A 48,184-nucleotide genomic window follows, 5' to 3' on the forward strand; every position below is an offset into this window, starting at 1 on the left:
AAGAGAACAGCTATTCACGGAAGTTATAAAAACTTGCGTCAATTATCTTAATTGAACCGCCGTATACGGAACCGTACGTACGGTGGTGTGAGAGGACGGGAGTTAATCGCTCCCTCCTACTCGATTTATTGTGCGGTATAACCTCCGTCCAAGACCACGGCTTGACCGGTGATTCCTTTGGCGGCATCGCTTGCAAGATAAAGGGCAAGGGACGCAATTTCATCGACTGAAATCAACCGTTTTTGCGGAACCAATGGATATAGCACTTCTTCCAACACATTTTCCACCGGGATATTGCGCGTTTTCGCCAAATCTTCAAATTGCCCCCGCACCAATGCTGTATCCACATAACCAGGGCAGATGGCATTCACCGTAATGTGATAAGGAGCCGTTTCAAGGGCCGCCACTTTTGTCAATCCGATGACACCGTGCTTGGCGGAGTTGTATGCGGATTTGCCCGCAAACCCGATCAAGCCGTTGATGGAAGCGATATTGATGATTCTCCCGAACTGCTTTTTCTTCATATGTGGAATCGCATATTTCATTGTAATAAAAGGCGCCGTCAGCATGATTTTGATCATCAATTCAAATTTTTCAGTGGGAAAGTCTTCGATGAATGACACATGCTGGATTCCGGCATTGTTGATCAAAATATCGATCGAGCCGTATGTTTCTACGGTATAGTCAATCGCCCGTTTTATTTGTTCTTCGCTCGTCACATTGCAGACGACGCTTGAAACCTGTCCGGGCAATTGTTTTATTGCTTGATCCAATTTTTCCTCGTTCAAATCGGAAATGACGACGTTTGCCCCCGCCTCAGCAAAGTTTTTGGCAATTTCAAACCCGATTCCTTGGGCACTTCCGGTGATAAAAAGCGTTTTTCCTTTCATTAACAGAACCTCCAACCGTTTATAATCCTAATGAGAATAAGATGATCGCAAGTATTGTTCCGAGCAGAGGAATGATGACGGTGAGCGCCCCCATTGCCGGATATGCGTCTTTATGGGATTCCTTCGCGATGGCCGTGATCGTGGTCACCACATAACCGCTATGGGGCAATGTATCCAAAGATCCTGAAGCAATGGCCACCACCCTGTGCAATTGTTCCGGATTGACTCCCATATCCAAATAATGGGGAGCAATTAATGGCAAGGCGATAGATTGTCCTCCCGATGAGGATCCGGTGAGACCCGCCAGCACCGCAACCGCAATGGCACCGCCAATAAGCGGATTGCCCGGAATGTTTGTCATGTAATCCACCGTTTGAAGGAAGGCAGCCGTCTGTTTCACAACACCGCCATATCCGACGACCGCAGCTGTATTGGCGATGGCGATTATTGCCCCTAACGCGCCATCCGCAATCGCTTTTTCCCGATTTTGCATATATTTGAAGCTCACAAGATAAGCCGTGATGATGCCGCCGAGCAAAGCGATGATCAATGCGGATGTTCCCAACGTATCATGGAAAATGAAGGAAAATCCAAGAACGACGACCAACGGCAACAGACTGAGCAAAGGATTCGGAAGAGGGCGGATTTCTTCATGTTCAAATTGGTCGGATTCTTTTGCAACGAAAGTTTCACCTCTCTCCACTGCTCGTCCAATCATCCACTTTAACCAAAAATAACCGATAACGGCCATGAAAATGGCGACAATCAAACTCACTTGCCAACCTGCATAAGGTGTCGTTCCCAAGTGTTCAATGGGAATCCAGTTCTGGATTTCCGGAGAACCGGCGGAAGTCATGGTGAATGTGACGGATCCCAATGCCAATGTACCCGGAATAAACCGTCTTGGAAGGTTGGCTTCTTTGAATAGACTTAATGCCATCGGGAAAACAGAGAAGGCAACAATGAACAGGCTCACACCACCATAGGTCAAAACGGCACAAGCCACAACAACAGCCAAGATGGCGTGTTTCGCGCCAATCTTTTCAACAATCCATTTGGAGACGCTATCAGCAGCCCCACTGTCTTCCATCACTTTTCCGAAAATGGCCCCCGCCAAGAACATGAGCCACCAGGAACTGATGAATCCCGTAAAGCCGCCCATGTAGCTGGTAATAAAGTCCGGCGCACCTTCCGAAGCCAATTGCGGAAATATCGTAATTCCGCTGAAAATGGCTGCAATGAATGCCGCAAAAGGCGCCGCAATAAGCAAGTTGACGCCGCGCATCGTCAAATAGATCATCAGCGCCAAGCTTCCCAACAGCCCGATGAAACCTAAAATCATCGGATTCCCCCCTTTAGTAAGTTACGAAATTTCTGTTAAAATTCAGAGATTTCTATTAAATGTGTATGTGACCGGAAATTGTTTCATTCTTTTTGATAGCCCTTTTCTATTAAATGGGTAAAAAGTCTAATAAAAAATAAAAAAAGAGCATCTTCCTCTTGATTGTGAGGAATTGCTCCTATTAAGCGGCAGGGGAGGGGAAAGATTATTCATCTTCCGTTGAGACCGATTCAAGGGTGGAGATCACGATATATTTTTCTCCCTGATCCGTATCCATGATATATTCGGTTTTCACTTCTCCAAGCCCTTCAACAAAGTACTTTCTGTTGACGTAATTTTCACCGGATTCTTCGATTACAATGGCCTCATCAAAGTTTTTATAAGGTGTTTCGACAGGTTCATCGATTTTTATGATTTTCCAGTTGCCGAAGGATGTGCCAACCTCGATCGGTTTTGCAAAATACGTTTCAATAGGCTGCATGGACTTTATGTCTTCCATGTCCGGAAAAGCGGCATCAAGGTCCACCGGCTCTTTGTAAACAATCTCGATTTTTTCATCACCGATTTTATAAATGGTCATCATGGTCACACCGCCGTTATCGACAATTGTGCCCACATACTGATCGTCCAGCCAAGTCGTTTTTTCGGTATATGAAGCAAATTCATTGCCATCGCCCAAAAATTTCGCCGTCGATCCGTCCGGTTTTAAAAATTGGCTTAATTCCAATTCATCCTCCGGTTCTTCTTCCACCGCATTTTGATTATCCCCATTTTCTTCTCCATTAGGCGTTTCTCCGTTCACAGGTTCGGGATCGCCCGCATTGTCTTGTTGTTGGCAGCCAAACAGCAGAACCAGCAGAAAGATCATGGAAATTCGCATTGCTCTCATCACGCACAGCTCCTTCCGTTCTATATTACTTATTATTATAAAATGATATTAGTGCCCATACACTAATTTTTTAATAATTATATTATGTAAACTAGTTTGGGAATGGATAAATCCAAAAAAGCCATTCCTGGCCAAATTCAAATCCAAAAAAAGAGTGAATAGGGGAAACGCAATACTTTCCCCATCCACTCTTTTAAGGATTCTCATTTTTTTCTATTATAAAAGCCCTTGAGCTTCTTTCCACTCCAGGAATTCATCATATGTGCATTGCTTGTCGATGATGGAGCCGTCTTCCTGAATTTCAATGACGCGGTTTGCAATCGTTTGGATAAATTGATGGTCGTGGGATGTGAAAATCATCGCGCCTTTGAAGGCGATCAATCCATTGTTCAACGCTTGAATGGATTCCAAGTCCAAATGGTTCGTCGGTTCATCCAAAAGAAGCACGTTCGCGCCTGAAAGCATCATTTTGGCCAGCATGCAGCGGACTTTTTCGCCCCCCGATAATACGGAAGGGGATTTTTTCACTTCTTCGCCGGAGAACAGCATACGGCCCAAGAAACCGCGCAAGAACGTTTCCGTTTGATCTTCCGGAGAGAATTGGCGCAACCAATCCACCAGTGTTTTTTCTTCGCCTTCAAAGTATTTCGAGTTGTCCATTGGGAAGTAGGCTCTGGATGTTGTCACGCCCCATTTAAATGTTCCGCCGTCCGCCTGGCGTTCTTCCATCAAAATATCGAGCAATGCGGATTTGGCCAATGGGCTGCCAAGCAGCACAATTTTATCATCCCGGTTCATGATGAATCGAATATCTTTGAACAGCACTTTTCCGTCTTGGAGCGCTGTCAAACCGTCCACCGCCAGACAGTCGTTGCCGATTTCCCGGTTGATTTTGAAATTGATGTAAGGATATTTGCGGCTTGACGGTTTAATATCCTCCAATTGGATTTTTTCAAGCATTTTTTTGCGGCTTGTCGCTTGCTTGGATTTTGACGCATTGGCAGAGAAGCGGGCGATGAATTCTTGCAGCTCTTTGATTTTTTCTTCTTTTTTCTTGTTTTGTTCCTGCGCCATTTTCAATGCCAATTGGGAAGATTCATACCAGAAATCATAGTTCCCTACATAGATTTGGATTCGTCCAAAGTCCAAATCGGCAATATGGGTACAAACTTTATTCAAAAAGTGACGGTCATGGGAAACAACGATGACCGTGTTTTCAAAGTTGATCAAAAACTCTTCCAGCCAGCGAATGGCTTTCAAATCCAAGTGGTTTGTCGGCTCGTCCAATAAAAGGATGTCCGGCTTGCCGAAAAGGGCTTGGGCAAGCAATACTTTCACTTTATCGGAACCTTCCAAGTCCGCCATTTTCAAATAGTGCTTTTCATCGGGAATGCCAAGGCCATGCAAAAGGGTGGCCGCTTCGGATTCAGCTTCCCAACCGTTCAACTCGGCAAATTCGCCTTCAAGTTCAGCGGCGCGCATGCCATCTTCATCTGTAAAATCTTCTTTCATATAGATGGCTTCTTTTTCTTTCATGACGTCATACAGGCGTTTATGGCCCATAATGACCGTCTCCAGCACCGTATATTCGTCATATTCAAAATGGTTTTGCTTCAATACGGCTATCCGTTGGTCTTTTCCAACAATCACTTGACCTTCCTGCGGTTCAATTTCTCCAGATAATATTTTAAGGAACGTGGATTTGCCCGCTCCGTTTGCTCCGATAAGACCATAACAGTTTCCAGGTGTAAATTTGATATTCACATCTTCAAATAGTTTGCGATCGCCATAACGAAGACCTACATTACTTACTTGAATCATGTAAGTTCCTCCTTTGATACTACTTCAATGTATAAAAAAGATGGAATCCAGCGCCATTTTCTCTTTTACACATAATGCCACCATTATATCAGGAAGTGGGGCGAAAAGCTATAGAAGGTTTACATTCATTCGTAAAAGGGGAGGGGATTGGGGGAAAACATAGAAGCAAGAAAAAACGGAATTGGAAAATGTTTTGTTCTCCAATTCCGTAACGTGAAAGGTGAGTCTTGCCATTTTGAGATATGTAAGTTAAATGCATTTCTTCCTTCTGAACCACAACGTTGCAATCCATTTTTCGCCTGTAACGACCGGTAAACCGGCATGCAGTGTCAATTCATTTAATGTTTGATCGTTGTAAAAATATTCAAAGTATACCGCCATTCCTTTTTTCGGATACACTTTTAACCCCAATTTTGGAAAATAAGTTTCTCCGCCATCTTCCACATCGCTCAAATATAAGACAAATGTGCAAATCCGGTTGTTGCTTGCAGCTCTGCTTGTCGCCGCAAAATAATCAAAATGCTCTTTATATTCTTGTCCGGGTTTATAGTTTAAAATATGTAACCCTTCCGCATGTTCCACAGGGATCCCCACAATGGAAGCAACCCGTTTTTCAATTCTTCTCACCATATCATCATTCACGTCTGCAAGAAATGCGCCGCTGCTGGTCCGGATGTCGCTGACAATTTTGTCTGCGCCGATTTTGGAACGCTGGAGTCGATCCTTTGATAATTCGATGAGTTTGTCGCATTCTTCGTCATCCAGCACCGAACCCAACACCACCACCAACGGCTGTTCGTATTTCACCAATACATCAATTTCCCTGTCTTCAACATATATTTTGTTTCCACTGAAGTTGAATAGGTTTTGCTCCTTTAAAGAATATTCAGCTCCAAGAATCGTCAAGCTCATTCCCTCCATTTAATGAATGTAAAAAAATGGAATAAAAAGGGATAAAAAGGATAAAATGCACATAATAATTTTACACTAATCTTCGTGTTTCCGCACTATCCTTTATAGAAAAAAATCGGATGAACCAGAAAAAACATCGGCAAAGGAGAGGATTGAGCTTTTCCGCCTTTCAGCGCCCGTTTTCTTTCAATGCCATATCCGCCCCTAAGACGCCGATGATTTTGCCTTCGCTTACTATCGGGAATGAAAGGGTAATGCAATAGTTTTTCGTGACTGCGGAGATATATGGTTCGGAAACATACTCTTTACCATTGATCGCTTCTTTGAACCATGGGCGCATTTTGGCGTTGACAAGTCCGGCAGGCGGGTTGGAGTAGATGAAGGTTCCATCCCTCCGATTGGTCCAAATCGTTTCCAACTGAGGATTCGAATATAGAATCTCATCGAGCAGTAGTTGATGAATTTTTTCATCCATACTTAGGAGAGTTTTGGATTGAACTTTTTGAGAAAGCATGTTTTTCACTTGCTTGACGAGGGTTTCATCATATTGGACGTTTTGTCCATTCTCATGAACCAGTGTTTGCAGTTCCGATGAGGTTTTTGTCAACGCCTGATTGATGGAGCGGATTTCTTCTATATTCTTGTGCTGTGTCCGTAAATCGGTTGTCACTTGAACGACGTATTTTTTATTTTCCAATGCCATATCCGCTATTTCCTGAAGGAGGTTTGCTATATCGACGACACTGTCCCTTTGTTCGTCCACCGATTCCGAAGATTCCTGCACCATCTTTGTGATGATGTTCAGTTTTCCTTTGAAAGACTCCAGCGCATCAAGTATTTTATTCATTTCATGAAAACCTTCATGCACTTGTGCCGTTTCCAATTTCACTTTTTCCGCAGTCGATTTGATCTCCGTTTGAATGATTTGGATGGTATCTCTTGTTTCCTCAACAGCCTGGGATGTTTGATTGGCTAAATTCCCAACCTCTTTTGCAACTACAGAAAACCCTTTTCCATGATCGCCAGCGCGAGCCGCTTCAATGGAAGCATTCAAAGCAAGGATTTTTGTTTTTTGTGAAATCGAACCGATTGTGTAGACAATTTCCTGAATTTTGTTGGAGTATTCAACCAGTTGATGCATTTGTTCAAGCAAGTCGTTGTGACTGCGGCTTAAATGTTCAAACTTCTGCTGCAGGGTTTGGAAAGAAACAAAAGAGTTTTGGAGTTCGGCGTAGGATGTCTGGCTGTTTGAAAGGATTTCTTGGGAAAACGATGATATGTGCAGAGCCGCCGCTTCGATTGCCTTCATTTTTTCAGAAGCTTCTTGAGAGAAGGAAACGGTTTGTTCACTGTGGGTAAACAATTGGGCGGTTTTTGCTTCTGTGGATTTGGAAATTTCCTCGAGCGACAGCGAAGTCAAATTCATTTGCTCCACAACGCCTTTTAATTGATCTACAGCCACTTGAATTTGTCCATCCATTTGAGGTGAAGAAGCGGCTTCTTTGTATTCGGTTTTCAAAGGAATCTTTTTCATAAAAAACATGACGGCATCCCCCTTGTGCAAAATAACTCATTTATATAGAATAAAATATAACAATATTGGATTGTTTTTCAATAAAATATTCTAAAATAGATAAATTTATTAAATTGATATTTTGTGATTGATATCAATTACCGTATAATACATCACTTATTTAGAGGTGGATAAGTTACTTCGGGATAATAAAATATATTAGTTTTTTTATAATTAGATTATGTAAACTAACTGATTGTCCGATTCTATGTTTAAAAAAACAGCGGCACTTTTGCCGCCATTAAATTAACCATTCCAATGTTTCCGGATGAAATCGTCCCTTCCGGATTTTCTGCGATCTTCTTCATAGTGTGTGGGATTTTTTTTGTAATAATCTTGATGATAATCTTCCGCTTCATAGAAAGGGGCAGCCGGACGGATTTCGGTGACGATCGGCTTTTTGAAACGGCCGCTTTCTTCCAGCTGTTTTTTCGATTTTTCCGCCAGTATCCGCTGTTCTTCTGTATGATAAAAAATGGCTGTTTTATAGTTTTCGCCACGATCATGGAACTGGCCGCCATCATCTGTTGGATCGATTTGCATCCAATAGATTTCAAGCAGTTTTTCGTATGGGAAAACAGCCGGATCAAATTCGATCTGCACCACTTCCAAATGGCCGGTCGTTCCGGATTTCACCTGTTCATATGTAGGATTTTCAACGTGGCCTCCCATATAACCGGAAGTGACTTTCTCAATTCCGTCCCATTCCACAAAAGGCTTCACCATGCACCAGAAACAGCCGCCGGCAAATGTAGCTTTTTCCATTTTTTCACTTCCTTTTGCTTAAAATCCAATGCATTGCTACAAGATATCATTATAACAACAAAAACTGGAACTTTCATATGCAGGAAAAGCATTTCCTATGGGAGCATAGTATAATGATTGATAGAAGTGAACTTGTCCCAATCTTTCAACGTTCTATTATGATGAAGTCCAAAAGAATAAGGGGAAATAAGCATGGAAGATAATCAAATTCGAAGCCGGAGTGAAAAACGCTATAAGAAAAAACGGTTTAGAATAGGAAGATTCATTGTTTTGATTTTATTGCTGATCATTATTGGGGTCAGCGCCTATTCGATCCATCAATATCGGATCGGATTGGAACTTGCGGGAGATGCAGAAAAGGAAAAAATGGATTTTCTCCCTGATGAACAAACAGGAAACATTGTGAACTATTTAATCATCGGCGTGGACAGCAGGGGAGAGGAAAAATCCCGTTCTGATACGATGATGGTCCTTTCTTGGAATAAAGATACGAATGATATGAAGCTCGTATCCTTTATGAGGGATATTTATACGGAAATCCCCGGCTATGATTCTTGGAAGTTGAATACTGCCTACTATTTGGGCGGCGTTCAATTATTGAAGCAAACATTGAACGAAATGTTCGATATTCCGATCCATCATTATATGGTGATGGACTTCCAAAGCTTTGAATCGCTCATAAACATCATTGCCCCGAATGGTGTCGAAATTGATGTGGAGAAAGACATGTCCGCTTATATCGGGGTGAGCCTGAAAAAAGGCGTGCAACGGTTAAACGGCAAAGAGCTCCTTGGCTATGCCCGATTCCGTCATGATGCCCAAGGGGATTTCGGCCGTGTCGAACGGCAGCAAAAAGTCATTGAAGCGTTGAAAGAGGAAGTTATGAAACCGGCAAATATTAAAAACCTGCCGAAATTTATCGGTGCCGCACAAGGCTACGTTCTTACGGATATGACTTCAGGGGAAGAGTTTAAAACGGTGCTGTCCGTATTGGCAGGCGGAAAACCTTCCATCGAAAAAATGACCATACCGGTGGAAGGAACTTATTGGTTCAACTCTTACCAGCATGCGGGATCAGTCATTGAAATTGATTTGGAAGCGAACAAGAAAGAATTGCACGAATTTTTAGGAATTGGTGGATAGAAAAGTTTTCTTCCAATTATTTTTCGTGATAAAATGATTTTGTCGAAAAATGATGAGGTGATTTTTTGGAAAGAGAGAAAGAATTGGAAAGTGAAGTTAATCGATCAAAGGAATCGAAATTTTTTTCAACAAAGTTTATCCGTTTTCTCGGAGGCAAAAATTTATTATTCACACTGATTGTACTTTTGTTATTGGGGCTCGTTATCTATATTTTTGATAAGATTTCCTTTATTTTCTATCCATTTCAGGTTTTATTCGAAGTTGTCATATTGCCCGGTGTACTTGCGGTCATTTTATATTACTTGTTCAGACCAATATTAAAATTTTTGGAACGATGGATTCCGCGAATTTGGTCCATCTTTTTGATTTTTCTCTTGGCGATTGGAGCCATCACTTTGCTGGTGTTGCTTGTATTTCCGTTTTTGCGCGAGCAATTCACCAATTTGGTTTATGAATTTCCCGTTTACTTCAAAGCGGCTGTCGAAGGGGTTGTCTCATTTTTAAATAATTCCGGCGTCAGCGATTTATTTTCAAAATATAACATCAATTACGACCGGGTATTGACGGATGTGACGGACAATTTAATTACAACCGTAAGAGAAACCCTTACGAATCTGGCATCGACTCTCGCCAGCGGGATTACGGGATTCGTTTCCGCGGTGACAGGCTTCATTTTATCGCTGGTGACCGTTCCTTTCATTTTGTTTTACCTGTTATATGAAGGGGAAAAACTTCCAAAATTTATATTGAATATCCTTCCGCCGCGCGCGCGCAATGATGCGGCCAAGGTAATGAAGGCAATGGACCACCAAATCAGCCATTACATATTAGGTCAAATTTTAGTTTCATTTTGCATCGGGATCATGATGACGATCGGCTTTCTCATCATCGGATTGGATTACGCCTTCCTGTTAGGTTTCTTGGCGATGATCACGAGCGTTGTTCCATATTTGGGTCCAGCCATTGCCATCACACCGGCCATCATCATTGCACTGGTGAATTCTCCATTCATGGTGTTGAAACTGATTATCGTTTGGACGATTGTCCAGCTCATTGAAGGAAAACTCATTACGCCTAATATTATGGGCTCATCCTTAAAAATCCATCCCATCACCATCATTTTTGTATTGTTGACGGCGGGTTCTTTGTTCGGCGTTGCCGGTGTGGTTCTGGGGATTCCGGGTTATGCGATCTTAAAAGTGTTGGTGTCTTACTTATTTGAATTGTTCAAAAAGCGTTATAACCGCTATGAAGAAGATGATTCTTACAAATATAAAGTGGATTGAATCGGCTGAAATTTCGGCCGATTTTTTCTTTATATCGGCAAATAAAGCAAATCCAATGGCGGATTGACAGGATTCCGGCAAATGAAAAAGCTATCATCCAATTTTGATTGGATGATAGCCGATTCAGAACCGACCCTTTAGATGTTCAACGTTTTCAATCGCCCGATCGCTTCCTCCAACAGTTCCTTTTCTTGGACAAGGGCAATGCGGACAAAGCCTTCCCCTTCAGAACCGAAGGAAGTGCCTGGTACCATCACGACACCCGCCTGTTCAATGGCTTTAAAAGCGAAAGAAACACTGTCGATGTCAAATGGATATTTTGCCCACACAAACATGCCTCCGTCCGATGGGGCATATTCCCAACCGATTTTTTCAAGCCCTTTTGTAAGAACATGATGTCTTTCAGAAAAAGTTTTCCGCAAATGGTCGGTAATGATTTCTGAATGATCCAAGGCAAGGGCTGCGGCGGACTGAATCGGTTCAAAAATGCCGTAGTCCAAATTGGATTTCAGCTGCTTTAAAATTTGGATCATTTCACTGTTTCCGACGATGTAAGCCACCCGGGCGCCAGCCAAACTGAAACTTTTGGATAAAGAATTGATTTCCATTCCAACTTCTTTTGCACCAGGGGCGTTTAAGAAACTGACCGGACCATCGCCGGAAAAGTAAAATTCCGAGTAGGCGGCATCATGCAGGACGATGATATTATGTTTTTTTGCGAATTCAACCACTTCTGTGAAATATTCAATCGATGGCATGGCTGGAACCGGATTGCCGGGAAGATTCAAAATCATCAATTTCGCTTTGGTTGCCACTTCTTCAGGAATGGCCGACAAATCCGGAAGGAAACCTCTCTCCTTATTTAACGGTATGTAATATGCTTCCGCCCCTGCCAAATGGATGCCTGCCATATAAGCGACATAGGCGGGATTGGTCGTAAGGATAATGTCACCGGGATCACAAAAGGCGATTGGCAGATGCACCAATCCTTCCTGGGAACCCATCGTCAGCAGCACTTCCGTATCGGCATCGAGTTCCACTTTGTTTACCCGCTTGTAGTAACGGGCCACCGCTTCATTGAATTCCTTTGTCCCTGTCAATGTATATCCATAGGCATTTGGATGTTTGCTTTTCTCCGCCAAATGATTTCTTATCATTTCATGGGGTGGAAGGTCAGGACTTCCGAGACTTAAATCAATGATTTTCGTACCTTTTGCTTGTTGCTTGTTTGCATATTCTTTCAATTGGCCGAATATTGCTGGCTGGAATAATGACATCTTCTTGGATGGTACAATATTCAAAATAAACACTCCTTAAGATTGACGAATTCAAATCGTAAAAATATTTTAACATATTTTTATTCTTTCAAAGTTGTAAAAATAAAGGATTTTGCTTTCCACCCAGTTTTTGTATATGATACTAGAAAAGAAGTGATGGAGTTGAAAGAATGAAAGTATATTCTTTAAGCGGTCCGAGCGGGTCAGGGAAGAGTACAAGCGCTTTGCAATTTGCCCATGATCATCAAATCGAAGCCATCATCGACGATGGGTTGTTGATCAAAAACGGGCAAAAAATTGCGGGCACGTCGGCGAAATTTGAAAAGAACACGATCCGGGCGGTCCGGAGAGCGATTTTTCAGGATGAAGCCCATCAGAAAGAAGTGATGGAAGCAATCAAAAAGCAGAACATCCAATCCATATTGATCATCGGCACAAGCGATAAAATGACGAAAAAGATTGCGGAACAGCTGGAACTCGGCCCGATCCAACAATTTTATTATATTGACGATATCCGCTCAAAAAATGAAATCAAATTGTCCCAATTTATCCGTTTCACCCAGGGGAAACATTTGATGCCCATCCCATATCGGCAAGTGGAACAAAATTTTTTCAGACGAATCATCCAAAAGGGATTTGATATATTTACGAAAAATCGGGTGAAGTTGGGGGAAACGACCATTGTCCAACCGGATTTCCACCGGCAAACCATCGATATATCGCCGAATGTTTATCTCGATTTGATCAAATATGTCGTTTCGAACCATCCGGCGGTTGCGAAAGTGGATTCCGTCCAATTCACCATGAAGAAGTTCCAGCCGAAGATTTATGTATCCCTTCATATTAAAACCCCGGTTGATTATGATGTGATCGAGAAAATGGAGCAGTTACAAAAACAGATTTCCGTCCAGTTTCAACGCCATTTTGAATTTGAACCGATGCATATTCTCATCTTTTTGAAAGGCATAATGTAAAATGTGGTTGACTTATCGCCAACCACATTTTTTGTTTATCTTTTTCTTGTAAATTGAGGCAAACGTTTTTCAACAAACGCGCGGACGCCTTCAGGAAAATCGATCGGATCTACAAAAGGCGTCGAACCTTGCCAAAGAACCGGAGCGGAATCGATGCACTCTTTTACCGAATTTTTCACTGCCAGCAGTGAGGCAGGGGACATGCTGGCCACCAATTTTCCCAAACGGATGGAAAAGCGCGTCAATTCTTTTTCAGGCACCAAATAGTTCAACATGCCCGCCCGATAAGCTTCTTCCGCTTTGAATGTGCGGCCGGTGAAAACAAAGTCTTTCGTTGTGGATGGGCCCACCAAATCCACAAGACGTTTGGCAAATTTATTATTCAACGTAATGCCCAGTTTGCCGACAGGAATGCCCATGCGCGCTTTTTCAGAACCTATGCGTATATCACATGCCAATGCAAGCTCCAGTCCGGCGCCCATGGCAGGTCCGTTGATCACTCCGATGGTCGGGAGCGGTAAATTCTCGATTGTCGAAATCGTATTTTCCATTCTGACAAACGCTTCTTCCGCTTCTTCCAACGACATCCGATTGAATTCCTTTATATCTGAACCGGCTGTAAAATTCTCACCGGAACCACGGAGGATCAATACTTTGTTTTTTGGATTTTCAAGGGATTGTTTTGCGATTTTGGCTAGTTGATCCCACATATTGGCTGTCAACGCGTTTTTCAATTGAGGGCGATGGATTGTGATGATGGCCAAACCGGCTGTTTCTTGATAGACAATTTTTGCTTCTTCTTCTTCAAGTCTCATCGTACGAACTTGCATCCTAAATACCTCCTTCACATTAGTTCCATCTTACTTGAAAGTGAAACATCATCCTAGAGTTATTTCAATATTCATAAAAAATCAAACAATATTCAGAAATTCTCTGTTTTATAACAGTTTCATCCCACCAAAATGGCGTATGTACAAAAAAAGGCTAACCTATATTATAATAGGTTAGCCATCCCATGTTAATGTTCGTATGAAACGAGATAATCATCCGATTTGATCCATTTAAATTTTTTCTCAAAGACTTTAATGAAAATGAGATTTAAAATGACAGGCAATGCGATGAACATCACAGTTGCAATGGTAATGCTTTTAAAGTTCCAGCCGACCAGATCCAAATATTTCAATGGTCCCACGAATCCAGCGAGACCAAATCCCGCGCTGTACGGTGTTCCCACAATTTGAAGAACCCCTGATAAAGCACCGAGAATCGCGGCTGTAATGATCATTGGATAGGCAATGCGCGGCTTCATAAAGAAATTGCGCATTTGAATTTTGGCTGATGCAAGATGGGCGATGGCAGTCCCTAAATTATTCGCTTTATAGGCGGCAATGCACATGCCGACACCTGAAGCCGCCACACCGAGGTTTGCCGCTCCCGCTGCGACCCCTGAAATCATAATGGCGGTAGCAACACCGATCGTTGAAATCGGTGAGAGAATCAGAATGGAGAACACCATTGCGATTAACATACCCATGAACACAGGTTGTAAATTTGTTAAGTAGATAATGCCTTCCCCAATGGCCAAACTTGCATCACGAACGTAAGGCAAAATGGCCAAACCGATTAAACCGGGAATGAAAATGGTAAGGGCCGGCATCAATAACAATGTCCAATCCTTCAATTTCACATCTAAGAATTTTACGAATAATGTGGCAATGGCTGCCGTAATCCCGATATTGATGACCGTTCCAATCCCCGCCATCGTAATGACCCCATTTTCATCCATTGTCGTTACACCGCTGCCGATAAAAGCTGCAAGTCCGATGGAACACATTTGAACCGGATTCAGTTTGAATTGGATTCCGATCAGAACCCCCATAATCACCGGCAGTAAGCTCATCACAAGTACAGAGGCGTTCAAAACGGCGGTCAAGAACGTTTCAAGGGGCCCTGCATGTGGAATAATCAATTTTAATATTTCTCCGACAAGAGCATTAGGGATCAAACAAACCACAATCCCTAAACTCATTCCCGTTAATAATTTACTGAAGAAATCTTTCATCGTTGCAAAACCCTTTCTGTTAGAACTGTTTTAATAGTGGAAATATTGTATATTAATATAGTAAATTATATATAAAAATAATATTTTATCAACTATAAATATTTTGATAATTCATATTAAAGATAAATTTTTGAAGGTTAAACATCCTTTTTTTATGGGTTTAATCGAGCAAAATTAGGTTTGGGAAAGAAAAAAGCGGCATCTATTTATTATTTTTTATCAAAATATTTTAGTGAAAGAAGTTTTTATAAAAAAATAAAAACTGTCCGAAAAAGCGGTTAACCCGTTTTTCAGACAGCCCGATCGCAAAATGAAACATCCTATTAGGATGTGGTTGTTTTATTCGTTTCAATGTCAAATCCTTTTCGCTGAATCAACCGGGGTGCGGCTGAAAGGAGAAGTACGATCAAAATCGAGCAGAAAATGGCCGCGCCAATCATCGTTGCACCATTTACGACCAACGAATAGATCACCGGGGACATTCCTTCCGGCGCATATTCCGCCCAGAAAACGACACCCGCAAGAAAATGCCAAAAATACCGGGCGATACTTCCCAGGAAGACGGCCAATACAGCCAAAATCAATCCTTTTGCTTTCTTCTTCTCTGCAAAAAAGGCGGTTTGTATCTGTTTATACAATAATCCGGCAAAACCGACGAAAGCAAAAGCGACAAAATATTCGATTAAGAATTGCACTATATTTAATATATAGGCATCCCCCGTGACCACTTGCAACAACCCCCAAATAAACCCGGAAATCACGCTGACAGTGAATCCCCAACGGAAAGCTAAAATGAAGATAGGCAACATGGCACAGGAAACCGACATCCAGGGCCCCAATTGGATCGATGGCAGCAAATCCAAAATTAAAGCGAATGCCGCAAAAAACGCCGCTTCAATGAGAGCCTGCAATTTAATTTTTTTCATAAAAAAATTCTCCCCTCCATAAAATGGAAACCTCAAGGGGGAGAATATGTATGGAGAACTCCTCGTCCGCCATTCAACATATATCCAAAATCCCACAATCCCTGCGCAAGCATTATCTTACAGGTTCGAAGGGTCAGAACAACGAAAAGTTGTTCACTCTCAGCACAAAGCTCCCCCTGTGGTTTCAATCATGATTTTAATTTTGTCGCTCTAAGTATAGCTTGAAAGATCGTATTTGTACAGGGGATAGGAAGTTTTATATTTAAAAATGGAAAATTCGCTTTTGGTAATCAAATAAAAACAGATCTGTTTAAACCAGAGGAAATACAGGCGGCGTTCGACGATTTTCCTGCCGCATTCTATTATCCATCCTTGTTTGTTGCAGTTTTGAATCCTGGATTAAAAAGCACTTTTTCATTCATGGCGAAAAGAAAATTTATTATAATAATATTCATAAAATCCCATGAAAGGAGAATAATGATCATATGATGAAACAAGCCGTTTTCGAACAACTGAAACAGGCGATGAAAGAAAAGGATGCCGTTGCAAAAGGAGTTCTTACATTATTAAAATCCGCCTTGGATCAAGCGGAAAAAGAAAAAGGTTCCGAACTTTCCCATGAAGAAGAAATTGCGGTTGTCAATCGTGAAGTGAAACAGACCCATCAAGCCCTTGAAGGAGCAAAGCAAGCAGGCCGGGAAGATTTAATCGAAAAGGAAAACCGCAAACTGGAAATTTTGCAAAGTTTCTTGCCAAAACAATTATCTGAAGAGGAAATTGCCAATGTTTTAACAGAAGCAGGCATTTCAAAAGGAATGAATATGGGGGAGGCGATGAAAATCGCAAAACCGCTCCTTGCAGGAAAAGCCGATGGAGCAACGATCGCGAAAGTGGTAAAAAGCCTCATTTAAGATCAAAAAGACTTGTTTAAAAATTTAGACAAGTCTTTCAACTTTTTGTTGACAGCAAAATAAAACTGTACTATATTAGAATCATCAAACAACAACTGTTATAGTACAAATCAAAAAGGAGTGTTTTTTATGACTACTTATCAAGAAGGCTATGAATATTACGTTTCCAAATGCGAACAATTCGGTCTGGAACCAATCAATTTTTCAATTTTCGTTGAGCATCTATCCCAAGAACAATTGGATCAATTCAACGAACATGCACGAAAAACGAAAGAACAAGCAAATGCATAAGAAAATCGCGAATATATTCTGTAACCATTACAGATCGCAGAAAAGAGAGGTCATACACTTGTCTACATTAAACATACGAGCCAGTTAACAACCTTGCTTGTCGAGTTGCCGCAAGCAAGGTTGTTTTATTGGTAAAAAAAAACACCATTTTCATTGAAAATGGCGTCCAAAAACTGCTATTCATCCAGCAAATCAAGAATTTGTTTGTATTCGGGTGCGCCGATGCTGTTATAATATTGGAACAGCAATTCGGAATTCACTTTGATTTTGTCTTTATGATTCAAATACATTTGCACCGTCAAAAAGCGGATAATTAACGGTACAGGTTTGTCGTGGTTGAACTGATTCATATGCTTTTCAATGAATTCTTCGGATAAAACGCAACTCAAATTATTGCCAAGACACTCAAAATCGACGAATTCGATATGCTCTGTCAAGAACTCATCCGTCAGGTGTTTATTATATAAACAGGCCGCTTTCCAATCGATGCGATCTTTGTAGCGGTTTAGCCAATGGGGCTCCAAAATGGCACTGATCAATGAGATTTGCTGCTTGCTGTATTTGTCAAATTGTTCATCCATTTCTTCGTTTGTCGGTTTTTTATAGCCCATATCATCATATAATTGGGAAGCGAGGGAAGGGATGCCTTTCACCAAATGTTCACTTCCAAGCCACTTATATGGGCCGCGGTCGAATTCAAAGAATTGAAATTCCACTTTTTCCTCATCTTCTTCAAATAAATCATCATCCAACAAATCAATGGTTGCATATTCGCTGAAATACGTATCATCCTCAATAAACGTATCAATTTCATCAGCAAAATGCGGATTGATTTCCATACCGTTTCGAATCAATTCTTCGACCATATATTTTTTAAAGGATGAAGAAAGCCTTGCAAGCACCGGGTAATTATATTGCAATGCAGAAACATCCACCATATCCAAATGATCAATCAAATATTTTTCCGAAATTTGATCGCAAGCATAGCATACATATGCAAAATCCACATATTTTAAATAAGGCTCGAAATCAGTCGGATGGAGCTTTATTAAACGATATCGCCAATAACAATAATCGATAATGAATTCCTTTGATAAATGCGGATTTTCCCTACGGATTTCTTCCGCGCTCTGTTCATCAATGATCGGACCATAATGGACAGGAATCGATTTGACATCAAAATCTTCAGGAATGTTCAATCTTGCAAGCGTCTTTTTCGGATCGAATCGCTTTCTTCTGCTCGGATGGGTTTTAAAGGTATATGTGCCGATGGATCCCCGTTCGTCCAATAAGATATAAGATAATTCTTGTTTTTGGTCCCTCGTCAATTTCGTGCCTTTCGGGAATTTCACAGCAGCAAAATACGTGATATCATCCAGGTTGTAAAAAAATTTATATTCACCTTCCCGTGTAAATTCGGAACGGGAATTGTTTTTCTTCCAATATATCAACGCGCCTAAAATGGGCGGATAGTTCGAAAAATAGACATTGGCGATAGAGAAAATATTATGGGACAAAGATTCATCATATACCGCTTTAATAAATTCGATTTTCTTAATTTTTAGCATGTTCGACCTCCATATACAGCTATTATATACTTTTTGGAGAAATAACGGGGTATAAATCGATGAAATCATTCAAGAAAAATGAACAAAAAGTCTTGTTTTATGTATACACGGTCCATCTTGTAAATTTTATGAAAGTTATATCATAATCATGATTCAATTGCAGTGAATATATTGAAATTTAACAAAATCTCCAATTTATGAAACCTGTAACCTATTTTTTTATTCTGAAACAGCTTTTCCTTTCCTTTTGTTCTCCGTCATACATATCCATTCATTTCCTTCGTATAATCCATTTCCCGCATCTTCCGGGCGCAAAACGCGCGTTCACCAGTGAGCTGATGTTGAAGCGTTTCTTTTGTTCGTTTATAATGCGCGATTATTTTCCGGTCTTGTTCAGCCGGTTCAATTTGATAGGAATGGGCATTTGTTGAAAGAGATGTTCATTAGATTTTCTTCTATAAATAAAATATAAATTTTTGTTTTGAACCTGGTACATATGAATCAGTTCGCATAAAAAAATCTGCATTTATTATAGTAACTTCAAAAATGGAGGTGAATGATGGCATGGAAAAACACTTGGAGTTTGATTTCGGCGAAAAAATTTATGTAACAGGCAACGGCTTCAACAATACGCAAGGAATTTTCATCGCATTCCAAGATAATTTCCTTGTTTGGGTTTCTTATGTGAACGGCGAGACTAGATTATTATCAACAGATACTACAGGCCTAACAATCGCTCGCTGATAATGGCATTTATATAAAGGAAGTCGGGATATCAGGGCCAGAACACCCTTCTTGGCCATGCGCCAGTTGGAAAACTGGCGCATATATTTTTTGGTACATAGATGGCAAAACGTTTGGCGAAATATCCCATAAAAACAGTTTCATGGTATATTAGGCAATGGAAAATTAAAGGAAAAGGTGATACGGATGAAGTTTGTTTTTACTTGAATGGAACCATAGTCTTTATAGGACAACCGATATCGGAAAAGATTTTAGATTCGTTGCAGAAGGTCAGGGAAGACGGCCATGAAATTGTCTTTGCTTCTGCAAGACCGATACGGGATATGCTGCCTGTTATCGATCATACATTTCATCAGTTGCCGATGATCGGGGGAAATGGTTCTCTGATTGGGAAGGAGGGGAAAGTGGTAAAAAGCCATCCTTTTCCGGAGCATGTGCTGAAAGAAATGAAACGGTTGATTGTTCGATACGAAGCCACGTATTTAATCGATGGGGAATGGAATTATGCTTATACAGGACCTCTGGAACTTTCAAATAAATATCGGTCTGTATCCGTGGGTTAAAATCTTTTTCAAGGAGAAAACAGGATGAAGAAGTCACCTAAATAATTGAAAATAAGAACATTTGTTCTTATAATGTTAAATGAGCATATATTCTATCTTGTAAACAGTTTTTCTTGGAGGGGGGATTGTGTGCCAAGAAAACGCGGAATTTCGGATGAAATGATCATTGAAATGTATACCAGCGGCAAGCCGGTGAAGGAAATTTGCGAAATGACCGGGCTTACGGATCGCGGTATCCGTTATGTATTATAGAAAAATCAAGTAAAGAGAAGGAACGTGGGACAGCCGAGAAAACATAAGGTGAATGAGGATTTTTTCAAAGTTTGGACGGATGAAATGGCCTGGGTTTTAGGTTTGTTTGTGACAGATGGAACGGTCAATAACCGGTTAAACACGATTTATTTTTCTCAAAAAGAGGAGCGGATTTTGAAACTGATCGCCAACTATATGGAAGCGGATTATGTAATAGTTCCGCCGGGAAAAACAAGGACCGTGCCCGTTCTTGTCATCCATTCCCGTGAAATCAAAAGGGATCTTGAACGGTTGGGAATTACGGCGAACAAATCATTGTCCCTGAAATTCCCGCCAGTGCCCGATCAATATTTGCCTTCCTTTATCAGAGGCGTGATTGACGGGGATGGTTGGATTCAAGATAGAGGGTATGTTATGAACATCACTACTGCAAGTGCAGAATTTGCAAATGGCTTGTATAATGTTATTGTAGCATGGGAATTGAGATCTGAAATATCAATTGAAAAAACTAGGTCCGGCAGAGATATTTATCGTGTCTGGGTCAAAGGAAAAGACAGTCTTTCTAAACTGGCAAAAATCATTTATTCAAATTGCAGTGAAAATTTTATTCCGTATAAAAAAGAACGATTAATTCAATGGTTTAAAAAATAGGAGGTGGACTATTTTGTGGAAATTGGTAAATGGGAAATTATTACAAACTATTGATACTTCAAGAATTAAATATAAAACTCGTATAAGCAAAGCCTTGTTGGATGATTTAAAAATCATGGCAGATAAGAATAATACTTATGTTGGATATTTACTTGAAAATGGCTTTGAAAATATATTAAAGGAGAATGCAATAACATTTGATAAAAAAAACCGTCCAAAAGATCGAGTAGAATTTCGTACAACATGTGATAAAGAATTGCTTGAGAGATTAAAAAAATTTGCAAAAGACCACCAATTGAATCTAAACGATGTTATTGAAGCAAGTGTTGCATACATAAACACAAATGATGTAAAACAAGAAAGTTGGAGATATAGAGTAGAATACGAAGGCGAATAGCGCCTTTTTTTATTCGGCAAAACAGGGACCCCGACATAATATATCTTATCGGAAGTAATATCTCATAATCCAAGAATACTTCTAATAGTGAGACAGAAGAAGAATTCTTGTTCTTTTTTTGATTTTCCGACATTTTTTTCCGAAACCGATGTCAAATATTTGTTGCAAAATAATAATAATATAGCTTTTTAAGTTCGATCAAAATATGCAGTATAATAATTTTATGATTATAAATCCACTATTTTCATCAAATTATTATTACCTGAAATCAATGTTCTGTTTTCCAATAGTCATTTCCGCATTATTTTTTTCAATTTTACCTATTAAATATTTATTTGTTCCCTTTTATCTGCACTACATTTGATCCTTTTGTTGTTTTCACGCAAAAATTTTCTCTTTTAATCAATTTTTTTCGCAAAAAAATTTGAATAATTTATAGAAAAAGTATTGCAATTTTGTGAACCGCTCTATAAAATTGAAATTGTAAAATTCTTAAACTAGAATTTTACGAACATGATACAGAAAAAACGTTCAATTTTAAAGGGGGTATGTTTATGGCGAGACAAAACAGCAAAAATATCGACTACGAAAAAATCGCCAAATCGGAATCGTTCAGACAGCTTTCCAAAAAGAAAAATTCCTTTCTCTGGACGATCACAGCAATTTTCTTCATTCTTTACATGTTGCTACCAGTCTTGACATCTTACACGAAAATCTTGCATCAAAAAGCATTTGGGGAAATTACTTGGGTATGGATTTATTCTTTCGGTTTGTTCGTTATGACTTGGGGACTGGCACACTTCTATGTTTCAAGAGCAAACAAATATGACAAAGATGCTCAATCAATCATTGATGAATTCGAAAGGGGTGCTGGTCAATGAGTATTACTTCCATCGTAATGTTCTTAGCAATTGTTGCAGTTACATTATATGTCACTTATTGGGCTTCCAAAAGAACGAGCACCGCAACTGATTTCTATACAGCAGGCGGCGGTCTTAAAGGTTGGCAAAACGGTCTGGCTATTTCAGGGGACTACTTATCAGCGGCATCATTCTTAGGGATTGCAGGTTCCGTTGCATTATACGGATATGATGGTTTCTACTACTCTATCGGATACTTGGTGGCTTACCTGGTAGTTCTTTATATCGTTGCCGAGCCATTACGTAACCTTGGTAAATTCACATTGGCCGATATGATCACAGCACGTTTTGATATGGCTAAAGTTCGCGGAGCTGCCGCTTTAAGTACAATCGTTATCGTATTGTTCTACATGATTGCACAAATGGTTGGTGCAGGAGCACTTATTCAGTTATTATTCGGTATTCCTTATTGGGTTGCTGTATTAATCGTTGGTGTCATGATGACAATCTACGTATTGTTCGGTGGTATGACAGCCACTTCTTGGGTACAGATTATTAAAGCTTGTCTATTGATGTTTGGTACTGCTATTATTTCTTTCTTAGTATTATTGAAATTTGATTTCAGTATTGTCAGAATGTTCTCAGAAATGACAACTGCCACTGAAGCTGGAGAAGCATATTTGAATCCGGGATTGCTTTATACGAGCGGTATCAATACAATTTCCACACTATTGGCGTTAGTATTGGGTACTGCAGGACTTCCGCACATCCTAATGCGCTTCTTCACAGTAAAAGATGCCCAAACAGCGCGTTCATCTGTAATTTGGGCTACATGGATCGTTGGTCTTTTCTATGTATTGACAATCTTCTTAGGATTCGGAGCAGCTGCATTCGTTGGTAAAGATACAATTGTTGCCGCAAACCCTGCTGGTAACATGGCTGCACCGTTGCTTGCGGAAGCTTTAGGTGGAGACATCCTGTTCTCATTCGTATCCGCCGTTGCATTCGCGACAATCTTGGCGGTAGTTGCAGGTTTGGTACTTTCCGGTGCTTCTGCCCTATCTCACGACATCTATGGCCAAATCATCAAGAAAGGCCAAATTACAGAAAAACAACAAGTTATCGCAGCTCGTATCGGTTCATTAGTCATTTCAGTAATTTCCATCTTATTGGCATTAGGTGCACAAACACTTAACGTTGCGTTCCTGGTATCATTAGCATTCTGTATTGCAGCATCTGCTAACTTACCAGTTATTATCTATACAATCTACTGGAAACGCTTCAATTCAAATGGAGCTGTATGGGCTATCCTTGGTGGTTTGATTACTGCATTAGTACTTGTGGCAGTTTCACCAAACGTATGGAACCCAGAACCAGGTAAAGCCATTTTCGTGGGTACACCACTTGTAAGCTTAACAAACCCTGCGATTGTTTCCGTACCTGTTGGTTTCATCTGCGGATGGCTTGGTACAGTCTTCTCTAAAGAAGCGGATTACGCAAAATACAGCGAAGTTGAAGTTCGCGCACAAACTGGTATTTCAGTAAGCAAAGTCTCCCACTAATTGAATCGCTTACATTCATCCTTATCTTTCTATTTTCCTTGAGTAGTAATACTCAAGGATTTTTTTGTACAGCCAATACTATTCAAAACCAGGCAAGTTGGGGAGGGGGGTGAATAGTTGCCCCTCCCCTTCCCTACTCTCTCGATAATATGACAATAGTAAACAGAATCAATAAAGAACCAAGCCAATCCATCCATCCGAAAGGCACCCCTAAAAAGACGACGGAAGTGAAAGCGGCAGATAATGGTTCGGCACAGGCAAGCAGGCTCGTTTCTGAAGCAGTCAAATATTTTAAACTATCCAAATAGAAATAGAATGCCAAGACTGTTCCACAAATCACGACAAACAAAAAGGCAAAGTTTGTTGTCCAATGCCATTGTCCTTCAAATTGCCAAGGGGCTCTGATGAAGCTGAAAACAATCCCCGCCACCATCATTCCCCATCCGATCGTGATAAATGATCCCCATTTTTTCAATAATTCAATGGGATAAATGGTGTAAAAAGCCAATCCGAATGCGGATAAGATTCCCCAAATAAAGGCCTCTTTCGAAATCGTCAACACATCCATTTTTCCATGGGTTACAAGCAAAAACGTTCCGATGAGAGCCGAAAAAACGGCGATCAGCTCTTTGACTGTCGGTAAACGCTTCGCAATCAGAACATAATACATCGTCACCAAACCTGGTCCTAAATATTGCAAAACGGTGGCTGTTGCGGCATTGCCATGGGCGATGGCCGTTAAATATGTATATTGGACTCCTATCATCCCGACAATTCCAAAAATCACTAACCGGATGGCATCCCTTTTTTGCTTCCATATGTCAAAAATGTGGTTTCCCTCATTTCTATAAGCAATCGCTAACAACAAGGATCCGGCAAGCAACAGGCGGCAGGTGGTAAACCATTCTGTATTGATATGTAAATGTTGAAACATATACTGGGAAACAGTTCCGGAAATGCCCCAAAACAACGCGGCGATAATCACTAAGAAAATCCCTTTCGAACGCGCTTCAAAAGTTAAATAGAATTTTCCCATCTTATACTCCTCCAGATTTATCCATATAAAAATAGTAAAACCTTTTCTTACTTTTTTCAATGACAATGAAAGCCGCCTAGAATCCGGATATGATCTAGACGGCAAAAATCCTGTCAAAATATTTTTCTTTATCACTATTCTTTCCGGTTCTCATCACTAAACGGCGGACGGCATTGGTTCATATATGGATTATTGTTCTTTATTTTCATCTTGTTCGGGATGAAGGATCTTCACAAACAATAAATCGCCATCACTATTTACATCAAATTTCAGTGAGCCGTTCGAATAGCGGTCGGAAATCGGAAGATCCGATACTGCCATTGTTTCTTGAACCTGTTTGATTGTTGACATCACGATCGTATCGTCTTGATGAACAACAGAAACATCAAAAATGCGGTGAGGATTTTTCTTCAATTCTTTCAAAATGACTAATCCGCGTTTGGCTCTTCCCGTTTGCTCAATTTCCGATAAACTCATCCGTTTGATGGCTCCGCGTTGGGTAACGACAATCACATCTTTCTCGGAATTTTCTTCAATGACATTGACAGCCGCAAGGAAATCTTCGTCTTTTAGATTGATTCCCTTTACTCCTCCTGTTTTTATTCCCGTTACCGGAATTTCCTCAATGTCAAATCGAACTGTATAACTCAAATATGAAGTAAGAATGATTTCTTTTCCAGGAGTCACCAAGTTTGCATAAATCATTTCATCATCATTTTTCAAATTCATCGTTTTGATCGGTTTTGAGTAACGGGTTACTTGATATTCATTAAGTTTCGACAATTTCACTTGCCCCTGTTTTGTCGCTGTTAAAATGAAGAGATTTTCATCCTCAAAGTTTTCAACCCCAACGGCGCCGACAACCTTTTCTCCCTCTTCAATAGGAACGATGCTTGATATGTGTTGTCCCAAGTCCTTCCAACGAATTTCCGGCAGTTCGTGAACCGGTTGAAAAATGTAATTTCCTTTATTCGTGAAGATGAGAAGAAAATGCTGTGTATTCAATGTGTTTTCATACAGCAAATAATCCGATTCCTTCATTGCAATATCTTCCGGACTGGAAGCCGCATAGGAACGAAGGCTTGTCCGCTTTACGTAGCCATCTTTTGTCACGGTCACAACAAAATCTTCACTTGGTATTAATACATCAAGGGATACTTTGATCTCTTTGATTTCCGCCTGGATTGTGGAAAGGCGGGGCTCGGCAAATTGTTTACGCAACTCCAGAATTTCTTTTTTGATCACTTTAATTAACTCTTTTTCGCTGCTTAATATTTTTGTCAGCTTTTCAGTTGTTTTTTGCAATTCTTCATGCTCTTTTTGCAATTGCGTAATATCTGTGTTCGTCAAACGGTAAAGTTGCAAGTTGACAATCGCTTCCGCCTGTTGTTCCGTAAACTGGAACTTCACTTGCAGGTTGTTTTTGGCATCCTTCTTATCTTTGGAAGAACGAATGGTTTGAATGACATCATCAAGTATGGATAATGCTTTGATTAATCCTTCAACGATATGTAGCCGATCTTTTGCTTTTTGCAGGTCATATTTCGTTCTTCTTGTCACGACATCCTTTTGATGATCGATATATGCATCCAGCATGAGTGGAAGCGTCATCATAGTCGGACGGCGATTATGGATGGCGATCATATTAAAGTTATACGTGATTTGCAAATCCGTATTTTTATAAAGGTAGTTTAAAATGGCTTCCCCATCTACATCTTTTTTCAACTCAATGACGATCCGAAGCCCCACTGTCCGGTCCGATTCATCCCGTACATCCGCAATTCCCTCAAGCCGTTTGTCAAAGCGCATTTCATCGATTTTCTTAACAAGCAAAGCTTTATTGACATCATAAGGGATTTCTGTAATGACAATTTGTTCTTTTCCGCCTCTGATCGGTTCGATCGTCACTTTGGAACGGATAATGATTTTTCCTTTTCCAGTTTCATAGGCTTTTTTGATGCCATCAATCCCTTCGATGATGGCGCCAGTCGGAAAGTCCGGCCCTTTGATGACAGTCATTAAATCATCCACGGTGCAATCCGGACGATCAAGCCGCATCAATACACCATCCAGCACTTCCGCCAAGTTGTGGGGAGGAATATCCGTGGCATAACCGGCAGAAATCCCTGTGGCACCGTTCACAAGCAAGTTGGGCAGTTTCGCAGGGAGTACTGTCGGTTCCACATCCTGGTCATCAAAATTTGGAACAAAATCGACCGTTTGTTTATCGATATCTTTCAGCATTTCGATTGCCAATGCGGAAAGGCGGGCTTCCGTATAACGCATCGCTGCGGGAGGGTCGCCATCAATGGAACCATTGTTTCCGTGCATCTCAATCAATGGATAGCGGGCTTTCCAGTCCTGGCTGAGGCGCACCATCGCTTCATATACGGAAGAATCCCCGTGGGGATGGTAATTCCCGATTACGTTCCCGACCGTTTTGGCGGATTTTCGGAATGGTTTATCATGGGTGTTCCCTTCCCGATACATCGCATAAAGAATTCTCCGTTGCACCGGTTTTAACCCATCCCGTGCATCAGGAATGGCACGATCTTGAATAATGTATTTACTGTAACGGCCAAAGCGGTCACCGATTACATCTTCCAAAGTCAGTTCGTGAAATCGTTCGGTTAGCGCCATTATTCTTCCTCCTTATACTGGATGAAATCAGGTACCAATGTATTCGTATCCTCTTCCATCCCAAAGTCTACATGGGATTCAATCCACTTGCGGCGTGGTTCCACCTTGTCTCCCATCAATGTTGTCACACGGCGTTCTGCCCGGGCACCGTCTTCAATCGTCACGCGGATCAGGGTTCTTGTTTCAGGATTCATCGTCGTTTCCCAAAGCTGGTCCGCATTCATTTCACCGAGACCTTTATAACGTTGGATGACGTACCCTTTCCCGACTTTTTTGATTTTTTCCTGCAACTCCCGTTCTGTCCAAGCGTATTCAATGATTTCTTTCTTGCCGGTGCCCTTAGACACTTTATAAAGGGGCGGCAACGCCAAATACACTTTTCCCGCCTCGATCAATGGGCGCATGTAACGGTAGAAAAACGTGAGCAGCAGCACTTGGATATGGGCGCCATCTGTATCCGCATCGGTCATGATGATAATTTTATCGTAGGCCGCATCTTCAATGTTGAAGTCCGGACCTGCGCCTGCACCGATCGTATGGATGATCGTTGCAATCTCTTCATTTTTCATGATATCCGTCAGTTTTGCCTTTTCTGTATTGATGACTTTCCCCCGTAAAGGCAATATGGCCTGAAAAGTACGGTCCCGTCCCTGTTTTGCCGATCCACCTGCCGAATCCCCTTCCACAAGGAATAATTCATTCTTTTTTGGATTGCGGGATTGGGCCGGCGTCAGCTTGCCCGAAAGAATGGTTTTTTCTTTTTTGCCCTTTTTGCCGCTTCGAGCTTCTTCGCGGGCTTTTCTCGCCGCTTCACGGGCCTGTTGGGCACGGATCGCCTTGCGGACAAGGGTTGCGGATAATTCGGCATTTTCCTCTAAAATATAAAGCAATTTTTCGGATAATACAGACTCCACTGCCGTACGGGCTTCCGGCGTTCCAAGTTTGCTTTTTGTCTGACCTTCGAATTGCAGCAAACTTTCCGGAATGCGGACGGAAATGATGGCTGAAAGGCCTTCGCGAATATCCGATCCTTCCAGGTTTTTGTCTTTTTCTTTCAATAGACCTACTTTGCGGGCGTATTCATTAAAAATCCGTGTCAAAGCCGCCTTCGCCCCCGTTTCATGGGTGCCGCCATCGCGGGTGCGCACATTGTTAACGAAGGATAAAATCGTTTCCGAATAGCCGTCGTTGAATTGAAAGGCAAATTCCACTTCGATTTCATCATGAATCCCTTCCACATATTTCACGGGATGCATGACATCTTTTTCTTCATTCAAATATTCCACAAACGCCTGGATGCCGTTTTCGTAATAAAATACTTCATGCTTTCCTTCTTCCCGTTCATCGATCAATTCCACTTTCAATCCTTTTAACAGAAAAGCGGATTCCCGAAGACGTTCCGCCAATGTATCATAATTGAATTTTGTCGTGGAAAAAATCGTGTCATCCGGAAGAAAATGCACCAGTGTTCCCGTTTCTTTTGTATCCCCGATGATTTCAAGGGTCGTCACCGGTTTTCCGCCATTTTCAAAACGCTGGCGATGGATTTTCCCGTCACGATATATAGTGACTTCAAGAAATTTGGAAAGGGCATTTACAACGGAAGATCCTACACCGTGCAATCCACCGCTTGTTTTATATCCCCCTTGTCCAAACTTCCCTCCGGCATGTAAAATCGTAAAAATGATTTCCGGAGTGGGTTTCCCCAATTTATGCATTCCGGTTGGCATTCCGCGGCCATAATCCCGCACGCTGACCGAATTGTCTTCATGTATTTTTACGATGATATGCGATCCAAATCCGGCAAGGGCTTCATCGACCGCATTGTCGACAATTTCATAAACCAAGTGATGAAGTCCCCGGCTGTCAGTGGATCCAATATACATCCCTGGACGTTTCCGTACTGCATCCAAACCTTCCAATACTTGAATGGCATCAGCATCATATCTGAGTTCCGGTTGATTTATTGCCAAAAGTAATCCCTCCACATACAAACATCCGTTCTGTATCACTAATCGTACTGAGAATATACGCATCTGTCAATAACTAGCACGTTAGAGCATCTTTATCATTTTAACAAATCCTTTCAAATAAAAAAGGAGTTTTATGAAGAAAACCCGTACACTTTTCAAGATTTACGATTCGAGAATATCGAAAATGTCTTTTCGACGGATGATTTTGCAGTTATTTATTTTACTTTGTATACCATATATAATAAATAAAACATTTCTTTCATTCCCGATATAGTTCACAATTTCCTCCTTTTATCACCGTTTTTTTTGAAAAAGTTTTTCATCAATGCCGAAAAAGAGAAATTACACTTTCTCAAAGAAGCGAAAAAGTGTAAAATGATTATCGCTAAAAAAATAGTAAAAATTGAAAGGAATCAAGATATGATTAATGTATTGGCAATCATCTGTGCGTATTTAATCGGTTCGATTCCGTCTGGTTTATGGATTGGAAAAATTTTTTATAAAACAGACATCCGGGAACATGGAAGCGGAAATTTAGGAGCCACCAACACTTTCCGAGTGTTAGGGAAAAAAGCGGGAATTGTTGTAACCGTTATGGACATATTAAAAGGTACCATTGCTACGCTATTGCCGACTTTCTCTTATTTCAGCGATACCGGCGTGCATCCTCTTATTTTGGGGGCAATCGCCGCTTTTGGACATATGTTCCCGATATTTGCCGGTTTCCGGGGCGGGAAAGCCGTCGCCACATCCGGAGGGGTGTTGCTTGGATATTCCTGGCCATTCTTTGTGTTCCTTGTGATTGGATTTTTGATTCTATTAAAAATCACCAAAATCGTCAGCTTGTCTTCCATGCTCATTTCGCTCATCGCCGTCGTTTATAGTATTATTTATTGGATTGTGACAGGTGATTATGCATTATTTATAATGGTTGTGATATTGGCGTCATTCATTATCTACCGCCACCGCTCCAATATTAAACGCATCAAGGAAGGCACTGAGCCGAAAGTGAAATGGTTATAATGTTACTTGAAAGGATTTGGTTGGGGGAATGAAAATCGTCATTTCAGAGGAAGCATTATCTTGGTTCAAGGAAGAAATGGAAGCAACGGCAGGTGATTATATCCGGTTTTATGCCCGCTATGGCGGTTCATCTCCTTTTCATGAAGCTTTTTCCCTTGGGATGAATCGGGAACAACCCCATGATATCGGCATTGAAACGGTCATTGATGATATCCATTTCTATATTGAAAAAGATGATGTATGGTTTTTCAATGAACATGATTTATACGTTACTGTCAATCCGGAAACGGAGGAACTGGAATATAGTTATAAAAATTAAAAAAGAAGCGGATCCGAAAGCGCGCCAAAAGATCCGCTTCTTTTTTTATTGGACTAAAATTTCTCAATATCAATCACATGTTTGTCGTACCCAAGGGCAATCACCATATCGTTGTACGCGACCAGCACTTCCTTATATAAAACATGCACTTGCTCTACATTCACTTCCCCGTCATCTTCATAACGGGCTGCATCGAATTGGCTGCTGAATTCATCCAACTTCAGTTTTAATGTATCCACTTCCTTCGATTGTCTCGCTTCCTCGCTGGCATATGTATAAACATTAAATGAATGATGGTTGGCAGTGAATTTCTCAATCAATTCAGCCCGTTTGCTTCCTTTCTTGGATGCAACCTTTTTCAATTGTTTCATCAGTTCCATGACGTTTTGGCTTTGATTGATAAGCGTTTCTACCATATTCATCCTGAATTCCCCCCCAAAAAAACTCACAGTTTTCGAAATCTATTTTCAAACACAATATTAATTATAAAAAAAGAAATTTCAATTGCAAAATAAAAAGGAAACTGGCCAGTCGCCAGTTTCCATATGATCATTAGACTTCCCCGTTTTCACGGGCAGCCGCTTCTTCCTTCACTTCTTTTCGGAAACCTTCAATCGCTTTTTTTCGCCGTTCATTTTTCGCTTTGATCTTTTCTCTTTCTTCAGGTCCGGCAAATTCCATACTTGCTTCTGCTTCACGGTAATTTTCGATTGTATTTTGAATCATGTTCTGTAATTTTTCCACATTATCGGAACGGTCGTCAGGTTTCGGTTTGCGGTTTGTCATTGCCATCTCTCCTCCTTTTTTATTGTTCAGTCTTATTTTGAGTTGATTCAGAGGAACTATGAAATGAAATTTTAAGGGGATTCATCGTTTTTTGCCAATTCATTTTGCATCAATTCCGCATATTCTTTGGACGTCCTGATAACGACAGTAAGGGAACCCGGCCTGTAATACGTTTGGATGAGGAAAGGGACTCCCGTCGTATTAATAAATTGGAAATCCAATCCCCCATAAAAGGAAACCGTTGCGTCTCTCCCTTTTGGGACATATCCCACATCCTTTGAATGATGATGTCTTTCAATGATCTCCACTGACAGCTGATCAACAGCATTGAATAAAGTGGATGAAGTTTGGCAGATTCCCCCGCCGATTCCCATGACCAACTTTCCGTTGACAATTTCCGGAGCCATTTGATAGCCATTGGCAATTTCTCTTGGCCCCACGATGGAATTGAAAGAGAATTTGTCCCCGCTTCCGACGATCACATTATGGATGGCGGCCGCCGAAATTTCGATATTTTTGCTTCTGCCCGTCTGATTCGGGTTGAAACGGGTGGTATAAGTGGCAATCACCACTTCCTTCAAATGAGGCACATCCGTTGGCCGATAATTGCTTTCGGTCACTTTTAACGGAATTTCGATTCTGCCTCCTGTAAAAGCCCGCTTTAATACCTCTTCAGTCAATAAGGAGGCATTGATTTCCGTTTTCGGTGTGCCTTTGATGATTTCGCCATCGGTATCAATCCGATCCAGTGTCATTTCTTTAAAATATTTTGGTTGAATTTCCTGAATCCAATTTTCCACTTCTTCCTTGAAAATCCTTACGTCCAGTTCAATCCAATAATCTTCAGGATGAAAAGTGTGTATGACTTCTTTGGTATAAGGATCAATGAGATCGATCTTTCTTTCTCCGGTAAGTGGCAATATCGAGTCAAAATAAGCACCGGTTGCAACCGGCTGCTTGAAAAAGGTCAGTAATAGCAAAAGGATTAAACTTCTTTTCATCAATGGTTCCACACAACCCAATCTTTTTGTTATGTATTGTTCCCCGATTCAATTGACTCATACAAAAAAAGAAGGCGATATTTTCTTGCGCCTTCTTGGAATGAAAATTTGCTGGCAGTCCAGAATAAAATTTAAATTTCTGAGTGGATGTATTCAAGGACCATCTTTTGGGCTTCATCGGCGATTTCCTGCATAGTGCCAAGTTCTTGTTCTGTAGCGGAAGCAATTGCCGAAATGCTTCCGGATGTTTCGAATGGGCTGTTTAATCTTCCTTCAACATGCTGAACGATTCTTCCCGCATATTCTTTGTATTATTATTAAAAATTTGCTTTTTATATCAAATTTGATTACTTGAATAAAGGGAAAATTCCCATAACAAATAAAAATTCCCCCTAACCTTTTCCTATAACTGTTGAACAGCGTTTATTTCATCAACATGTTTACAATTATTTTTGTAAACTTCATTTACAAAATCCTTGTATCTAATATAACATTTCAAATAAACGGCTGTCCGCCAAGTTCGTATCAATAGGACATGTTCTTGAATTTCTTCCGTATTGCCAAATCCAGACATTTCCTTCACAAGGCACTTTCGCCGGATCAAATTTTGGGGCCAATTGTGCTTTTGTCACCCCCGGATCAGGCTCCGCACTCCATAAGATGGCCTGATTCGCCACCAACGGATCTTGATTGACCGCCTCGCAATAGGCTTTTGCAAAGTTTCCTTCCGTCGGATCGTGATAAAAGCCCGGTTTAAAATCCGTATTATACATGTAATTGACATATCCACGGATCCAACTGCCATCCACATCAAAAAAACGTTCGACATTGGCGAAAATCGGTGTTCCCTTCCGGATGCCAAGCCTTTTTGCATGATAAGAGGCAAACATCGCCACCACTCTTCCTTCATTTTCCCCTACCGCTCTTTTAAAATCGTTGTAGATTGGCAGCAATTTTGTACCACTATTATGGAGCAGTTCAATTTCTTCCCGATCCAAACCTTCTGATGCCCCTTCGACACGGGTCAAATATCTTCCCCAAAACTCCGGCTTCCCGTAATTGTTCAAAACACAATTATAAAGGTCTGTCGTCACTTTTTGCGATGAATCAACACCCCAATGATAAGTAACCACTTGCGTACCTCTTTTCTATTTATGTTTCCATATTTATATATATTGAACAACTTGATTAATTGTTCATGGAAATGAAAAATGAGGGCCGAATCAGCCCTCACGTCATGACAATCACCCAATCCTATATTTTTGTAAAAATGATGCCCAACAGCGCGGTGATAACACCAATAATCTGATAAGTTTTGAGCCTTTCGTGGAAGATCAGGCAACTTCCGCAAACGACCACCAAACAGCTTAACGAAACGATGGAGAAAACTATGCTTGCGATTCCTTTTTGCAAAGCGAAGAAATAGCAGCTGTAGGCGATCACGCTTAACAAACCGACAACGGCGCCCACTTTCAATTCGGAAGGCTGCCAGTTTTCTTTTTGGACAAGACTATTTGCAATCAAATAAACCGCCCCGCCGCCATACATGCAAATTAAAGTATTGAGCGGCTCAATATGCAAATAAGTCGATGCTTTCATCAAAATTCCTAGAATCCCTAATGACAGAATGGCGAGGCAAATTCTGATCATCCAAGGCAAATATTCCGCATGCACATTGCTTGAAGGCGAATATTGAATCACCACGGCGGAGCACAACATGATGATAATGCCCGTCCATTGCAAAACGGTGATATGTTCATGGAATATCAACGCGGCACTTAAAATCGGAATAATGGTGTTCAAACTGATGAGCGAACTGGTGATGCTTGCCGGCCCTTTTTCGAAGGCTTTGGACATTTGGATGTTGCCGTTCGTATTTAATATGCCGATCAATGCCCCCAGAACGATTGTCGCCAAGTTCATTGCATGGATTCCCGTCATCAGGCCATAGCCCAAAGCCAACAAAAAGGCGATCAAATAAAAATAAAGCTGGATATGTATTTTCGAGTACCCTTTTGTCGTACTCCACTTGAAAATCATATTATTCGTTCCAAAGCAAAACATTGTGGCCAATGCCGCCCCTATCCACATATGTATGCACCTCTCTAGATGTAGTCCATCCTATTTTAGGTGCTGTTGCATAAAAAATTCAATCATTAAACATTCAATAATCTCCATCATTTATTCTCCGATTTTCTTTTTTCAGAATTTTGCTTACCCCATTTTCCGATAAAAAGCCCCACAAAAGCGAGTGATTTTGGATGTCGCCATATGGTAACATACAAGGGAATGTACAACGATGGAAAGGAAACGGCGCCGATGAAAATCATAAAATTGGTGGACAAAAATCATCCGATCTTTGAAAAAATATGCGAATGGAATTATCACTGGTGGGGATTAAGGGACGGAAAGAGTTTCGAAGAGGTGCGGTCCAATTTGGAACATTCATTAAATGAAGTGCGGTTGCCCCAAACCTTTGTCGCAATGATCGGGGATGAACCTGCAGGCATGTACCAACTGGCCATGTTTGATGATTTGGAAAGCAGGCCGGATCTGTATCCTTGGTTGATCAATGTTTATGTGGATGAAAAATTCCGGGGAAAAAACGTTTTCCGCACATTAATGAACACCGTCAATGAAAATGCGAAAAAAGCGAATTTAAACGAACTGTACTTATATACAAAGCACATGGGATTATATGAAAAATTCGGTTGGAAGTTCATCGGGGAAGTCCAGACGTTTCGGAAAGATTCGCCGATCGAGCGATTATATAAATTAAAAATTCAATAAGCCTAACGATAAAAGAGGATAATTCATATGAGATTATCCTCCCAACCTTCTTTGGAACCCCGAACAGCTATCCAATTAGCCGGTCATCCAGCTCCATTAAAACTTCTTTCGCTTTCCCTTCCAAAATGCAATCGAAATAAGATGCGTGGGAAGCCGCTTCTTTATTAATGTAGACCTTCTTCCCTTTCGTCATCATCGGAAGCTGATTGACCGGATACACTTCCAGGCTTGTTCCGATCACGATGACGACGTCCGCACTTTGAATATTGGATAAAGCGCTTCTCCAAGCATTCTCTGGCAGCATTTCACCAAAAAGGACGACATTCGGCCTCAAATAGCCTTGGCAATGGGCGCAGCGTTCCTTTGCCAAAAAGGCTTCTTTTGAAGCATCTCTTCCGCAAGAATGGCAGCGGAACGTATAAATTGAGCCGTGCAGTTCGTCCACCTTCCTGCTTCCCGCCTTGGAATGAAAACCGTCCACATTCTGGGTGGCAATATGATGAAGAATCCCTCTTTTCTCCCAATCCGCCAGAATGTAATGGCCTTTGTGCGGAGAACATTTATCAAGCAATTGAATTCTCATGGAATAAAATTCATGAAACAGAGGGTAATTGGATTCTAACGCATCCACCGTCGCCACTTGCTGGGGATCCGTTTTCGTCCACCAACCGGATGCGGAACGGAAATCAGGAACTCCGCTTTCTGTAGACATGCCGGCGCCAGTCAACACGACTGTTTTTTTCGATGACTGAAGCCAATTGACAACCGTTTCGATTTTGCTCAAATCTCCCACTCCTCTCCCTTATTCTTACCAATATTTATCTCATAAATAGTTCTCGTTGAAAATAAAAAAGTTTGGCCGAATGATGATGCCGATCAACTGCCATCCCGTCAACATTTTGTAAGAACCATACTTTGAAAAGTTTTAACCAATTTTATGCTCTCTGCTAAAATATAGGTAATCACCCCTGTTACTGGAGGGCTAGTATCATGACGACTTTCATCGTATTGATTTTCCTTGTATTATTAAACGCCTTTTTTGCCGCATCTGAATTTTCGCTTGTGGAATTGAATGAAATAAAAATAAAAAATTTGGCGGAAAAAGGCGACCGTAAAGCAAAATTATTGGATAAATTAATTTCCGAACCGAGCCGTTTTTTAAGCACCATCCAAATCGGGATTACATTGGCGGGTTTCTTGGCAAGCGCCTTCGCTGCAGATAATTTTTCGGACCGTTTTGCCCAAGTTTTATTTGACCTGGGCATCCCTTTATCCCTGGAAGTGCTCGATATTCTTTCCGTTATCGTCATTACTGCCGTTTTATCTTATTTTACCCTCGTATTTGGGGAACTGGTGCCGAAAAAAATCGCATTGCAGCGGTATGAAAGTGTTGCCAATATGGTGGCATTGCCACTGACGTTGATTTTTTATGTATGTTATCCACTTGTAAAAGTGCTTAGTTTTTCAACGAATGCAGTTCTTCGTCTGTTGAAAATGAATGAGAAAGTCATCCGTGAAGAGGCTACGGAAGAACAAATCCGGATGATGGTCGAATTGGGCGATATTCAGGGAACCATCAAAAAAAGCGAAAGCAGAATGATCCAAAACGTATTTGAATTCAATGACAAATCGGTAACGGATATTTTCACCCACCGGGTAGATATCGTTGCCATCCCGATGGAAGCGACTTTGGAAGAAACGTTGGCAATTGTCAATGAAAACCGATATACCCGCTATCCCGTTTATGAAGAAGATATCGATCATATCGTTGGAATTTTGCATGTGAAAGATTTATTGCTTCATTTGAACTGGGGGACAAAACCGTTTAATTTGAGGGAAATATTGCGAAAACCAACCTTTGTCATCGATTCGCTAACAATCGATATATTGTTCCAAACGATGAAAAAGAGCAATGTTCATATGGCCATTGTTATTGATGAATACGGTGGTACAGAAGGATTGGTGACGATAGAAGATGTCATTGAAGAAATCGTGGGGGAAATCCATAGCGAAACCCATGAAGAAGAAAAGGAAATTCAAAAAATTGCTCCAAATCAATATTTGATTAAAGGAATCACCCATTTATATAAAATTGAAGATGAATTGGGGATCCATCTGCCTTCCGAGGATTTTGACACGCTCAACGGCTTTTTGCTGGAACAATTGGGACGGTATCCAAAACAAAATAAAGTCATCGACTATGAAAACTTGAGTTTCCAAATCCTCGAATTTGAACAAAATCGGATTGAAATGGTCATTTTAACGATTTTGGAAAAGGACAAAAAAGAAGCGGAAAAATAAGGGAAGTCCAATCCGGCTTCCCTTTTGATTTGATGTCACAACACATGTGAAATGAGGGATGGAACAGACAAAAATTCCGCAGTGATGTCGTAACCTCGCATATAATCCGGCGAACCAGGAAAATTTTGCATAAACCCGTGAACATTTCCATCAAAGCGTACGAGCCTTACATCAGCACCGGCTTTCCGCAAAGTCTCTGCATAATGTTCTCCTTCATCGCATAACGGATCATATTCGGCCGTCAAGATTAAGGTGGGCGGTATTTGTGTTAAATACTTATTATTTTCGTAAAGGGGCGCATAATAGGAAATAGATGTATCATGTTCGGAGAAATTCAAAGAATGCATTGTGAGATCAAGGCCGTATTTTCCATTAAAAAGCATTCTTGAAAAATGGGGGCTGTTCTTCACCTGATCATTGAAATCAATGATGGGATAAAACAATATCTGCTTCTTAAATCGAAAATCGCCTTGAATGATGAAATTCAGAACAATCCTTGCGGCAAAATGGGCGCCGATGCTTGGCCCGCCGATTGCCATTTCTTCTGAAAGGCCTCCCAATTCTTCGGCATGATCAACAATCCACTTCGCCACAACGTCACATTGCCGGAACATGTTCGAAGCGTTTTCATTGGTGCAATAATCGACCGCAACCACTTTAAAACCCGATAAAGAACAGATCAACCGGCAACTGACATCATGGCTTTCGACACCGCCAGGAATAAAAGTTCCTCCGTGGAGAAAAACCAATATTGGATGTCTCTTTTTTCCATTCGGTTCATAAATACGGATTGGAACTTGCATATTCCCTATCGAAACGAGTCGATCTTCCACATTAAACACTTTCGGGCGTTTTTCCAGAGGCGGGTTTTTCACTTCAATGCCCGTTTTTCTTGCCTTCGGATATTGTTGAAAATACTGTTCGATATACAAATGAATCGGCACTTTCTCACTCCTTTCTTTTTACATAAATGTGATGAATTGCTCCATACTAATCCAAACACCTTATCTTTAGAATGTCCAAAGGTGGAATGGATATGACAAAAAGAAAAAGCTAAGTATAGCCACTGTATACTCAGCTTGAAAAATTTGTGATGATTATTGTACCGGCTCCCATTCAATAAATGTGATTTCAGGCATGTACTGCATCATATGGGATTTGATTTCTTCATAAATCCCTTGGGCATTTTGCAGTTCATCGTTGGTAACGCTATATAATGGAAGAATTTCATAATTTCTCCAGCGTTGAAACTTTACATAAGTTGGAAGCAACTGGGGATCCATGACTTCAATCGTTGAATGCTCTTTGCCAAACTCGTCATAAGTGACCGTCTTCTTCACATCCAATTGCAAAATGGCTCCAATACGTGTATAAAGCCGATCTTGTCCGGATAAAAAATTGCCTAACGAATGAATGACAAAGGTTTGATTCCCTTTTTCCCCTGTGTACCATTTCGCCGGCTGCAATACATGGGGATGGTGGGCAAAAACGATATCGGCACCATAATCAGCCAAATGTTGGGCAATCTCATCCTGGAAATCATTGAATTGGCGCTCATATTCATTCCCCATATGTACATTCACGACAACCACATCAGAAATTTCCTTTGCCCGTTGGATATCCTCTTTCATTTTTTCCAAATTTATATAATTGACTAAATAATCCTTGCCTGGAGGCGCGGAAATCCCGTTTGTCCCGTATGTATACCCTAAAAAAGAAAAGGTGATATGATTTTTCGTTATCGTTTTGATAATTTTTGATTCCTCTTCTGTTGCGGCACACCCAACATAGATGATACCGATCTGGTTCCAATAGTTGGTTGCATTCAGTATGGCACGCTCCCCACGATCGAGTGTATGATTGTTGGCCATATTCACCACATCCACACCCGAATCTTTCAATGCGTCGCCGATTTCAAACGGGCTGTTGAATTGAGGATAACTGGAAAGCCCCAACTCTTTTCCGCCGATAATACTTTCCGAGTTCGCCACCGTGATATCCGCACTTTCCAAATAAGGCTTCACCTCACGGAACATTTTGGTGAAATCGTATTGTTGATTCCCGATGGATGCATCTTCATAGACAGAATTATGTAATAAAATATCGCCGACCGCCGAAATGGTTGCGGTATATGTCACCGGAGCATCGGGTACAGTTAGAGGCTCTTCCGTTTCTATTTTTGGCGGGGATGAAATATCCGAAGCATTTTCCGAATCTATGTTGCACGCTGCTAAAAAAAGTACCGATAAAATGAATATAACTGTTCTGGCGATTTTGTTTCCTCTCCTTTATATGCACTTTTTCAAATCATAACAATTTTCTCTCCAGATAAAAATAGCTTTATGAATTTTGACAAATAAAATTAATAGTGCCAAAAACCCAATATGTACGTTGTTGGCACTTTCCCCGCTTGTCCCTTTCGGCAATGGATCATGACACCTCGTCCACCTATATACATGGAATAAACCGGATCTTTCCCTGTGACGCCCTGAGACGCATCGAAAAATGATTTTGCGAACCGTTCCCTTCAAAATCATCTGAGAATCGCTTACAGAGAGCTTCATATTCCCCTTATATTATTTCCTGTATTTTACTTTTAACTGCATATAATGTATATTATATGCAGTTATGTTTTTAATTTTTTAATTTCCTTTGTTTAACGAACAATCCCCTATCTTATGGACTCAATAGATTATTTGATGAAAAAGCTGATTCAGAAACTACAAGGCCTGAAAAGAGGTTTAGATGATGGAATCACAACAAGTCTTAGACCATTATGAAAATGAAATCGATATTTTTAAAACCTATCTGGAGGATTTGGGCTATTCGCCTTATACAATTAAATGTTATCTATCTGATGTGCAGTCTTTTCTAACTTTCCTGTTTGAAAAGGAAGAAAAGTTGATTCCACTCGACACAGTGGGATCGAAAAATATCCAAGAATATTTGAGGAAAACGCAAAAAGGCAAGGCAAAAACAACGCGCAACCGGAGATTGATGTCTTTGCGAACGTTTTTTAAATCCCTTGTGAAAGCGGAGGAGCTGAACTTTAACCCGGCTCTTGAAATCGATATAGCAAAAACTGAAAAAAATCCATTGCCCACCTATTTAAACGATGAAGAGCTTCGTTTGCTATTTCAATGCATTAAACATGACCAATACCATATCCGTAATAAATGCATATTGATGCTTATGAGTCTGGCTGGATTACGTGTCATTGAAATCTATCATTTAAACACATCAGATCTCATTCGGGATGAAAACGAACCCGGCATTAATGTCATGGGAAAAGGGAGCAAAGCTCGCTATATTCCATTGCCTGCCCCCTTGTTTCATTTACTAATGGAGTACGAACACATGTATCGGCCAACGCCAAAGCCGGAACATCGCAATGCCTTTTTTGTTTCAAAACGGGGAGAAAGACTTTCAAGAAGAAGAATTCAAATGATTTCGGAAGAGGCATTCAATAGGCTGAAAAGTTTACCCGACTTCCATTATTTACAAAGCAAAAAGTTATCTTCCCATAAATTGAGACATACGTTCGGCACAAGACTTGTGCGGGAAGGGGTCGACCTTGTGACGGTACAAGAGTTGATGGGCCATACCAATTTAAGTACCACGCAAATTTATACCCATGTAAACAACAAACAAAAACAAGAAGCCATGCGGAATCAAAATGTGGCGAAGTTTTTTGAATAACGTACTGCCATTCATAAGAGAAAATGTAAATTTTACCCTCTTTCGTTCTTTCGATATTCCCTAAACTTACGAAACCTACTTCCAAATGACTTCGCTGTCCCTGTAAAATTAAAACCTATTATAACAGCACGCGGTGTAAAGCATCCGAATGCGTGAACTGTTATAATAGGCCAAATTTTAAAATGGAAGAAACAGATACCTGTAATGGTTCTGCCCGAAACATAATAAGCTTTTTTGGATGAAATCGTTTATTCTACCCATGTTTGAATCGGGAATATATACGGTTCTTCAGGTTCCTCAATGATTTTCCAATTTGTGACGTTGATTTTGGGGATTTCCATTCCATGATAATTTGCAACAGCCAATCCTCCTTCGATTTCCAACCATGAATCCTGTTGTAATTGATCGGCCCCGTCCAATTCCGCCAAAAATCCGATCACGCTCGCATCAGCAACACAATGGGTAATAAAAAATCTCGATAGGACAAACTGATTTTCCGTAAAATCCCCTTCTTTAAATACAAATCCTTTCATTTTGATCGTTCTGCCTTCAAAGGATGATGGATTATCGTTAATGCTGCTGTAATAGGAAATAAAAATATCCTCATCCATTTCAATAATTTCCGCATTTTGGAGTTTTTCATGTTTTGATTTTATTTCCTCTTCCGTTAAATAATTTTCGTTTACTAATGGCTCATAATCACTGGAGTAAATATCAATCGATTCTTTTTCCGTTAATGACTCCGAATTTTGATTGAGCAATTCTTCCAATGACGCTTCTTCTTTTTGATAACTGATTTGTGAAAGGATTGACCCATTATTGGCAGCAAGCGAAGAATTTAATGTTGCAGGAGCAAATGTCAAACCAGTCATGATTGGAAAAATAACGATGGCAAAACTTATGATTTTCCCGACATTCCATTTTTCATGATGATGATGGCAGCAATGATTCGTACAATCGTGATGGGCATGCCCCTTTTGAAAAATTCTTGGCACTTGAATCAACAAGAAAATCAAAAAAATACCGATTGCAATCTTACTCATAAAATCGTATTTCGGATTAATGTATTTCCCAATATCCCCTGTCAAATGAAGCTTGAGAAAAAATAATGCGAACAACCCCAGGATTATTGCTTTCAATGATTGCTGCGTGTTGATACCCATTCAATCCCCTTCCTAAAGAAAATTCGTTAAAGTAACAAACGTAAAAACAATGGAAGTTATGAGAATAAATAGTCCAACTACAAATTTGAATTTAAACACACTGAGTAACATAAAAGTATTTTTCAAATCAATCATCGGGCCATAAACGAGAAAGGCTAAGATGGATGTTGAAGGAACCATCGTTTTAAATGATGCCGCAATAAATGCATCCGCTTCCGAACATAATGATAAAACATAAGCAAGCACCATCATGACAACTGTCGAATGAAGCAATCCATCTCCAAATGGAAATAAGCTTTGTATTGACACGAACGTTCGAAATAATGCCGCTACCATCGCACCAATAATTAAATACTTGCTCATGTCGAAAAATTCATCGATTGAATGTTTGAACATATCCATGATTCTTGTCCCAATCGGCCGCCTTTTCTTCAAAATGATCGTCTTCTTTTTATTCACCCGTTTAAGTTGATTCGATGGATAGAGTATACTGACGATGAATGCAATGAGTAAAGCGGCCACAAATCCGACTCCCATCCGGAGCAATGCCATTTCCAAATCATTTCCAAAGGCCATATAAGTCGATAATATCACAATGGGATTAATTAAAGGTCCCGTCAATAAAAAAGCCACTCCCGCATAAAGGGGCACCCCTTTTTCAATTAAACGCCGGACAATCGGCACAATCCCGCATTCGCATGCCGGAAACAGGGATCCAATAATACAGCCCATCCAAATTGCCAATATTTTATTCTTTGGAATGAACGTTCGAATATGATCCTCCGTAATAAACATTTGGATAAATCCCGCTATTAACACTCCAATCAACACAAATGGAATTGCTTCTATTAAAATACTAAGAAAAATGGTATTAAATTGATAAAAGGATTTTGGTAAAGCAAATCCTTCGTAATCAATAAAAATAGGAACCAAAAACAAAAGGAAAAACCCTATAAGCAAAAGGGATAAAAACTGGTTAACATTTTTCAATTTCGTTTGCATCCGAACTCCCACTTTCATTTACTAAAATCCGCAGAAAAAATTATTTTCTCCATAATGTATTCGTTGATAATCGTAATTATTACTATTTACATCAAGAAAGAGTGCCATTTTTTTCAAAAAAAATAGCACCCGAATAGGGTGCTTATTTAACTCTTTGTCCCGGCCTTTATTAAGCAATGTTTTCCCAAAGCTGTTTGTAATAAGAATGATTTTTTAATAATTCATGGTGAGTGCCCTTTCCTGAAAGATGGCCATCTTCAAAAACAAGAATTTGATCAGCATTTGTAATAGTGGATAGTCGATGAGCGATAACTATCGTTGTTCTCCCCTTCATTAAGTTCGATAAGGCAAGTTGTACTTCCCGCTCGGATTCATTGTCAAGGTTGGAAGTTGCCTCGTCCAGTAAAAGGAGCTGAGGGTTTCGTAAGATCGCACGGGCTATGGCGATTCGTTGCTTTTGCCCTCCCGATAACTTAATACCGTTTTCTCCAACGGATGTATCCAGCTTTTCTGGCAATTTATCGACAAAATCCCAAGCAAAAGCTGCTTTTAACGCTTCTTTCATTTTTTCTTCTGTTGCATTTGGATTACCATACTTTAAATTATCCCGAATGGTTCCATTCAAAAGTGGGGCTTCTTGAGATACGTAGCCAATCAAATTTCGCCATTTATACAAATCAAATTGCGTAATGTCCGTGCGACCATATCGAATGGTCCCTTCCGATGCCTCGTAAAATCGTTCAATCAATGAAAATATCGTTGTTTTTCCACCGCCGCTTTGGCTGACAAAGGCGGTTGTCTTTCCAGCAGGTATTGTAAAGCTCATATTTTTTAATACATCTTTATCAGTATAGCGGAACGTCACGTTTTCAAACACTAAGTCTTGAAGCGTTTCTGGTAAGTCTATCCCTTCTTTTATTTCAATAGGTTCCTTTAAAATTTGCTGAATGCGTTCAGTGGCACCAAGCGCCTTTTGAAGTGCTGTGAAAAACGTAGCCATTTGTGTAAACGGGATGATGATTTGCACTAAATAAATCATGATCGCGACCAGCTCTCCAGCTGAAATATTGCCTGATGCAATTTGTGCTCCACCATACCCGAAAATTAAAATAAGCACCACCATCATAATAAGCGTCATAATTGGCGATAAAATGGCCATTATTCTAGCCTCTTTAACGCCATAGCCATATAGGCCTTCAATATTTTGCGCGCCTTCCTTTGTTTCTTTCTCTTCAGCTTGTGTTGATTTGATTAATCGAATATTGGATAAAATTCTGCCAAGTTGTCCACTAAATTTCGCTAGTTGATCTTGGTTTTCTTTTGCGATTTTGTGCATTTTTGAACCTAGGGGCAGCATGACCACAATTGCAAGAGGTACAGAAATAAGCATTAGAAGGGTCATTTTCCAATCAAGCCAAAGCAAAATTCCGATCGCACCAATGATTGAAAAAATTCCTGTCACAAAACTCACTAGTTGGTCTGTTACAAGTTCTTTCACTATGCTTGTATCTTGTGTAATTCGACTAAGAATGCTGCCCGTTTCGTTTCGATCAAAAAAGGATACTTTTAGTCTTAGCACATGACTCCATAAAAATTTTCGCATGTTCGCAACAACTCGTTCGCCAAGTTTTCGCATAAAAAAGAACGTTAACCCACTGAATATTGCTTGTAAAATCAGAGCAAACACAACAAGCATTAAAGTCGACCAATCGAAATCTTCAACAGAAAAACCATTGATTAAATTTACCGTTAATAACGGAACCGTAAGTCCAAGAGCTGTGTCAAAAAGCCCGAGCACTAATACGAATGCGACTAATTTTTTTGGAAATTGGCTTTTCTTCATTAATTGCCATAATTCATCTATTTTCAGCTTCAAAAAAATCATCTCCTAACACTTGATGCTTAGCCATTTGCTCCAAAAGCCATTGTTCTTCATCTTGCGTGAATGGTGATGGGAAGAGCCAAGTATCTACTTCTAAATTTTCTACATCCTTAAATGCCTCGGCAATTTTGATTAGCAAATCCTGCGGCATAATATTTAACAATTTCCAAATCAACTCTTTTACTTCTTCATCTGGTGCATTTTCACTATAGGCAATTTTCAGTTGGTAGCATGCTTCGATATAACGACGATTAATTTCGACAAAATTCATCTTCATCATTGAATACATTTCTTCTACTATTTCTTCATCGACAAATTTAAGCAAAAACGACTTTTGCTCATCTTCCGTTAGCAATGAATGCATCACAAGAAGAAGCAGTGTAGGTTCAGACACTTGTACTTTTTCATAAATCGAAATAGCCGTATCCAAAGTGTTAATAATGGATTCAATATGTTTTTTCTTTTCTTCAAGCATCGACTTTTGCTCTTTAAGTGAATCGAGCAGCGGAACTTCCTCTTTTAGGAGTGCTTTCATTTCTTCAATCGAAAAATCCAAGTACTTATATGTCGCAATTTTTTGAGCTTCGACAATATTCTCATCATTATACAGTCTTTGTCCGCCATCTGTTAGAGCTGCAGGTTTTAAAATACCTTTCTCGTCATAAAAGCGGAGAGCTCGAATCGTCATCCCTGTTTTTTTAGCAAATTGACCAATTGTATACATATATTTCACATCCTTTTCTTCATTATAAAAGCTCACGTAACGGTAGATTCAATAAAATTTTCACGAAAAATCTATTCCTTGGTACCATTACTTATAAAATGGAGAAATTTCGATGACAGAGTTTCGAGATGTTGACGAAAATAAAGAAGAAATCGAGCAAGAGATTACAGAAGAAGATTTAATGGTGACTACAACATATTAACGTTGTCATCTGCCCTATATACTTGCTGCAGAGCCCCCTCGTTCAAATGAGCTCCGTTTTCTTCCGGTGATTGGGTCTATTCCCGTTACTGCCTCAACACCACTCTTGATATTTCCGACTACTAAGATAAAGTTTACGGCCGTCTCCCTCCAATTTACCAAATAATCCTCCTTCAAAATGTATCCCTTTTAAGCACACACCCATTGGTCATTTGCCTCATATGCTAGACAAAAAAAGAATCAAGGAAGTGACTTATGGGTATTGAGTTGACGGCACTGCATTGGATTTACGTCGTGTTCATTGCACTCATCATCGGATTTATGGTGAAACGGCGGGATACTACTCTTGTTTGTGTGGTTGGAATTTTTTTACTTTCCCTTGTTTCGACTGGTGATTTAGTCGCTTCGATCAGCAAAGTGTTTTCAAGTTTCATTTACGCCATCACCGAACTGTTATCGACCATCATCATCATTTGTGTCATCGTAGCCATGAGCCGTGTTTTGTTAAAAACAGGCATTAATGAAGTGATGGTTTCCCCTTTTACCAAAATCATAAAAAATCCGGCACTCGCCTATTGGACCATCGGGATTTTAATGATGATCATTTCTTGGTTCTTCTGGCCTTCCCCTGCTGTTGCCCTCTTGGGTGCGGTGCTCTTGCCTGTTGCGATACGAGCTGGACTTCCTGCCCTTGGGGTTGCGATGGCCATGAACTTATTCGGCCATGGAATTGCCTTATCCGGCGACTTTGTCATCCAAGGCGCACCGAAATTGACGGCTGATGCGGCAGGCCTTCCTGTCAGTGAAGTGATTTCTGCGAGCGTCCCACTTGTCATCGTCATGGGGGTTGTAACGACATTTGTTGCATACTTCTTGCTTAGACGCGATATGAAACGAGGCACTCTCGAAATGGTTGGAAATTTTGATGGTGGCGAAGAGAAAGAAGAAGAAGTGGAAGAAAATCTCCTATCAATTCAACAAAAGCGATTTTTCGCCATTTTGATTCCTTTTGCCTTTTTACTAAATGTCGTGGCCATGTCCATTTTTGATTTAACCGGCGGAGACGCGACTGCGTTGATCGGTGGAACGACACTGCTGATTCTGTTGCTTCTTTCCATGTTCGCCCATAAAAATGCCGGGTTGGAAAAAACGACAAGCTATTTGATACAGGGTTTCCAATTTGGTTTTAAAGTGTTTGGCCCGGTAATTCCGATTGCAGCTTTCTTCTATTTGGGGGATTCAGGCTTTTCCCAAATCATTGGGGATTATCTCCCTGAACATTCGCAAGGAATCATCAATGATATAGGGGTGGCTCTGGCATCTGTTGTACCTTTGACAACGGAAATTGCAGCCGTAACCGTTGCGGGCGTCGGTGCCATTACGGGATTGGACGGATCCGGATTTTCCGGCATTTCATTGGTGGGATCCATTGCCAATCTTTTTGGAGCTGTGATTGGTGAAGGAACGGCCACCCTGACTGCATTGGGCCAAATTGCAGCGATTTATGTCGGAGGAGGAACATTGGTGCCTTGGGCATTAATTCCGGCTGCTGCCATCTGCAACGTGAGTCCGTTTGAGTTGGCAAGAAGAAACCTGGTTCCGGTTGTGATCGGGCTTGTGGTAACAACAATCGTTGCCATGTTTATTATTTAAAATGAAAGAGGCTGGGACATAACTAATAAAGTGAACGAGCTGCAAAAAGATTTTTTGTAAAAAATTGATTGGAGTGACGGGGCGAGTGCTCCTGTCGCGCACGCTTAGTCGCAAAGCAAAAGCTTTCCTGCGGGAACAGCCCGAGGCTCGAGCCGGGCCTGCGGAAAGCGTCCCCGGAACGGAAATCAATTTTCTTCAATTATCAAAAAAAGGGGCTGTCCGAAAAGTCGATTGAATCGACCTTGGGCTCAGCCCTTTTTTCTGTTTTTAGTGTACAAAAAAATCGTCCTTTTTTATAGAATGAAATTGACCAAAAAACATTCCATAGAAAG

Annotated in this window: 46 protein-coding genes and 1 riboswitch; of the genes, 18 read left to right on the top strand and 28 right to left on the bottom strand. The window is 40.6% G+C overall.

The window, feature by feature from the left end; genetic code table 11:
* Nucleotides 1-125: 125 nt before the first annotated feature.
* The 7 genes from ACFPOH_RS15475 to msrA form a co-directional block, all read right to left on the bottom strand.
* Entirely contained in the window at nt 126-890 is a 765-nt protein-coding gene (locus ACFPOH_RS15475) for a 3-hydroxybutyrate dehydrogenase (protein ID WP_342469367.1), read from the bottom strand.
* Nucleotides 891-909: 19 nt separating this feature from the next.
* On the bottom strand, nt 910-2,229 hold the full coding sequence (locus tag ACFPOH_RS15480) for a GntP family permease (protein ID WP_390310572.1): 1,320 nt from the start codon (nt 2,227-2,229) through the stop codon (nt 910-912).
* A 208-nt stretch (nt 2,230-2,437) separates the two neighbouring features.
* The gene (locus ACFPOH_RS15485; protein ID WP_390310527.1) at nt 2,438-3,121 is read right to left on the bottom strand and encodes a hypothetical protein; all 684 of its coding nucleotides are present in this window, start codon (nt 3,119-3,121) and stop codon (nt 2,438-2,440) included.
* A 216-nt stretch (nt 3,122-3,337) separates the two neighbouring features.
* Nucleotides 3,338-4,942 carry an ABC-F family ATP-binding cassette domain-containing protein gene (locus ACFPOH_RS15490; protein ID WP_390310529.1) on the bottom strand — a complete coding sequence of 535 codons (1,605 nt, stop codon included), beginning with the start codon at nt 4,940-4,942 and terminating at the stop codon, nt 3,338-3,340.
* A 249-nt stretch (nt 4,943-5,191) separates the two neighbouring features.
* Nucleotides 5,192-5,854 (bottom strand): 2OG-Fe(II) oxygenase, encoded by a 663-nt coding sequence (locus ACFPOH_RS15495; RefSeq protein WP_390310530.1) that lies wholly within the window; start codon nt 5,852-5,854, stop codon nt 5,192-5,194.
* A 169-nt stretch (nt 5,855-6,023) separates the two neighbouring features.
* Complete coding sequence (locus ACFPOH_RS15500; RefSeq protein ID WP_390310532.1) at nt 6,024-7,397, bottom strand: methyl-accepting chemotaxis protein; 1,374 nt, start codon at nt 7,395-7,397, stop codon at nt 6,024-6,026.
* A 276-nt stretch (nt 7,398-7,673) separates the two neighbouring features.
* Nucleotides 7,674-8,192: a peptide-methionine (S)-S-oxide reductase MsrA gene (msrA, locus tag ACFPOH_RS15505; RefSeq protein ID WP_342581439.1), complete on the bottom strand. Its 519-nt coding sequence runs from the start codon at nt 8,190-8,192 to the stop codon at nt 7,674-7,676.
* A gap of 192 nt (nt 8,193-8,384) precedes the next feature.
* Between msrA and ACFPOH_RS15510 the strand changes: the two genes are divergently transcribed.
* Nucleotides 8,385-9,335, top strand: a complete 951-nt coding sequence (locus ACFPOH_RS15510; RefSeq protein ID WP_390310534.1) for an LCP family protein — start codon at nt 8,385-8,387, stop codon at nt 9,333-9,335.
* Nucleotides 9,336-9,400: 65 nt separating this feature from the next.
* On the top strand, nt 9,401-10,621 hold the full coding sequence (locus ACFPOH_RS15515; protein ID WP_390310535.1) for an AI-2E family transporter: 1,221 nt from the start codon (nt 9,401-9,403) through the stop codon (nt 10,619-10,621).
* A 137-nt stretch (nt 10,622-10,758) separates the two neighbouring features.
* Here the strand turns inward: ACFPOH_RS15515 and ACFPOH_RS15520 are convergent, their stop codons facing one another.
* Nucleotides 10,759-11,922: an aminotransferase class I/II-fold pyridoxal phosphate-dependent enzyme gene (locus tag ACFPOH_RS15520; RefSeq protein WP_390310536.1), complete on the bottom strand. Its 1,164-nt coding sequence runs from the start codon at nt 11,920-11,922 to the stop codon at nt 10,759-10,761.
* A gap of 146 nt (nt 11,923-12,068) precedes the next feature.
* On the opposite strand from ACFPOH_RS15520, the gene ACFPOH_RS15525 reads away from it, so the two are divergent.
* The gene (locus tag ACFPOH_RS15525; RefSeq protein WP_390310538.1) at nt 12,069-12,872 is read left to right on the top strand and encodes a hypothetical protein; all 804 of its coding nucleotides are present in this window, start codon (nt 12,069-12,071) and stop codon (nt 12,870-12,872) included.
* A 35-nt stretch (nt 12,873-12,907) separates the two neighbouring features.
* On the opposite strand, the gene ACFPOH_RS15530 is transcribed toward ACFPOH_RS15525, so the two are convergent.
* The 3 genes from ACFPOH_RS15530 to thiT all read right to left on the bottom strand — a co-directional run bounded on the left by ACFPOH_RS15530 (nt 12,908) and on the right by thiT (nt 15,860).
* Nucleotides 12,908-13,702, bottom strand: coding sequence for an enoyl-CoA hydratase/isomerase family protein (locus ACFPOH_RS15530; protein WP_390310540.1), 795 nt, complete (start codon nt 13,700-13,702; stop codon nt 12,908-12,910).
* 188 nt (nt 13,703-13,890) lie between these two features.
* Complete coding sequence (locus ACFPOH_RS15535) at nt 13,891-14,934, bottom strand: PTS sugar transporter subunit IIC (protein ID WP_342581434.1); 1,044 nt, start codon at nt 14,932-14,934, stop codon at nt 13,891-13,893.
* Between the two features lie 323 nt (nt 14,935-15,257).
* Nucleotides 15,258-15,860: an energy-coupled thiamine transporter ThiT gene (gene thiT / locus ACFPOH_RS15540; RefSeq protein ID WP_390310542.1), complete on the bottom strand. Its 603-nt coding sequence runs from the start codon at nt 15,858-15,860 to the stop codon at nt 15,258-15,260.
* Between the two features lie 80 nt (nt 15,861-15,940).
* Nucleotides 15,941-16,047: riboswitch (TPP riboswitch) on the bottom strand.
* A 298-nt stretch (nt 16,048-16,345) separates the two neighbouring features.
* On the opposite strand from thiT, the gene ACFPOH_RS15545 reads away from it, so the two are divergent.
* On the top strand, nt 16,346-16,771 hold the full coding sequence (locus ACFPOH_RS15545) for a GatB/YqeY domain-containing protein (protein WP_342469376.1): 426 nt from the start codon (nt 16,346-16,348) through the stop codon (nt 16,769-16,771).
* Between the two features lie 129 nt (nt 16,772-16,900).
* A complete protein-coding gene (locus ACFPOH_RS15550) occupies nt 16,901-17,062 on the top strand; it encodes a transcriptional regulator (protein ID WP_342469377.1) in 162 nt (53 codons plus the stop codon).
* A 176-nt stretch (nt 17,063-17,238) separates the two neighbouring features.
* Here the strand turns inward: ACFPOH_RS15550 and ACFPOH_RS15555 are convergent, their stop codons facing one another.
* The gene (locus ACFPOH_RS15555) at nt 17,239-18,630 is read right to left on the bottom strand and encodes a nucleoside-diphosphate sugar epimerase (RefSeq protein ID WP_342469378.1); all 1,392 of its coding nucleotides are present in this window, start codon (nt 18,628-18,630) and stop codon (nt 17,239-17,241) included.
* Between the two features lie 564 nt (nt 18,631-19,194).
* Here ACFPOH_RS15555 and ACFPOH_RS15560 point away from each other — a divergent pair.
* The 7 genes from ACFPOH_RS15560 (at nt 19,195) to ACFPOH_RS15590 (ending at nt 23,659) form a co-directional block, all read left to right on the top strand.
* Nucleotides 19,195-19,374, top strand: coding sequence for a hypothetical protein (locus ACFPOH_RS15560; protein ID WP_342581431.1), 180 nt, complete (start codon nt 19,195-19,197; stop codon nt 19,372-19,374).
* 113 nt (nt 19,375-19,487) lie between these two features.
* Nucleotides 19,488-19,937: an HAD hydrolase family protein gene (locus ACFPOH_RS15565; RefSeq protein ID WP_390310544.1), complete on the top strand. Its 450-nt coding sequence runs from the start codon at nt 19,488-19,490 to the stop codon at nt 19,935-19,937.
* 129 nt (nt 19,938-20,066) lie between these two features.
* The gene (locus tag ACFPOH_RS15570) at nt 20,067-20,189 is read left to right on the top strand and encodes a hypothetical protein (protein WP_390310546.1); all 123 of its coding nucleotides are present in this window, start codon (nt 20,067-20,069) and stop codon (nt 20,187-20,189) included.
* 24 nt (nt 20,190-20,213) lie between these two features.
* Nucleotides 20,214-20,840: an LAGLIDADG family homing endonuclease gene (locus ACFPOH_RS15575; protein WP_390310548.1), complete on the top strand. Its 627-nt coding sequence runs from the start codon at nt 20,214-20,216 to the stop codon at nt 20,838-20,840.
* Nucleotides 20,841-20,853: 13 nt separating this feature from the next.
* A complete protein-coding gene (locus ACFPOH_RS15580) occupies nt 20,854-21,237 on the top strand; it encodes an rRNA methyltransferase (protein ID WP_342581429.1) in 384 nt (127 codons plus the stop codon).
* A gap of 554 nt (nt 21,238-21,791) precedes the next feature.
* On the top strand, nt 21,792-22,118 hold the full coding sequence (locus ACFPOH_RS15585; protein ID WP_390310550.1) for a DUF485 domain-containing protein: 327 nt from the start codon (nt 21,792-21,794) through the stop codon (nt 22,116-22,118).
* Nucleotides 22,115-23,659 carry a solute symporter family protein gene (locus ACFPOH_RS15590; protein WP_390310551.1) on the top strand — a complete coding sequence of 515 codons (1,545 nt, stop codon included), beginning with the start codon at nt 22,115-22,117 and terminating at the stop codon, nt 23,657-23,659. Before ACFPOH_RS15585 ends, ACFPOH_RS15590 begins: the two co-directional genes overlap by 4 nt.
* A gap of 133 nt (nt 23,660-23,792) precedes the next feature.
* Here ACFPOH_RS15590 and ACFPOH_RS15595 read toward each other — a convergent pair whose 3' ends face one another.
* The 3 genes from ACFPOH_RS15595 to parE all read right to left on the bottom strand — a co-directional run bounded on the left by ACFPOH_RS15595 (nt 23,793) and on the right by parE (nt 29,308).
* Nucleotides 23,793-24,695 carry a DMT family transporter gene (locus ACFPOH_RS15595; protein WP_342469385.1) on the bottom strand — a complete coding sequence of 301 codons (903 nt, stop codon included), beginning with the start codon at nt 24,693-24,695 and terminating at the stop codon, nt 23,793-23,795.
* A 189-nt stretch (nt 24,696-24,884) separates the two neighbouring features.
* Complete coding sequence (gene parC / locus ACFPOH_RS15600; RefSeq protein ID WP_390310553.1) at nt 24,885-27,335, bottom strand: DNA topoisomerase IV subunit A; 2,451 nt, start codon at nt 27,333-27,335, stop codon at nt 24,885-24,887.
* Nucleotides 27,335-29,308, bottom strand: coding sequence for a DNA topoisomerase IV subunit B (gene parE, locus ACFPOH_RS15605; protein ID WP_390310555.1), 1,974 nt, complete (start codon nt 29,306-29,308; stop codon nt 27,335-27,337). The genes parC and parE overlap by 1 nt, the downstream gene beginning before the upstream one ends.
* Before the next feature lie 420 nt (nt 29,309-29,728).
* Here parE and plsY point away from each other — a divergent pair, with 420 nt between their 5' ends.
* Complete coding sequence (gene plsY, locus ACFPOH_RS15610; RefSeq protein WP_342469388.1) at nt 29,729-30,331, top strand: glycerol-3-phosphate 1-O-acyltransferase PlsY; 603 nt, start codon at nt 29,729-29,731, stop codon at nt 30,329-30,331.
* Between the two features lie 28 nt (nt 30,332-30,359).
* Entirely contained in the window at nt 30,360-30,650 is a 291-nt protein-coding gene (locus ACFPOH_RS15615; RefSeq protein ID WP_342469389.1) for a HesB/YadR/YfhF family protein, read from the top strand.
* Nucleotides 30,651-30,703: 53 nt separating this feature from the next.
* Here ACFPOH_RS15615 and ACFPOH_RS15620 read toward each other — a convergent pair whose 3' ends face one another.
* The 5 genes from ACFPOH_RS15620 to ACFPOH_RS15640 all read right to left on the bottom strand — a co-directional run bounded on the left by ACFPOH_RS15620 (nt 30,704) and on the right by ACFPOH_RS15640 (nt 34,528).
* Complete coding sequence (locus ACFPOH_RS15620; RefSeq protein ID WP_342581424.1) at nt 30,704-31,072, bottom strand: hypothetical protein; 369 nt, start codon at nt 31,070-31,072, stop codon at nt 30,704-30,706.
* Nucleotides 31,073-31,202: 130 nt separating this feature from the next.
* The gene (gene tlp / locus ACFPOH_RS15625; protein WP_342581423.1) at nt 31,203-31,436 is read right to left on the bottom strand and encodes a small acid-soluble spore protein Tlp; all 234 of its coding nucleotides are present in this window, start codon (nt 31,434-31,436) and stop codon (nt 31,203-31,205) included.
* A gap of 71 nt (nt 31,437-31,507) precedes the next feature.
* Nucleotides 31,508-32,437: a VanW family protein gene (locus ACFPOH_RS15630; protein WP_342581422.1), complete on the bottom strand. Its 930-nt coding sequence runs from the start codon at nt 32,435-32,437 to the stop codon at nt 31,508-31,510.
* Between the two features lie 482 nt (nt 32,438-32,919).
* Nucleotides 32,920-33,570, bottom strand: coding sequence for a glycoside hydrolase domain-containing protein (locus ACFPOH_RS15635; protein WP_342469393.1), 651 nt, complete (start codon nt 33,568-33,570; stop codon nt 32,920-32,922).
* 121 nt (nt 33,571-33,691) lie between these two features.
* Nucleotides 33,692-34,528 carry a DMT family transporter gene (locus ACFPOH_RS15640; RefSeq protein ID WP_342469394.1) on the bottom strand — a complete coding sequence of 279 codons (837 nt, stop codon included), beginning with the start codon at nt 34,526-34,528 and terminating at the stop codon, nt 33,692-33,694.
* 180 nt (nt 34,529-34,708) lie between these two features.
* Between ACFPOH_RS15640 and ACFPOH_RS15645 the strand changes: the two genes are divergently transcribed.
* The gene (locus ACFPOH_RS15645) at nt 34,709-35,227 is read left to right on the top strand and encodes a GNAT family N-acetyltransferase (protein ID WP_390310558.1); all 519 of its coding nucleotides are present in this window, start codon (nt 34,709-34,711) and stop codon (nt 35,225-35,227) included.
* A 67-nt stretch (nt 35,228-35,294) separates the two neighbouring features.
* Here the strand turns inward: ACFPOH_RS15645 and ACFPOH_RS15650 are convergent, their stop codons facing one another.
* Complete coding sequence (locus tag ACFPOH_RS15650) at nt 35,295-36,011, bottom strand: SIR2 family NAD-dependent protein deacylase (RefSeq protein ID WP_342469396.1); 717 nt, start codon at nt 36,009-36,011, stop codon at nt 35,295-35,297.
* Nucleotides 36,012-36,217: 206 nt separating this feature from the next.
* On the opposite strand from ACFPOH_RS15650, the gene ACFPOH_RS15655 reads away from it, so the two are divergent.
* The gene (locus ACFPOH_RS15655; protein WP_390310560.1) at nt 36,218-37,528 is read left to right on the top strand and encodes a hemolysin family protein; all 1,311 of its coding nucleotides are present in this window, start codon (nt 36,218-36,220) and stop codon (nt 37,526-37,528) included.
* A 35-nt stretch (nt 37,529-37,563) separates the two neighbouring features.
* On the opposite strand, the gene ACFPOH_RS15660 is transcribed toward ACFPOH_RS15655, so the two are convergent.
* A complete protein-coding gene (locus ACFPOH_RS15660; RefSeq protein WP_390310562.1) occupies nt 37,564-38,472 on the bottom strand; it encodes an alpha/beta hydrolase in 909 nt (302 codons plus the stop codon).
* 153 nt (nt 38,473-38,625) lie between these two features.
* Nucleotides 38,626-39,666: a CapA family protein gene (locus ACFPOH_RS15665; protein ID WP_390310564.1), complete on the bottom strand. Its 1,041-nt coding sequence runs from the start codon at nt 39,664-39,666 to the stop codon at nt 38,626-38,628.
* Between the two features lie 610 nt (nt 39,667-40,276).
* On the opposite strand from ACFPOH_RS15665, the gene ACFPOH_RS15670 reads away from it, so the two are divergent.
* Nucleotides 40,277-41,227: a tyrosine-type recombinase/integrase gene (locus tag ACFPOH_RS15670; RefSeq protein WP_390310565.1), complete on the top strand. Its 951-nt coding sequence runs from the start codon at nt 40,277-40,279 to the stop codon at nt 41,225-41,227.
* A gap of 248 nt (nt 41,228-41,475) precedes the next feature.
* Here ACFPOH_RS15670 and ACFPOH_RS15675 read toward each other — a convergent pair whose 3' ends face one another.
* The 5 genes from ACFPOH_RS15675 to ACFPOH_RS15695 all read right to left on the bottom strand — a co-directional run bounded on the left by ACFPOH_RS15675 (nt 41,476) and on the right by ACFPOH_RS15695 (nt 46,376).
* On the bottom strand, nt 41,476-42,390 hold the full coding sequence (locus ACFPOH_RS15675) for a TIGR03943 family putative permease subunit (protein ID WP_390310567.1): 915 nt from the start codon (nt 42,388-42,390) through the stop codon (nt 41,476-41,478).
* 12 nt (nt 42,391-42,402) lie between these two features.
* Nucleotides 42,403-43,392 carry a permease gene (locus ACFPOH_RS15680; protein ID WP_328219864.1) on the bottom strand — a complete coding sequence of 330 codons (990 nt, stop codon included), beginning with the start codon at nt 43,390-43,392 and terminating at the stop codon, nt 42,403-42,405.
* 169 nt (nt 43,393-43,561) lie between these two features.
* A complete protein-coding gene (locus ACFPOH_RS15685; RefSeq protein ID WP_342469402.1) occupies nt 43,562-45,268 on the bottom strand; it encodes an ABC transporter ATP-binding protein in 1,707 nt (568 codons plus the stop codon).
* Nucleotides 45,249-45,998, bottom strand: a complete 750-nt coding sequence (locus ACFPOH_RS15690) for a MerR family transcriptional regulator (RefSeq protein WP_390310569.1) — start codon at nt 45,996-45,998, stop codon at nt 45,249-45,251. The genes ACFPOH_RS15685 and ACFPOH_RS15690 overlap by 20 nt, the downstream gene beginning before the upstream one ends.
* A 216-nt stretch (nt 45,999-46,214) precedes the next feature.
* On the bottom strand, nt 46,215-46,376 hold the full coding sequence (locus tag ACFPOH_RS15695) for a pre-toxin TG domain-containing protein (protein ID WP_390310570.1): 162 nt from the start codon (nt 46,374-46,376) through the stop codon (nt 46,215-46,217).
* A gap of 78 nt (nt 46,377-46,454) precedes the next feature.
* Between ACFPOH_RS15695 and ACFPOH_RS15700 the strand changes: the two genes are divergently transcribed.
* Complete coding sequence (locus tag ACFPOH_RS15700) at nt 46,455-47,852, top strand: hypothetical protein (RefSeq protein WP_342581413.1); 1,398 nt, start codon at nt 46,455-46,457, stop codon at nt 47,850-47,852.
* Nucleotides 47,853-48,184 lie beyond the last annotated feature (332 nt).

Source organism: Ureibacillus suwonensis, from assembly GCF_042655065.1.
Taxonomy (GTDB): domain Bacteria; phylum Bacillota; class Bacilli; order Bacillales_A; family Planococcaceae; genus Ureibacillus; species Ureibacillus suwonensis.

Coding starts and splice junctions, on each gene's coding strand:
- ACFPOH_RS15475 (WP_342469367.1), bottom strand. CDS start 890: ATGAAAGGAAAAACGCTTTTTATCACCGGAAGTGCCCAAGGAATCGGG.
- ACFPOH_RS15485 (WP_390310527.1), bottom strand. CDS start 3,121: ATGAGAGCAATGCGAATTTCCATGATCTTTCTGCTGGTTCTGCTGTTT.
- ACFPOH_RS15490 (WP_390310529.1), bottom strand. CDS start 4,942: ATGATTCAAGTAAGTAATGTAGGTCTTCGTTATGGCGATCGCAAACTA.
- ACFPOH_RS15495 (WP_390310530.1), bottom strand. CDS start 5,854: ATGAGCTTGACGATTCTTGGAGCTGAATATTCTTTAAAGGAGCAAAAC.
- ACFPOH_RS15500 (WP_390310532.1), bottom strand. CDS start 7,397: ATGTTTTTTATGAAAAAGATTCCTTTGAAAACCGAATACAAAGAAGCC.
- msrA (WP_342581439.1), bottom strand. CDS start 8,192: ATGGAAAAAGCTACATTTGCCGGCGGCTGTTTCTGGTGCATGGTGAAG.
- ACFPOH_RS15510 (WP_390310534.1), top strand. CDS start 8,385: ATGGAAGATAATCAAATTCGAAGCCGGAGTGAAAAACGCTATAAGAAA.
- ACFPOH_RS15525 (WP_390310538.1), top strand. CDS start 12,069: ATGAAAGTATATTCTTTAAGCGGTCCGAGCGGGTCAGGGAAGAGTACA.
- ACFPOH_RS15530 (WP_390310540.1), bottom strand. CDS start 13,702: ATGCAAGTTCGTACGATGAGACTTGAAGAAGAAGAAGCAAAAATTGTC.
- ACFPOH_RS15535 (WP_342581434.1), bottom strand. CDS start 14,934: ATGAAAGATTTCTTCAGTAAATTATTAACGGGAATGAGTTTAGGGATT.
- thiT (WP_390310542.1), bottom strand. CDS start 15,860: ATGAAAAAAATTAAATTGCAGGCTCTCATTGAAGCGGCGTTTTTTGCG.
- ACFPOH_RS15545 (WP_342469376.1), top strand. CDS start 16,346: ATGATGAAACAAGCCGTTTTCGAACAACTGAAACAGGCGATGAAAGAA.
- ACFPOH_RS15550 (WP_342469377.1), top strand. CDS start 16,901: ATGACTACTTATCAAGAAGGCTATGAATATTACGTTTCCAAATGCGAA.
- ACFPOH_RS15555 (WP_342469378.1), bottom strand. CDS start 18,630: ATGCTAAAAATTAAGAAAATCGAATTTATTAAAGCGGTATATGATGAA.
- ACFPOH_RS15560 (WP_342581431.1), top strand. CDS start 19,195: ATGGAAAAACACTTGGAGTTTGATTTCGGCGAAAAAATTTATGTAACA.
- ACFPOH_RS15585 (WP_390310550.1), top strand. CDS start 21,792: ATGGCGAGACAAAACAGCAAAAATATCGACTACGAAAAAATCGCCAAA.
- ACFPOH_RS15590 (WP_390310551.1), top strand. CDS start 22,115: ATGAGTATTACTTCCATCGTAATGTTCTTAGCAATTGTTGCAGTTACA.
- ACFPOH_RS15595 (WP_342469385.1), bottom strand. CDS start 24,695: ATGGGAAAATTCTATTTAACTTTTGAAGCGCGTTCGAAAGGGATTTTC.
- parC (WP_390310553.1), bottom strand. CDS start 27,335: ATGGCGCTAACCGAACGATTTCACGAACTGACTTTGGAAGATGTAATC.
- plsY (WP_342469388.1), top strand. CDS start 29,729: ATGATTAATGTATTGGCAATCATCTGTGCGTATTTAATCGGTTCGATT.
- ACFPOH_RS15615 (WP_342469389.1), top strand. CDS start 30,360: ATGAAAATCGTCATTTCAGAGGAAGCATTATCTTGGTTCAAGGAAGAA.
- ACFPOH_RS15620 (WP_342581424.1), bottom strand. CDS start 31,072: ATGAATATGGTAGAAACGCTTATCAATCAAAGCCAAAACGTCATGGAA.
- tlp (WP_342581423.1), bottom strand. CDS start 31,436: ATGACAAACCGCAAACCGAAACCTGACGACCGTTCCGATAATGTGGAA.
- ACFPOH_RS15630 (WP_342581422.1), bottom strand. CDS start 32,437: ATGAAAAGAAGTTTAATCCTTTTGCTATTACTGACCTTTTTCAAGCAG.
- ACFPOH_RS15640 (WP_342469394.1), bottom strand. CDS start 34,528: ATGTGGATAGGGGCGGCATTGGCCACAATGTTTTGCTTTGGAACGAAT.
- ACFPOH_RS15645 (WP_390310558.1), top strand. CDS start 34,709: ATGGTAACATACAAGGGAATGTACAACGATGGAAAGGAAACGGCGCCG.
- ACFPOH_RS15655 (WP_390310560.1), top strand. CDS start 36,218: ATGACGACTTTCATCGTATTGATTTTCCTTGTATTATTAAACGCCTTT.
- ACFPOH_RS15670 (WP_390310565.1), top strand. CDS start 40,277: ATGGAATCACAACAAGTCTTAGACCATTATGAAAATGAAATCGATATT.
- ACFPOH_RS15675 (WP_390310567.1), bottom strand. CDS start 42,390: ATGGGTATCAACACGCAGCAATCATTGAAAGCAATAATCCTGGGGTTG.
- ACFPOH_RS15680 (WP_328219864.1), bottom strand. CDS start 43,392: ATGCAAACGAAATTGAAAAATGTTAACCAGTTTTTATCCCTTTTGCTT.
- ACFPOH_RS15690 (WP_390310569.1), bottom strand. CDS start 45,998: ATGTATACAATTGGTCAATTTGCTAAAAAAACAGGGATGACGATTCGA.
- ACFPOH_RS15700 (WP_342581413.1), top strand. CDS start 46,455: ATGGGTATTGAGTTGACGGCACTGCATTGGATTTACGTCGTGTTCATT.